Annotated in this window: 41 protein-coding genes, 5 tRNA genes, 1 pseudogene, 1 riboswitch and 1 other annotated feature; of the genes and pseudogenes, 14 read left to right on the forward strand and 33 right to left on the reverse strand. The window is 56.3% G+C overall.

Annotation, left to right across the window (positions count from 1 at the left end; translation table 11 throughout):
- Positions 1–323, forward strand: a 323-nt coding sequence (locus EKM95_RS11805) for a WavE lipopolysaccharide synthesis family protein (protein ID WP_225423200.1), incomplete at its 5' end; no start/stop codon positions are given.
- Between the two features lie 306 nt (positions 324–629).
- Here the strand turns inward: EKM95_RS11805 and EKM95_RS06185 are convergent.
- The 13 genes from EKM95_RS06185 to EKM95_RS06245 all read right to left on the reverse strand — a co-directional run bounded on the left by EKM95_RS06185 (position 630) and on the right by EKM95_RS06245 (position 17,688).
- Positions 630–2,612: a KUP/HAK/KT family potassium transporter gene (locus EKM95_RS06185; RefSeq protein WP_125697014.1), complete on the reverse strand. Its 1,983-nt coding sequence runs from the start codon at positions 2,610–2,612 to the stop codon at positions 630–632.
- A gap of 140 nt (positions 2,613–2,752) precedes the next feature.
- On the reverse strand, positions 2,753–3,841 hold the full coding sequence (locus EKM95_RS06190; RefSeq protein WP_308440115.1) for a glycosyltransferase family 4 protein: 1,089 nt from the start codon (positions 3,839–3,841) through the stop codon (positions 2,753–2,755).
- A 139-nt stretch (positions 3,842–3,980) separates the two neighbouring features.
- On the reverse strand, positions 3,981–5,552 hold the full coding sequence (rny, locus tag EKM95_RS06195; RefSeq protein ID WP_125696980.1) for a ribonuclease Y: 1,572 nt from the start codon (positions 5,550–5,552) through the stop codon (positions 3,981–3,983).
- Between the two features lie 375 nt (positions 5,553–5,927).
- The gene (gene recA / locus EKM95_RS06200; RefSeq protein ID WP_125696981.1) at positions 5,928–7,013 is read right to left on the reverse strand and encodes a recombinase RecA; all 1,086 of its coding nucleotides are present in this window, start codon (positions 7,011–7,013) and stop codon (positions 5,928–5,930) included.
- A gap of 96 nt (positions 7,014–7,109) precedes the next feature.
- Entirely contained in the window at positions 7,110–8,354 is a 1,245-nt protein-coding gene (locus tag EKM95_RS06205) for a competence/damage-inducible protein A (RefSeq protein ID WP_125696982.1), read from the reverse strand.
- 93 nt (positions 8,355–8,447) lie between these two features.
- A complete protein-coding gene (pgsA, locus tag EKM95_RS06210) occupies positions 8,448–9,029 on the reverse strand; it encodes a CDP-diacylglycerol--glycerol-3-phosphate 3-phosphatidyltransferase (protein ID WP_125696983.1) in 582 nt (193 codons plus the stop codon).
- Positions 9,030–9,032: 3 nt separating this feature from the next.
- On the reverse strand, positions 9,033–9,953 hold the full coding sequence (locus EKM95_RS06215; protein ID WP_125696984.1) for a helix-turn-helix domain-containing protein: 921 nt from the start codon (positions 9,951–9,953) through the stop codon (positions 9,033–9,035).
- Positions 9,954–10,039: 86 nt separating this feature from the next.
- The gene (gene ymfI / locus EKM95_RS06220) at positions 10,040–10,768 is read right to left on the reverse strand and encodes an elongation factor P 5-aminopentanone reductase (protein WP_125696985.1); all 729 of its coding nucleotides are present in this window, start codon (positions 10,766–10,768) and stop codon (positions 10,040–10,042) included.
- Entirely contained in the window at positions 10,765–12,063 is a 1,299-nt protein-coding gene (yfmH, locus tag EKM95_RS06225; RefSeq protein ID WP_164510110.1) for an EF-P 5-aminopentanol modification-associated protein YfmH, read from the reverse strand. The genes ymfI and yfmH overlap by 4 nt, the downstream gene beginning before the upstream one ends.
- A complete protein-coding gene (gene yfmF, locus EKM95_RS06230) occupies positions 12,060–13,322 on the reverse strand; it encodes an EF-P 5-aminopentanol modification-associated protein YfmF (protein ID WP_225423202.1) in 1,263 nt (420 codons plus the stop codon). Before yfmF ends, yfmH begins: the two co-directional genes overlap by 4 nt.
- A gap of 12 nt (positions 13,323–13,334) precedes the next feature.
- Complete coding sequence (locus tag EKM95_RS06235) at positions 13,335–15,707, reverse strand: DNA translocase FtsK (protein ID WP_125696986.1); 2,373 nt, start codon at positions 15,705–15,707, stop codon at positions 13,335–13,337.
- A 121-nt stretch (positions 15,708–15,828) separates the two neighbouring features.
- Positions 15,829–16,338 (reverse strand): tRNA (cytidine(34)-2'-O)-methyltransferase, encoded by a 510-nt coding sequence (locus tag EKM95_RS06240; protein WP_125696987.1) that lies wholly within the window; start codon positions 16,336–16,338, stop codon positions 15,829–15,831.
- A gap of 525 nt (positions 16,339–16,863) precedes the next feature.
- Positions 16,864–17,688 carry a methyltransferase domain-containing protein gene (locus tag EKM95_RS06245; RefSeq protein ID WP_125696988.1) on the reverse strand — a complete coding sequence of 275 codons (825 nt, stop codon included), beginning with the start codon at positions 17,686–17,688 and terminating at the stop codon, positions 16,864–16,866.
- A gap of 94 nt (positions 17,689–17,782) precedes the next feature.
- Here EKM95_RS06245 and EKM95_RS06250 point away from each other — a divergent pair, with 94 nt between their 5' ends.
- The 3 genes from EKM95_RS06250 (at position 17,783) to rpsN (ending at position 20,592) form a co-directional block, all read left to right on the forward strand.
- Positions 17,783–18,730: a magnesium transporter CorA family protein gene (locus EKM95_RS06250; RefSeq protein ID WP_125696989.1), complete on the forward strand. Its 948-nt coding sequence runs from the start codon at positions 17,783–17,785 to the stop codon at positions 18,728–18,730.
- Positions 18,731–19,231: 501 nt separating this feature from the next.
- Positions 19,232–20,209 (forward strand): GMP reductase, encoded by a 978-nt coding sequence (locus EKM95_RS06255; RefSeq protein ID WP_125696990.1) that lies wholly within the window; start codon positions 19,232–19,234, stop codon positions 20,207–20,209.
- Positions 20,210–20,322: 113 nt separating this feature from the next.
- Positions 20,323–20,592, forward strand: a complete 270-nt coding sequence (gene rpsN / locus EKM95_RS06260; RefSeq protein ID WP_125696991.1) for a 30S ribosomal protein S14 — start codon at positions 20,323–20,325, stop codon at positions 20,590–20,592.
- 117 nt (positions 20,593–20,709) lie between these two features.
- On the opposite strand, the gene EKM95_RS06265 is transcribed toward rpsN, so the two are convergent.
- The gene (locus tag EKM95_RS06265; protein ID WP_125696992.1) at positions 20,710–21,084 is read right to left on the reverse strand and encodes a PTS glucitol/sorbitol transporter subunit IIA; all 375 of its coding nucleotides are present in this window, start codon (positions 21,082–21,084) and stop codon (positions 20,710–20,712) included.
- 133 nt (positions 21,085–21,217) lie between these two features.
- On the opposite strand from EKM95_RS06265, the gene EKM95_RS06270 reads away from it, so the two are divergent.
- From EKM95_RS06270 to EKM95_RS06280, 3 genes are all read left to right on the forward strand, one after another.
- A complete protein-coding gene (locus EKM95_RS06270) occupies positions 21,218–22,252 on the forward strand; it encodes a lactonase family protein (protein ID WP_125696993.1) in 1,035 nt (344 codons plus the stop codon).
- A 139-nt stretch (positions 22,253–22,391) separates the two neighbouring features.
- Positions 22,392–23,213, forward strand: a complete 822-nt coding sequence (locus tag EKM95_RS06275) for an undecaprenyl-diphosphate phosphatase (protein WP_125696994.1) — start codon at positions 22,392–22,394, stop codon at positions 23,211–23,213.
- A 9-nt stretch (positions 23,214–23,222) separates the two neighbouring features.
- Complete coding sequence (locus EKM95_RS06280) at positions 23,223–23,858, forward strand: copper homeostasis protein CutC (RefSeq protein ID WP_125696995.1); 636 nt, start codon at positions 23,223–23,225, stop codon at positions 23,856–23,858.
- 372 nt (positions 23,859–24,230) lie between these two features.
- Here the strand turns inward: EKM95_RS06280 and EKM95_RS06285 are convergent, their stop codons facing one another.
- The 4 genes from EKM95_RS06285 to EKM95_RS06300 are packed head-to-tail and all read right to left on the reverse strand — an operon-like array spanning position 24,231 to position 27,484.
- Positions 24,231–25,100: a DegV family protein gene (locus EKM95_RS06285; RefSeq protein WP_125696996.1), complete on the reverse strand. Its 870-nt coding sequence runs from the start codon at positions 25,098–25,100 to the stop codon at positions 24,231–24,233.
- 13 nt (positions 25,101–25,113) lie between these two features.
- Complete coding sequence (locus EKM95_RS06290; protein ID WP_125696997.1) at positions 25,114–26,019, reverse strand: RluA family pseudouridine synthase; 906 nt, start codon at positions 26,017–26,019, stop codon at positions 25,114–25,116.
- Positions 26,016–26,813, reverse strand: coding sequence for an NAD kinase (locus tag EKM95_RS06295; RefSeq protein ID WP_125696998.1), 798 nt, complete (start codon positions 26,811–26,813; stop codon positions 26,016–26,018). Before EKM95_RS06295 ends, EKM95_RS06290 begins: the two co-directional genes overlap by 4 nt.
- Complete coding sequence (locus tag EKM95_RS06300) at positions 26,813–27,484, reverse strand: GTP pyrophosphokinase (RefSeq protein ID WP_125696999.1); 672 nt, start codon at positions 27,482–27,484, stop codon at positions 26,813–26,815. The genes EKM95_RS06295 and EKM95_RS06300 overlap by 1 nt, the downstream gene beginning before the upstream one ends.
- Before the next feature lie 873 nt (positions 27,485–28,357).
- Between EKM95_RS06300 and EKM95_RS06305 the strand changes: the two genes are divergently transcribed.
- Positions 28,358–28,972: a DsbA family protein gene (locus EKM95_RS06305; RefSeq protein WP_125697000.1), complete on the forward strand. Its 615-nt coding sequence runs from the start codon at positions 28,358–28,360 to the stop codon at positions 28,970–28,972.
- 26 nt (positions 28,973–28,998) lie between these two features.
- Here the strand turns inward: EKM95_RS06305 and EKM95_RS06310 are convergent, their stop codons facing one another.
- From EKM95_RS06310 to EKM95_RS11755, 3 genes are all read right to left on the reverse strand, one after another.
- Positions 28,999–30,057: a competence protein CoiA gene (locus tag EKM95_RS06310; protein WP_125697001.1), complete on the reverse strand. Its 1,059-nt coding sequence runs from the start codon at positions 30,055–30,057 to the stop codon at positions 28,999–29,001.
- Positions 30,058–30,165: 108 nt separating this feature from the next.
- A complete protein-coding gene (locus EKM95_RS06315) occupies positions 30,166–31,509 on the reverse strand; it encodes a PFL family protein (protein WP_191988590.1) in 1,344 nt (447 codons plus the stop codon).
- Between the two features lie 9 nt (positions 31,510–31,518).
- A complete protein-coding gene (locus EKM95_RS11755) occupies positions 31,519–31,785 on the reverse strand; it encodes an ACT domain-containing protein (RefSeq protein ID WP_191988591.1) in 267 nt (88 codons plus the stop codon).
- 112 nt (positions 31,786–31,897) lie between these two features.
- On the opposite strand from EKM95_RS11755, the gene EKM95_RS06320 reads away from it, so the two are divergent.
- A complete protein-coding gene (locus EKM95_RS06320; RefSeq protein ID WP_125697002.1) occupies positions 31,898–33,250 on the forward strand; it encodes a metallophosphoesterase in 1,353 nt (450 codons plus the stop codon).
- A gap of 488 nt (positions 33,251–33,738) precedes the next feature.
- Here EKM95_RS06320 and EKM95_RS06325 read toward each other — a convergent pair whose 3' ends face one another.
- Together EKM95_RS06325 and EKM95_RS06330 are read right to left on the reverse strand one after the other, a co-directional pair.
- Positions 33,739–34,935 carry a MalY/PatB family protein gene (locus tag EKM95_RS06325; RefSeq protein ID WP_125697003.1) on the reverse strand — a complete coding sequence of 399 codons (1,197 nt, stop codon included), beginning with the start codon at positions 34,933–34,935 and terminating at the stop codon, positions 33,739–33,741.
- Positions 34,936–35,148: 213 nt separating this feature from the next.
- Positions 35,149–37,164, reverse strand: a complete 2,016-nt coding sequence (locus tag EKM95_RS06330) for an Orn/Lys/Arg family decarboxylase (RefSeq protein WP_164510111.1) — start codon at positions 37,162–37,164, stop codon at positions 35,149–35,151.
- A 163-nt stretch (positions 37,165–37,327) separates the two neighbouring features.
- Here EKM95_RS06330 and EKM95_RS06335 point away from each other — a divergent pair.
- A pseudogene (locus EKM95_RS06335) lies at positions 37,328–38,784 on the forward strand (APC family permease).
- A gap of 169 nt (positions 38,785–38,953) precedes the next feature.
- On the opposite strand, the gene EKM95_RS06340 reads toward EKM95_RS06335, so the two are convergent.
- The 4 genes from EKM95_RS06340 to leuS all read right to left on the reverse strand — a co-directional run bounded on the left by EKM95_RS06340 (position 38,954) and on the right by leuS (position 44,837).
- On the reverse strand, positions 38,954–39,793 hold the full coding sequence (locus EKM95_RS06340; protein ID WP_125697005.1) for an NAD(P)H-hydrate dehydratase: 840 nt from the start codon (positions 39,791–39,793) through the stop codon (positions 38,954–38,956).
- 155 nt (positions 39,794–39,948) lie between these two features.
- A tRNA-Leu gene (locus EKM95_RS06345) sits at positions 39,949–40,032 on the reverse strand.
- Between the two features lie 202 nt (positions 40,033–40,234).
- Positions 40,235–41,869 (reverse strand): putative polysaccharide biosynthesis protein, encoded by a 1,635-nt coding sequence (locus EKM95_RS06350; RefSeq protein WP_125697006.1) that lies wholly within the window; start codon positions 41,867–41,869, stop codon positions 40,235–40,237.
- A gap of 556 nt (positions 41,870–42,425) precedes the next feature.
- Entirely contained in the window at positions 42,426–44,837 is a 2,412-nt protein-coding gene (gene leuS / locus EKM95_RS06355) for a leucine--tRNA ligase (protein ID WP_125697007.1), read from the reverse strand.
- A gap of 67 nt (positions 44,838–44,904) precedes the next feature.
- Positions 44,905–45,104: a binding site (T-box leader), on the reverse strand.
- Positions 45,105–45,575: 471 nt separating this feature from the next.
- Between leuS and EKM95_RS06360 the strand changes: the two genes are divergently transcribed.
- From EKM95_RS06360 to EKM95_RS06370, 3 genes are all read left to right on the forward strand, one after another.
- The gene (locus EKM95_RS06360; protein ID WP_225423205.1) at positions 45,576–45,968 is read left to right on the forward strand and encodes a hypothetical protein; all 393 of its coding nucleotides are present in this window, start codon (positions 45,576–45,578) and stop codon (positions 45,966–45,968) included.
- A 148-nt stretch (positions 45,969–46,116) separates the two neighbouring features.
- Entirely contained in the window at positions 46,117–46,839 is a 723-nt protein-coding gene (locus EKM95_RS06365; RefSeq protein WP_164510112.1) for a phosphatase PAP2 family protein, read from the forward strand.
- A gap of 215 nt (positions 46,840–47,054) precedes the next feature.
- Positions 47,055–48,434 (forward strand): Nramp family divalent metal transporter, encoded by a 1,380-nt coding sequence (locus tag EKM95_RS06370; RefSeq protein ID WP_125697010.1) that lies wholly within the window; start codon positions 47,055–47,057, stop codon positions 48,432–48,434.
- A 161-nt stretch (positions 48,435–48,595) separates the two neighbouring features.
- Here the strand turns inward: EKM95_RS06370 and EKM95_RS06375 are convergent, their stop codons facing one another.
- Both EKM95_RS06375 and metK read right to left on the reverse strand, forming a co-directional pair.
- Entirely contained in the window at positions 48,596–50,086 is a 1,491-nt protein-coding gene (locus tag EKM95_RS06375) for an MDR family MFS transporter (protein WP_125697011.1), read from the reverse strand.
- Positions 50,087–50,168: 82 nt separating this feature from the next.
- On the reverse strand, positions 50,169–51,353 hold the full coding sequence (gene metK / locus EKM95_RS06380; protein ID WP_125697012.1) for a methionine adenosyltransferase: 1,185 nt from the start codon (positions 51,351–51,353) through the stop codon (positions 50,169–50,171).
- Positions 51,351–51,432: riboswitch (SMK box riboswitch) on the reverse strand. It overlaps the preceding gene by 3 nt.
- A gap of 94 nt (positions 51,433–51,526) precedes the next feature.
- On the opposite strand from metK, the gene EKM95_RS06385 reads away from it, so the two are divergent.
- Positions 51,527–52,189: a hypothetical protein gene (locus tag EKM95_RS06385; RefSeq protein ID WP_125697013.1), complete on the forward strand. Its 663-nt coding sequence runs from the start codon at positions 51,527–51,529 to the stop codon at positions 52,187–52,189.
- A gap of 123 nt (positions 52,190–52,312) precedes the next feature.
- On the opposite strand, the gene EKM95_RS06390 is transcribed toward EKM95_RS06385, so the two are convergent.
- From EKM95_RS06390 to EKM95_RS06405, 4 genes are all read right to left on the reverse strand, one after another.
- Positions 52,313–52,385 (reverse strand) — tRNA-Val (locus EKM95_RS06390).
- Positions 52,386–52,391: 6 nt separating this feature from the next.
- Positions 52,392–52,463, reverse strand: a tRNA-Glu gene (locus EKM95_RS06395).
- Positions 52,464–52,475: 12 nt separating this feature from the next.
- Positions 52,476–52,564, reverse strand: a tRNA-Ser gene (locus EKM95_RS06400).
- Positions 52,565–52,568: 4 nt separating this feature from the next.
- Positions 52,569–52,641 (reverse strand) — tRNA-Asn (locus EKM95_RS06405).
- Between the last annotated feature and the right edge of the window lie 82 nt (positions 52,642–52,723).

Consider the following 52,723-nt stretch of genomic DNA (forward strand, 5'->3'; position numbering starts at 1 on the left):
TTGGGTGTCGTTCTCAAGATGGGCCGCATTCAGCTCCTGCAAACGAAGGTGGGCTGCACGACATTGCGATGAAAGACTGGGTGGTACTTTGGGGCACCGGTGCCCGTAAAACATGTGCTGAACGCCTGCTAGCTAGACAAGCTTTCTGTTGGTGTGTTGTTTCCCCCGACCGCCCATGGAGTCGAATGAATATGCATGCGACAGTCTCCACTTGGGGCATGCTCATCCGGGAGTCGGTAAGAGCCCACCTTCCTGACCCTTACATAATATTAAGCGAGTGGGAGCCGGAAAATGTGATCGGAAATTTTGAAACGTTGATGTAATGCGGGTTCCAGCAATCGCTGAAAAACCGCGACTAGTTCATGCCTTACACTGAAATTAGTGGTCATGGACGCACACAAGATAGAATAAACAATGTAATTTTAACCGCTCTAAACTCCAAGGCAATCTCGAGTACTACGCCAGTATTTCATCTCTGAAGATCGCACGCCCCAGCCGGCCGGGCAAAAACTTTTTTGATGGCGTCACACCCCGCGCTTACAGCATTTTGCGGGCGTGCGGTGCGGCGGTCTACAAAAAAAGACATCACGCCGAAAATTCGAAGCGTGATGTCGCAGCTGAAGCAGAATCTATTTTTTCACATGCCAGATCTCATGAGTCTGAAATTGCGGGCGGTGCGTGGTGTCGATGAAAAGCGGCACCGTTTCCTGAACGACATTGCTGAACTCAAGGCCATACCAGTTGGCAGGACTGGTCGTGAAGTTCTGCAGCAACAGCCGGCCACCGATCAACCGTTTTTGCCAAGCCGGGATGTTCTCTGCGGCTTGCAGGCCCATCGATTTTTCCATAATGATGACGAACTTGAAATCGCCGGCGCGGCGCCCCTGTATCGTGGTGTACTCCGGTGTTTGCACGTCGATCGCCCCAGCGTCCATCAGATCATTGATGATACGCCGAATATATAGATTGACGTGCTGCGAGCAGCGGAACCCGAGGTAGAGTTGGACAGACACGACATTGCGCGTGTGCATCATGTCGACGGTGTAGCGCATTTCATACGGGGAGCTCGTTTCGTTGACGGTGACGAACCAGTAGACCTTGGCGCGCTTGGGCTGCTTGTCCAAGATCGAATACAGCGCCGTGCGCTTGAGCCGGTAGTCGTCCTTGACCTTGGTCATGTAGACGAGATTGGTGGCAAAAAGCGGCTCACTTTGATCGGCACTGAGCGCGGTCAGCTGGTCAAGATAATCGGTGAGCTTGACCGTTTCACTTTCATCTTGGTATTTTTCACGCATCTTGTTGCCGAAATACCACACGACCATCAAGGCGAGGATGAGCAGCATGATCACCAAGGTAATGTAGCCGCCGTGCAGGAATTTGACCAAGCTGGCGAGCAGGAAAATACTTTCGGTGACGCCGAAGAAGCCGGCGATCAACGCCGCCTCCAGCCGCGAGCGATGCAGGCTGATGAATTCAAACAGCAACAGCGTCGTCATCAGCATCGTCACGGTGATTGCAAGCCCGTATGCCGCCTCCATCGCCTTTGACGTGCGGAAATACCAGACCACGCTGAGGGTGACAACACACAGGAACCAATTGACCAGCGGAATATAGATCTGGCGCTGATGCAAATTGGGATGCTTGATGTTCATCCGCGGCAGGAACTTCAGCGAGATCGCCTCGTGGACCAGCGTGTACGACCCGGTGATCAGCGCCTGTGACGCGATGATCGCAGCAATCGTGGCCAGCGCGATCGCAAACGGCCGAATGCCATTGCCCATCATTTCATAAAATGGATTGAAATTGGTCAAATTGCGGTACGCGGCATCTTGATAATGCGAGATCAACCAGGCGCCTTGGCCAAAATAATTCAGCATCAGCATCGCATAGACAAATGGCCAGGTGGCGTAAATATTATGTTTGCCGACATGCCCCATGTCCGAGTACAAAGCTTCAGCCCCGGTCGTCGCAAGGAAAATACTTCCCAGCAGGAAAATGCCGACCTTGTTATCCGGACTGACCAACACCTTGATCGCATAAACAGGCGATAGAGCCTTGAGAATCTCCAAATGCCCGCCGAGTCGGGTGAGTCCCAGAATGCCGATAAACGCGAACCACAGCAGCATCAGGGGGCCAAATGCCTTGCCGATCAAAGAAGTCCCGTAGCGCTGAATCAAAAACAGTGCCACCAGCACAACGGTGGTGATACCCAAGATCACAAGCTGGGAGTTGCTGAAGACAAACCGGCCAAACGTCTGGCCCTTCAGCCCTTCGACGGCCGAGGTCACCGTGACCGCCGGCGTCAACGTCCCGTCAGCAAGCAGTGCGGCGCCGCCCAGCAAAGCCGGTACGGCCAGCCAAGCGCCGCGATGCCGCACCAAGGCGTACAGCGCAAAGATGCCGCCTTCCCCTTTGTTATCGGCGCGCATTGCCAAGATCACATATTTGATCGTCGTTAAAAGCATCAGCGTCCAGAAGATCAGCGAAACGGAGCCGATAATATAATCCGGCGTTAAGTTGCCTACTTTGCCGGCATCTGCCACGATCGCGTTCATGACATAAAGCGGTGAGGTCCCGATGTCGCCGTACACAATGCCCAGCGTGATCAGCATCCCCGCGATCGTCACCCGTTTTTTATTTTTAGTCAAAATAGCCTCCTGCGTGCCTGCTGGAAAATGCAAAACCGAGGTCGCGCAATGCGCTTCCTCGGTCTGACTAGCAGATGCTCAGTATTGTAACACCTTGGACCCGGTCATTCTACCCGGTCGCGGGCCACTTTTTTCACAATGCGGCGAATCAGCTTGAGCAGTGGCGTTCGGTTCTGGCCGAGCAAGCCAATCGACTCGACGAACAGCTCCAGCCCAATCACCACAAACACCGTCAGCATCACGGTTCCCCAGAACGTGCTCAGCGGATAAAGCAGCGAGATCAAGGAGAAGATCAGCGCGATGCCGTAGATCACCAGCACGGTCTGGCGGTGCGTCAGGCCCATTTGCATCAGGCGGTGATGCAAGTGGTGCTTGTCCGCCTGTGAGATCGGCACGTTATTGAGCCGCCGCCGGATCATCGCGTACACGGTGTCGGTGATCGGCACGCCTAAGATCACGACCGGAATGATCAGGGTGATGAACGTCACATTTTTCAAGCCTTGCAGCGACAGGACGCTGAGCATAAAGCCGATGTACAGCGCCCCGGTGTCGCCGAGGAAGATCTTCGCCGGGTGAAAATTATAAGGTAAAAAGCCAACCAGCGCCGCGCCCAATGTGAAGATCATGATCGGCGTCCCAACTTCGGCCACCGACAGGAAGAAAAAGCCGATGATGCCCATCGTGAACAGCGCAATGATCGAGACGCCGGTGGCCAGCCCATCCAACCCGTCGATCAGATTGACGGCATTGGTGATGGCAAGAATCCACAGCAGGGTCACAGGCAGGCTGAGCCAGCCAAGATTCCACGTCCAGCCGAGTACGTGCACATCGGTCATCCGCGCGCCAACGAGAAAATACGCGATCAGCGCGGCCAGCGTTTGGCCAAATAATTTTTGCCGTGGCGTCAGCTCCTTCACATCATCGATCATGCCGGTGATGATGATGACCGCCTGAGCCAAAAATAGCGAGAAGAGAAAATGGGTGTCGAATTGCGGCCGCAGCAGGACAAACGTCGCAAAGTTGAAGGCCAAAAAAATCGCCAGGCCCCCCATTGTCGGCATTGGCGTCTTATTGACGCGGCGCGCATTCGGCTTGTCGATCGCCCCGACGATAAAGGCCAGCCCGCGCACGAATGGCGTGATCAATGCTGTGATCAGCATCGTCGCAAAAAAACTGACTATGATGCGAAACAAGTGGCCGTCCCTCCCCATTTCATAATTGAATTCATTATACTACGCCACGTCGCGCGTGTGGACGGCGGCTGGTGATTGAAAGGTAATTGAAAGATATCGCACAAGAAAAGGCGACCACTGCTGGCCGCCCTTTCGAACTTTACTTGGCGTATTCCACCGTGCGGGTCTCGCGAATGACCGTGACCTTGATGTGGCCGGGATACTCCAATTCTTTTTCGATCTGATTGCGAATGTCGCGCGCAAGCACCACGCTTTGTTCGTCGGAAAGCTGCTCCGGCTTGACGATGACTCGCACCTCACGACCCGCTTGAATCGCGAAGCTGTGATCGACGCCGGCAAAGCCATTGGCGATCGACTCGAGTTTTTCCAGTCGGTGCAGATAATTTTCAAGCGACTCGGACCGCGCACCGGGGCGCGCAGCTGAGATCGCATCGGCGGCGGCGACCAAGACCGCGATAACGCTGGTCGCCGGCGTGTCGCCGTGATGCGAGGCAATCGTGTTGATCACCACTTGTGGTTCTTTGTACTTTGTTGCCAGCTCGACCCCGATCTCGACGTGGGAGCCGTCGACCTCGTGATCGAGTGCTTTGCCGATATCATGCAATAACCCTGCACGTTTTGCCATTGTCACATCTTCGCCGAGCTCTGCCGCCATCACACCAGCTAATTTGGCGACCTGAATCGAGTGATCCAGGACATTTTGCCCATAACTAGTGCGGAAATGCAGGCGGCCCAGAATCTTGATCAAGTCGGGATGCATGTTATGAATCCCGATGTCAAAAATCGCCTGTTCGCCGATCTCACGGATGCGGTCATCCATTTCCTTGCGCGCCTTATCGACCATTTCTTCGATGCGTGCCGGGTGGATGCGACCGTCCTGTATCAATTTTTCAAGTGCCATGCGCGCGATTTCACGCCTGATCGGGTCAAAGCCCGAAAGCACGACCGCCTCTGGGGTATCGTCGATGATCAGATCGATGCCCGTCAGCGTCTCTAAAGTACGAATATTGCGGCCCTCACGCCCGATGATACGGCCTTTCATATCATCGCTTGGCAAATTGACCACCGTCACGGTCGTTTCCGCAACAATGTCCGATGCACTGCGCTGAATCGCATCTGCGATCAGCGTTTTGGCTTGGCGGTCCGCTGTCTCCTTAGCTTCTTCTTCACTCTCTTTGATCAGCATTGCCCGCTCATGCGCAAGCTCCGCCTTCGTGTCCGTTAAGATCTGGTCTCGTGCCTGGTCTTTAGTCAGGCTAGCAATTTTTTCAAGAGTCTCTTTTTGCTGGGCGACCACAGTTGAGATGCTTTGCTCCCGCTCATCCAACTGCTGCTGCCGCTGATTCAAGGTCGTTTCGCGATCCGACAAACTCTGCTCTTTACGATCAAGCGTGTCGTCGCGCCGATCCAAGGTCTCTTCCCGCTGCAACTGCCGGTGCTCACTTTGCTGCACCTCACTGCGGCGACCCTTCAATTCATCTTCAACTTGGCTCCGGTAGCGATGGGCTTCGTCCTTCGCTTCGACCAGCGTCTCTTTTTTAAGGGAAGCAGCCTTATCCTTTGCCGCCTCAATGATCCCTGCCGCCGATTCGGTGGCCTGGTTCAAATTGTTTTTGTGGACCCGCTTTTGATACGCGATGCCGACCAATAATCCGACCGCTACTGCGATGACTGCAACGAGGATCATTGAGACCAGTGTGCCTGAACTCATCTTTTCACCTCCGCATCATCTAAGCGATTCGATCAAAATGATCAAAGCATTCAGAAATGCTGTATTCTTAAATTATCATACCAATCGATTGTAACGGTTCACTGAACAAGTGTCAACCAACGCCGGCGTAGCGGCATCTTCGCCAGCCCGCCACGTGAAAAGACGGCATGCTGGGCGCGCGGGACGGCGCCGAGACGGGATGAGCCTGCGACTGGGCAGCGGACTCGCCGTTTTGACGAGGCAGAGACACTCACCGTTGAGTCGTGTGCAGCGAGCCCCGCGTTTCTGGCAACTGAAGCAAAAAAAGAGACAGGAAGCAGACTGCAATGTCTGTTCCCTGCCTCTTTGACTCCGCGCGAAAATCGGGAGCCAGCGTTATTTTTTCGCCTTATCGTCTGGTAAAATATCGATCTCTTCGCTCTTTTTGGCCTTTTCCTCCGGGGTGCCTTCTTCAGCTTCCTCGTTGGTCTCATCCATGTTGTAAGCCGCGCGCACCTTTTCACGCAACTCGGCCTTCATCTCTGGATGATCATCCATGTATTTCTTGGCATTCTCACGGCCTTGGCCGATGCGCTCGCCGCTGTAGGAATACCAGGAGCCAGCCTTTTCGACCAGGTCCTTCTCGGCGGCCATGTCGATCAACTCGCCGGTCTGTGAGATTCCCTTGCCGTACATGATATCGACTTCAGCGACCTTGAATGGCGGGGCGACCTTGTTCTTGACCACCTTGATCTTGGTCCGGTTCCCGATCACATTGGTGCCATCCTTGATCTGCTCGGCGCGCCGCACTTCCAGGCGAATCGTGGCGTAAAACTTCAGCGCCCGGCCGCCAGGGGTCGTTTCCGGATTACCGAACATGATGCCGACTTTTTCACGAATCTGGTTGATGAAGATCGCGATGGTCTTCGTCTTGTTGATCGAGCCAGACAGTTTCCGGAGCGCTTGAGACATCAGGCGCGCTTGCAGGCCGACATGGGCATCCCCCATTTCGCCTTCAATTTCCGCCCGCGGCACTAGCGCCGCCACGGAATCGACAACAACGATGTCCACGGCGCCTGAAGAAACCAGCGCATCCGCGATCTCAAGCCCTTGTTCACCGGTATCCGGCTGCGACAACAGCAGTTCATCGATGTTGACGCCAAGGGAAACCGCGTACTTGGGATCCATCGCGTTTTCCGCGTCGATATATGCAGCGGTGCCGCCCTCTTTTTGGACCTCTGCCACCGCGTGCAGCGCGATGGTGGTCTTGCCTGAACTTTCCGGGCCGTAGACTTCAATGATGCGGCCGCGCGGATACCCGCCGACCCCAAGCGCCTCATCCAACGCCAACGAACCGCTGGAAATGGTCGAGATCCGGGTATCGATCTTGTCGCCCATGCGCATGATGGAACCTTTGCCAAAATTCTTTTCGATCTTCTTTAATGCAGCGTCGAGCGCCGCTTTGCGTTCATCTTGAGCCACGAGTCGTCCTCCTTTGCGCGATCGCGCAAAACCTTTACTTCCATGATACAAGTCAGCCGCTGGGAAGGCAAGAAAAACCGAACAGGCGTTCTATATTTATTGTGGTTGAATGGCGCGCAAGGCTGCAAACATGGCGGCCTTGACTGCCCGGTCGCGGACGTCATTGCGGGCGCCTGGGAAATGATACAGCGTCGCCTGCGACTTTTCCCCGCGCTTGGCCAGCCCGATCCACACCGTGCCAGCATCCACGCCATCGTCTGGGCCGGGCCCTGCAACGCCGGTCATGCTGACGGCAAGATCCGCGTCCACTTTTTCCCGGGCGGCTTCAGCCATTGCCAATGCCGTCGCTTCACTCACAGCGCCGTCGCGGTCGATCGTCGCCTCATCCAGGCCCAGCAACGTGGCCTTCGTGTGGTTGGAGTAGGTGACAAAGCCGCCCTTGAACCAGGTGGAAATGCCGGGAATGTCTGCCAGCGCGGCCTGAAACGCACCTGCAGTCAAACTTTCTGCAGCCGTGATGGTCAAGTGCGCGTTGGCCAGCGCATTGGCCAATTCCTGCGCCAAGCTGTTGTCGTCGCCATAGCCATAGAAATACTGACCTTCCCGGGCCAAGATCTCCTGTTCGATTGGGGCGATCAGTGCCTCTGCCGCCGCGTCATCCGCCGCCTTGGCCGTCAGCCGCAATGTCACTTCATGTTCCTTGATATAGCTGGCGATCGTGGGTTCGCTTTGCGCGTCGATCAGATCCGCCAAGTCAGTGGTCAAAAGTGATTCGCCGATGCCGTAAAAACGCAGGACCTTGCTTTTCAGCACCTGCTGCTCGCCGCGATGGGTCAACAGATACGGCGTGAGCTGCTCTTCGACCATCACCGTGAATTCACGCGGCGGGCCAGGCAACAGAACATAGGTCGCCTTGGGGGTCTCGCTGATCGCACCCACCGCCAACCCGACACGATTGGCCAGTGGCTGGGCGTCAAACGGCAAGGCTGCCTGGACGCGGTCGTTGGCCGTGAGTGGGGTCTGCCGCTGCTGGGCAAACGCGAGCAATTTTTCGATCGCCTGGAAGTTTGTGACCAGCGGCTTGCCGATATGCTGGGCCAGCACCTGCTTCGTGATATCGTCGGCAGTCGGGCCGAGGCCACCAATCAAGATCACGAGGTCCGCGCGCCCTTCTGCCAGCGTCAGCGCCGCATCCAGTCGCTCGCCATTGTCTCCGACCACTTGCTGCTGCTCTGCGTCAATGCCAAGCAGGGCAAGCTGCCGGGCCAAGAAGGACGCATTGGTGTTGACGATCTGACCGAGCAGGATCTCGGTGCCGACCGCAATGATTTCTGCTTTCATCTTGCCACCCCATCTTATAGATTCGCAATTCCGCTTCAGTTTACCACTCGAATCAAAAACGCGCCTGCTAAGAGACGCGTTTGACGGATAGGCTCAATTGAATGAATCGCTGAAGACCCCGCGATTTTTGTAAAAATAATCCACGCCAGAATAAATTGTGAAGATTACCGCCAGATAGAAGAGCACCTGGCCGATCGGAAACCCGATGGCCCCAAAGCCGATATTGTTCAGCATCAAGAAGATGATCGAAAAATCCTGCGTGGCCGTTTTGATCTTGCCTGGCCAAGCCGCGGCCAACACTTCGCCTTCATTTGAAAGCAACAGCCGCAAGCCAGTCACGGCCAGCTCCCGCCACAAAATGATGGCCGTCGCCCAAGCCGGAATGACGCCACTGGCTGTCAAAAAGATAAACGCAGTCATCACCAACAGCTTGTCCGCCAAGGGATCGGCAAACTTGCCAAAATTCGTGACGAGATGCTGGCTACGGGCGATCTTGCCATCCGCAAAATCCGTCAGCGACGCGCAAATGAAGATGATCGTCGCCACGAGCCAGGCGATGCCGATCTTCGTGCCGAGAATCGTGACACTCCCCGCCGGCCAGCCAAGGGCCAAGAGAATTGTGAAAACGGGAATCAGAATGATGCGCAACATGGTCAATTTATTTGGCAGATTCATCGCTTAGTCACCTGTGCTTTCTGAGGCGTCAGAAGAGGAACTGCTACTAGAAGCCGTCGAGTCAGCGGTGAAGGTGATCGTCCGCACGACACTGGTGCCGCTTGAGATATCGACTGTCTTCCCATTTAATTCAAGTTGCGTGCCGAGTGCATTCCCGGAGCGGACATCAAAGGTCGTCGTATTGTCTGGAATATCGACTTCCTGGCTTTCCCCGGCGGCCAAGGTCGCCTGCCAAGTCGTCGCGCCGTTGACCATCACCGCGACCCAGGCGGCACCCGTTGCAGAGACTTTCAATTTGTTGCCGGTGGCGGGCATGTTTTTGACCGTGACGGCCTGGGTGCTGCCGCTTGCCTGTGCGACGCTGATCGTCAGCTCGTCATCTTTTTTGCTGGAGCTGCTGCTTTCTTCCTTCTTGCTGCTTTCGGAAGAGGACTTACTGGATGAACTGCTCTTGCTCTCTTTTTTGCTGGAGACCGAGACCGCCGAAGACTGCACCGGAATCGCGCGCTTCTCGCCGGCGGATTGCTGAATGATCGCCCAGTAGATCGCCCCGAAGATCACAAGGACCAACAGCACGATGATCACCTGAGGCAAATAGCGCCGCAGCTTGATCCCCGGATTGTTCTCGATGGCGCGGGTCGCCCGCGTCTTGTTTTCAACGGATTGGTCCACATACTCTTGCGGCTGAGTATCGGGTATGTCTTGCTGAAATTGAGTCAACAGAGCGTCGCTATCAAGGCCGACCGTATCGGCGTATTGCTTGATGAAGGCGCGCACGTAAAAATCGCCCGGCAGCGCGCCGAAGTTGCCCTCCTCGATCGCGATCAGGTAACGCTTTTGAATTTTGGTGATCTGTTGAAGATCGTCAAGGGTGTAGCCCTTTTCGATCCGGGCTGCCCGCAATTTTTGCCCAATTTCATCCATTTGTATCTTCACCCGCTCGATTTTTTATGTTCATTTTCAGTATAGCATGATTTCGAATGTTCATGAATTAAGAAATTGTTGAGAAGTCACGCGAGCCAGCCGCCGGAAACATACAGCGTCTGGCCAGTGAGATAGGCGGCCTCTTTCTGTAACAACATCGCGACATAATAACTGACATCCGGCGGGGTCGCCAGCCGTGCAGCCGGAATCGCGTCCTGCACAGCTGCCAGCGCAATGGCATCAAACATCTGATTCATTTTCGTGTCAACGGCGCCAGGCGCCACCACATTGACGGTGATGCCCAGGCTCGCGACCTCTTTGGCATAGGCGCGCACAAACGCTGACTGGGCACCTTTGACCGTTGAGTAGGCGACCTCCATTGCCGACCCGCTCCCGCCGTACACGGAGCCGATGAACACGATGCGGCCAACCCCGCTGCGAGCCAATTTTTCCTGCAAATGGGTCAACAGTAACATCGGCGTGACCAGATGCACGCGCATCAGGGCCGTTAATTCCGGTTCCGTCGTCGCGGTGAACAAATGATAATACGTCATCCCCGCCGCAAACACCACGGCGTCCACGCTGAACAGCTGCCCCGCAAGCGCCGTCACATGCGCTGAATCAGTGAGATCATACGCCAGCGGAATGAAATCCTGGCGCGGGTAAGCCGCGGCCAGCTCCGCCACCAGCGCAGTCACTGGGGCTTCGTGATGGTTGTAGTGCAGGTACAGGGACCAGCCTGCCTTGGCAAGGCGCCGTGCGATCGCCCCGCCGATGTCACCTGATGCGCCGATGATCAAGGCTGCTTGGGTCATGCGTCCACCTCCGGCAAAATATGGAACACCGACACCGCATCTAACCGGAAAAATTGACTGGCGGCGGCCTGCAGATCCGCCAGCGTGATGGCCTGCATCACGTCGGCCAGATCAAACAATCCGATTGGCCCAAAGCTCTGGTCACTGACCTGATTGGCGACCTGTTCCAGCGAATTCAGCGATTGATAATATTTGCCCAGTGCCGCGTGCTTGATGCGGGCAAAACGCGCCTCTTCAAGCAGCGGCTGATCCGCCCCTTTGGCAATGACGGCGGTCAGGGCTTCCGACAGCGCAGACGCGTCGGTGGCATCCCCGCCCAAGGTCGCATAGTTATACGTGCGCTGCGCGGTGAAATCAAAGTCAAACGAATCATCGACGATGCCGGCATCATACCAGCTCTGATAAAGCGGCGAGGAATCGCCAAACAACATCTCGAGCAGTAGACGGACCGTGATCGCATACTTGGTCCCCACCAGGTCATCGTCGACCGGCGTGGTGCCCTTGATACCCACGATGCTCTTCGGCCGCACTAAGGGCAACGTCGCCGCCCGATACGGCAAGATCGCAGCCAGATCCCCGTCAAACGACACGGGCCGAATCGGCGCTTGATACGGTGCGATGGTGCGGGCCGCCTGGTCAGCCTCGGCCAGCTCGATCACATGTTGCGGATCGACATTGCCTACCACCGTCAGGGTCATGTTGCCGGGCTGATAAAACGTCCGGTACGCACGATACAACAAGTCCGGCGTGATCGCCGCAATCGACTCGACCGAGCCGGTCACGTCATTGCGCACAGGATGCGTGGGATAAAGATTGCCCAGAATGCCAAAGTACAGGCGCCAGCCGGGATCATCTTGATACATCATGATCTCCTGGCCGATGATGCCCTTTTCCTTATTGACCGTCGCTTCGGAAAAATACGGATCCTGGACAAAATCGAGCAGCGTCTTTAGATTTTCATCGATCTGGTCCGTAGCGGAAAACAGAAACGAGGTCCGCGTTGCGCCGGTGAAGGCATTCGCCGAAGCGCCGGTCGCTCCAAATAAGTCGAAGGCATCGTGATCCGCTTTTTCAAACAGCTTGTGCTCCAAAAAATGGGCAATGCCTTCCGGATCCTGCACCTTCTCACTTGCGCCCAGTGGCACATACGTCGTGTCGATGCTGCCGTAATCCACGGACAACATGGCATACGTCTCGTGGTACGTGGGCCGTGGCACGATCACGACACGCAGGCCGCTTGCAAGTTGGGTTGTCACCTGTCGTTCGGCGACGGCTGTATAGAAACGTTCTTTCAAGAGAGCTCCTCTCCGCCCATAAAATAGCGGCTCTGCAACGTCATCCCGGCAGCGGCTTCTTGGACCTGCGCGCGATCGACAGCGGCGATGCCAGCTTTGAATGCGGCAAAATCACTGTGATGGCCGCTCGCCAGCCGGTCGAGTAGCGCCTGCCTGGCCAAAAAACGTGGGGTGTCATAGGCCGCCAGTCGCGCTGACAGCAACCCCGCTTTGATGTTTGCCAACAGATCATCTGAAAAATCGCCGCGTTGAACCGCGGTCAGCTGGGTGTCGATCAACGCCTCGACGCGGTCGCGGTCTGCGGTATCGATGCCTGTTTGGACCATCATGAAATGGCGGTATGGATCCAGGCTCGAACTGGCGTAATACGCCAAGCTGGCTTTTTCCCGGACATTCGTGAACAAAAACGAGAGCGGCGAGCCGCCAAATAGCTCTTCGGCCACCATTGCGGCATAAAACGCCGGGCCACTTGTCGGGGCGGCCACATGATAGGCCAAATTGAGCTTAGCCTGATTGACTGGGGCTTCCTCGGTCTGGGCCTGCACCGTCTCACGCAGCGGGGTGTCCACCACAAACGGCACGCTCAGCTCCGGCCGCGGGGCAAACGCCAAGGTCGAAGCCAGTGCCTCGACTTGGGCTTGGTCCACATCCCCCAACACGACCAACTCGATCTGATCGCGGGTGAGAAGCTGCTGATAAGCCGACAGCAGCGCCGCATTGTCCACCGCCCGAGCGCCTTCCGGGGTGCCGAAACTCGGCACACCCTGACCCGACTCACCGCCAAAATACAACGCCTGCGTGGCCAGACTCGCCTGTAGCTGGCGATCCTCCGCCATGCTTTCAAGATACAGCGCCAAATTTTCGCGTTCACGCGCAAGCACACCCTGATCAAATTGACCGGCTGTGATGAGCGGGTGGTTGAGCACCTCATTGAGTAGGGCAAACCCGGCGGCCAGCGTCCCTTCGCCGGAAAATTGATCATTGACCAAGGTCAGCGTCGCCGTGACACGATGCCACTGGCCTTCCTTGGCCACGCCGATGCCAAAGCTCGCACCAAACAGCCGCTCCAGCTCCGCCGACAATGCGATCTGAGTCGGATACGCCGCGGTGCTCGTCTCCAGCATCGAGGTCAAAAGGGTCCGTGCGCTGAAGGTCGACACATCAAGCGGCGCCAAAAAATGAAGCTCGATGCGCACCGTTTTAAATTGGGTGGTGGGCAGGACGCTCAAATGAACCCCTGAAGCTAATGCAATTGACAAAAGACCACTCCTCTAATTTTGCCCGCCTGCATCCACAGGTCCTTGCCCGTAGACTTTCCGCGGCTTGCTTCCTTCACTGGGGCCGACCACCCCATTTTTTTCCAAGTCATCGATGAGCCTGGCCGCGCGGTTGTAGCCGATGCGGAAATTGCGTTGCAACATCGAAGTTGAGGCGCCTTGCTGCTGAATCACAAAGGCCTTGGCGTCTTCGTAGAGCTCATCTTCGGACTCGCCGTTCGCCGCGCCGCCTTCTTCGACGTCGGCTGGGGCCATTTTATCATCATAGGCCGGTGCGACTTGGTTCGTGATCGCCTCGACCACCGCTTCAACATCCTCAGACGGAATAAACGCGCCTTGGATGCGCATCGGCTTGCTGGCATCCATCGGGGCAAACAGCATGTCGCCACGCCCCAGCAGTTTTTCGGCCCCATTGGCATCCAAAATGGTGCGCGAATCCACGCCACTAGAAACAGCAAACGCGATGCGCGACGGGAAGTTGGCCTTGATCAGCCCAGTGATGACATCCACGGAAGGCCGCTGGGTCGCGATGATCACGTGAATGCCGGCCGCCCGCGCCATTTGACCGAGCCGGACCAGGGCCGTTTCGACCTCACTACCGGCGACCATCATCAAATCGGACAACTCATCGACCACGACCACGATCAGCGGCAGATGCGGCAGATTAGGATCTTGGGCCGCGGCCGCTTTCTTATTATATTCGCCGACATTACGCACGCCACCCGCTTCAAACAGTTCGTAGCGGCGCGTCATTTCATCCAGCACCTTATTGAGGGCGGATGGGGCCTTTTTTGCCTCGGTGACCACCGGCGTCAACAAATGCGGCACGCCATTATAAACAGAAAGTTCGACTTTTTTGGGGTCGATCAGCATCATGCGCACTTCCGTCGGTTTGGCGGTCATTAAAATGCTGGTGATGATCACATTGATCATGACGGATTTGCCAGAACCGGTCGCCCCTGCGATCAACAGATGCGGCATTTTTGTCAGGTCAAACGTCTTGACGTTGCCATCGACATCCCGCCCCAGTGGAATCACCAGCGGCTTGCCGGGATGCTGCGGGGTGTTGGCTAACACATCCCGATAGCCAACCGTCGCAACTTGCTGATTTGGGACCTCGATGCCGATCAACGACTTGCCGGGAATCGGGGCCTCAATGCGGATGTCTTTGGCGGCCAAGGCCAGGGCGAGGTCATCGGCCAAATTGACGATCTTGGAGACCTTCACCCCGACGGCCGGCTGGATCTCGTATTGCGTGATCGACGGGCCAAGTGTTGCGGACTTGACGGTCACATCCACCCCAAAGCTTTCAAACGTCTGCTTCAACTTGGTCCGATTGCGCTTGATCATCTGATAATCCGCCGTTTGATCCGCGGCGGCTGGCTGGGTCAACAGATCCAGTGGGGGCAAAATGTAATCATCCAGCGCGGCGTCATCCCCTGTCGCCAGCGTGACCTCATCAAGTTCAGGGGTCGGCTCAGGCTTGGCGGCAGGCTGCGGGCTTGGTTGCTTGCTCGGCTGCGGCGTCGGCTCAGTCCCAGTTGGCACCGCGCCTTTGATCGTGAAGTCATCGCTGTCGGCCAGTGGCGTCGGCAAGTCTTTATCATCGGCAAAAACAGGCTTAGGCTGCTGTGTCCCGGTGCCGTTGGTCGCACCTTTAGAAGCGGGCTTGGTCCGCGGCGTTTGGGCTTTGCGCTCAGCTTGCGCCGCAGCCGCCTTTTGCGTCAGAGCATGCGCCCCACCGGCCAGCGCCTGACCAGCCCGGCCGAGTTTTGCCCCGACCCAATGACACCCAGCGAAAAATTGATCCGCGGTCAGTCCAACCGCCAGCGCGCCGCCAATCAAGATCAGTAGCCACGCCACGATCACGGCGCCGGTCGCCGACAGAAGCGGCGCAAACAGTGAGAAGCCCGCGGCGCCCAAGAGGCCACCACCAACATCCGTGGTGGCAGACATCACGGCAAAATCCGCCTTCAGCAGACGCCACGTGGCCAGCCAGTAATGGCTGTGGACGGCCAATTTTGCCATCGCCGTTGCGGTCCATACGATCAGCGCACCCAAATAGATCAGGCCCCCGCCGATGCCTTGTTTGACCGGAATTTTGACCAGCCGCCCAGTGAATAGGAGCCACAGGCCAAATGCAGCAGTCAGCGCAGACGCAAACAGCACGGTATCGCCGATGACCAGGCGATAGCAGTTTGCCATCACGATGCCCAGCGCCCCGACCCGCGTCAGTGCCAGCAAGCCAATGATCGTCAGTGCGACGCCGACCCAGTTGAGGGTCCGGTCGACTGGCTTTTTGCGACTGGCTGGTCTTCTTTTTGTTGTGGTGTGCCCCTTGGCCGTCGTGCGCCGACGTTGCGCCATGTGTCTGCCTCCTTGACTCTTGCGACGCCCCCGCGCCGCTTTCCGAAAAACCGTTCAGCGCCTATTATACACGAGGTTTTCCAGAAAAACGAAAAGGCGGCCGCAGCGGGTCGCCTAACTGTCACTTCAATTTATCATGTGGGTAGGTATGCACGCGCTCCAGCCCAGCAAAATCTTGTTGGCGCAGCGCCTCGTAGATCACCAATGCGGCGCAGTTCGCTAAGTTCAGCGCGCGCACTTCGTCAGTCATCGGAATGCGCACCGCTTTTTCCGGATTGGCGCGCATAAATGGCTCCGGCAAGCCGGTTGTTTCTTTGCCAAACATGAACCAGTGGTCGGATGTGTTGTCGCTGTAATCAACATCCGAATAAGTCTTCTCAGCGAATTTTGAAACCAGATATAAATGGGTCGGATCCGTCACTGTTTTCAAAAAATCATCGAGCGAGTCATGATAGACCACGCGTACGCTCGCCCAATAATCCAGGCCGGCTCGCTTGAGATGCTTGTCGTCAGTCTCAAACCCAAGCGGCTTGATCAGATCCAGCACACTGTCCGTCGCCGCCGCGGTGCGGGCAATATTACCGGTATTCGATGGAATCAACGGTTCATATAATACAAGATGATTTGTCATCACGCGCCTCCAAACACTGACTAACAGTTTACCATAAAAAAAGAGGGTGCGGCGCGGGGCGTTAGGACCCTGCAGATAAGTCCAGCAGACGCTTGAGGCGCACTAGGCCTCGAGTGACTGCTGGCTTAGATGTCAGGGTCCTGCCCCGCGAAGCCCGACTGAGGGTGCGGCGCGGGGCGCTTAGGACCCTGCAGCTAAGTCCAGCTGACGCTTGAGGCGCACTAGGCCTCGAGTGACTGCTGGCTTAGATGTCAGGGTCCTGCCCCGCAAAGCCCGACTGAGGGCGCGCCGGCTCGCGGGAAAGCCCCGTTCTGCCGAACCAGCGCACAAAAAAACGTATCACCTCGGTGCTGCGCACGGCGAGACGATACGTTAGTGAAGTTTTTCATCGCTAACTTTTATCAATTTCCCAAAAGCAAGCCCTGATAAAAGCCAGAAATAAAAAAGCTTAAGAGTAACTTAACACCGCCAATGGCTGAATGCAACCATCTGTGCATAAATTTTTTACATCCTGCACAGGTGTCCTCATATCGTTAACAGATCGACCGCCACATGAATGCTCGCAGGCGGCGTGGCCAGCATCGCCTCGCGTTTTTCAGCTGGGGCCTGCCAGGACAGTGGCGTCATCGCCAACACATCGGCAAATCCCGCCGCATCCACCGGGTGATCGTAGACGATAGCGGTCTGCTTGGCCTGCGGATACGCCGCCTTGAACCGCGTCAAAACGCGCTCGTTGCTGTATGTACCCTTCGCCGTGCCACCGTATAACCCCTGGCGCAATTCGCGCAGGTAGTCCGCTTGCGGAATCACCTTGAACAACCGGCTTTCCGGCGCGCGCACGCGATCAAATTCCTCATACGCCCCTGGTGAAAATAGGTCGACGATCGCCGAGAACCGACCAGCCAAAAACGGCAGATGTGCGAGGTCCGCCACACAGAAAAAGGCAGAGGTGGCCAGACTCCCGGCTAGTTCGATCGCAGGCTGAGAGATGTCAAACCCCACCGCGGCCGCCCCGCTTTCGGCTAATTTCGCAGTCGGGGTCCCTTCCCCGCAGCCAATATCCAGCAGTCGATCCGTCGCAGTGAGCTGTCCCTTGATCTCCGCCAAAAACGGGTCGAACAGGCCGTTTGCCAGCGCTCGCCGCCGCGCCTCAAGCATGGGCCGGCTGTATTCTGTTTTGACCGGGGCATTGAGGAAGTTCGCCGTCCCTTTGCGCGAGAGGTCGAACCGGTGGCCATTTGCACAGACCAGACTCGTTTCTTCTATTAATAATGGCTCACGGCACACCGGGCAAGCCAAAAACGGCGACTGATCCGCCAGCCAGGCCGCTTTTTGGGCGATCTTTCGCATCTTGGTCTCATTTCCTTTAAAATTGATTGCGGCAAAAAGTACCTTTTGCCGGTGAATTAACGTAGACTGGAGAAAGACACAAGGAGGAGCCCGTATGCTTTCTATCTATAAATTCGATGATACGATGGGTCAACTCAAGACTCAAGCCAAAATCGAATCCGATGTTTGGATCGATGCGGTCGACCCGACCCCAGAGGAAATGACCAAGTTGCAAAAAAAAGCCCGGGTGCCGGAAGCTTTTTTGCTGTATGGGCTTGATCCCGATGAAGGGGCCCGCTATGAATACGACGAGGATTATGATGCGCACCTATTGATCTTCGACATGCCCGTTGTCAGTCAGGACAGCAAGCACCGGGTCGCCTATAAGACGGTGCCACTGGCTGTGATCTTGACGACGACTGCCATCATCACGATCGACAACACCGCGCAACCCCTGCTGGCCTTGTTTGCGAGCGGGAAAGTCGCCGGGTTCAATCCGAAAATGAAATCCCGCGCCGCCCTGCAGATGCTCTACCAGATCTCCGTGGCCTACCTCGCGTATCTGCGCGACATCAACAAGGCTCGCGAAGCGCTGGAGACCAAGCTGCAAAATAATCTGAAAAACGAGGAGCTCTATGCATTGATGGGCATTCAGCGCGGCTTAGTGTATTTCATGATGAGCCTGCGCACCGACCGCAACGTGCTCGACCAGCTCAAACGGACCAACCCGCTGCACCTCAATGAAGAGGACCTCGACTTGCTCGATGACACGATCATCGAAAATCAGCAAGGCACCGAAATGGCGCAGATCTCAAACTCCATCATCAACGAGACCGCCGACACGTATTCATCGGTCATTTCCAACAACATGAACAGCGTGATGAAATTCCTGACGTCATATTCAATCATCCTGACCATCCCCACCCTCGTCTTTTCATTTTATGGGATGAACGTGGAGCTCCCATTTGCGGGCATGCACGTCAGCTGGTTGATCACGATCATCATCTCGCTTGTGATCTCAGTCTTGATCGCGTTTCAGTTTTATAAAAACAAGTACTTTTGATTCATTCACCCAGAATTGTGAAAGGCGGCCGCGTGCCGTCTTTTTTTGATTCAGGGTGCGGAGCGGGGCGCTTAGGACCCTGCAGCTAAGTCCAGCAGCCGCTTGAGGCGCACTAGGCCTCGAGTGACTGCTGGCTTAGATGCCAGGGCCCTGCCCCGCGGAGCCCGACTATGAGGGTGTGAAGGCACGCGGGATGGTGGGTCGGCTAACTTGGCTCGGAAGCTTGGCGCGCACTTCGCACCGAGCGTCCGAGACGGTTAGGTGATCCCGCCATGCGCGCCGTAACCCAACTACAAGGGGCGAGGGCCCCAGGATAGTAGTCTGGCCGTACAGCGACCTTCAGAACGGTGAGACTCTTGATCTTGAATAAAACACGAACATTATTTTTATATTTTAGCATATTGTTGACAGTTTCCTGTTTTTGCCGTATATTTTGTCGCGGTGTGAAAATCACCGCGCAATTTCACAGATAATGTTCGGCTTTTAGAAAGGACGACACAGATGGAGATTTTTGATTACGAGGACATTCAGCTGATTCCAAACAAGTGTATCGTGCGCTCTCGCAAGGAGGTGGACACCTCTGTCGAGTTCGGCGGACGGACGTTCAAGATTCCCGTGGTGCCGGCCAATATGCAAACGATCATCGACGAGCCCCTCGCCAAGTGGCTGGCGGCCAATGGCTATTTTTACGTGATGCATCGCTTTGAACCCGAACGGCGCGCCGCATTTATCAAGCAGATGCACGAAGATGGCCCCTTCGCCTCGATCTCCGTCGGGGTGAAAGACGAAGAATTCGCCTTCATTGAAGAGCTGGCTGGCGCGCAACTCAATCCGGAATATATCACCATCGATATCGCGCATGGTCACGCCCAGATCGTGATGGACATGATTCAACACATCAAGAAATATCTGCCAGACGCTTTTGTCATCGCCGGCAATGTCGGCACTCCAGAAGGCGTCCGTGAGCTTGAAAACGCTGGGGCGGATGCGACAAAAGTCGGAATCGGCCCAGGAAAGGTCTGCATCACCAAAATCAAGACTGGCTTTGGGACCGGGGGCTGGCAATTGGCGGCACTGCGCTGGTGCGCCAAGGCCGCGCGCAAGCCGATCATCACGGATGGCGGCATTCGCACCCATGGCGACATTGCCAAGTCTCTGCGTTTCGGCGCGACAATGTGCATGATCGGGTCCCTGTTTGCCGGCCATGAAGAGACTCCTGGCAAAAAAGTGACCGTCGATGGCAAACGGTATCAGGAGTATTTTGGCTCCGCCTCTGAATACCAAAAAGGCGACCACCACAATGTCGAAGGCAAAAAAATGCTGATCCCGCTGAAAGGCCACATTGCCGACACCCTCAAGGAAATGCAGGAAGATCTGCAGTCGGCTGTGTCCTACGCCGGCGGCCGCGATCTGGCGGCGCTGACCAAGGTCGATTACGTCATCGTGAAAAACTCGATCTTCAACGGCGATCAATATTAAGCTAACTTTTAGTAAGTTTTCCGTGCACTCCGGGCCGGTGCGTGTTAGAATTGACCACGATGTTACTAGTGATCGACCTAACCCAAACCAAAAACTCAAATACGGAGGACTGCATGGCTAAGAAATCGAAGATCGAAAAAGCCAAGAAGATCGAACTGACCGTGGCAAAGTACGCCACGCTTCGCGCAGAGTATAAAGCGACAGGCAATTATGCCGCGCTTCAGACGCTGCCGCGCAACGCCAGCCCAGTGCGGATGCACAACCGCGACGAACTGGACGGCCGCCCGCATGCCTACATGCGCAAGTTCCATCTTTCGCGACTCAACTTCCGGGATCTCGCGCATAAGGGTCAGATTCCTGGTGTGCGCAAAGCTTCTTGGTAAGTTAGCGTCAGTTAGAAAAAATGGACCTCAGGCACCCACCTTTCTGGGTAGCCTGAGGTCCTATTTTTGTCGCACACAGCGTGGTGGCGCGCAGCTGCGCCAATTTTTGGCCAGGCCTCACTCAGCCGTCCGATACGTCAAGGTCTCGCCCACCGCAAACGTGGTGACCTGAGCCGGGGTGAGGTACAGCGCATTGGCCAGCGGCGACTCAGCAGGCACAGGGCCGAAAACCAATGCAACATGGCCGATCGCCTGAAGATTTTCGTTTGCCAACGCGCCGACGTGGGTGATCGTATAGCCTTGCGACCCCACCTGCAACGTATCGCCTTCTGCCAGCGTCAAGGCTTGCTGACGCGCACGGTCTGTGAACCGCTGAATCACCGACACATCCTGCAGCGGTACAGTCGCCGTTTCCCCAAATAAGATCACTAGCGCCGCATCGCTACCCAAAGCATCTGGGCCGATCGCGGTGATCACCGAAGTTGTTTCCATCTGCGCCCCTCCTTTTTGTCTTCAGTTATCATACCATGCCGCGAAATGCGTGCGGCAATGTTATACTGAAAGCGCAATTGTTTTGAACACACGCAGACGCGTTGAACACGACTGCGTTCAGGAGGCAAGTTCAATGAAGCAAACAGTTCTGCTTGGCGGCTACACCCGCCACGGCGGCAAAGGTGTCTACCGGGCCGCTTTTGATTCCGAAACCGGTGCGCTCAGCCCCTTCACGCCTTTCATCTCGAGCCTGACATCGCCGACGTACATGGCGGTCTCAAGCGCAAACATCGCGTACATCGTGAGTGCAGGCGAAGGCGAAGGCGGCGTTGCGGCCTTTGACTTGAACGGCGACACCCCGCGTCTGATCAACAGCGTACTGACCCCGGGTGGTTCCCCGGCGCACATCTCCCTTGATGAAAAACGCGGACTGGTTTTTGCGGCGTTTTACCATGATGGCCGCGCCAATGTTTACAAGATCGGCGAAGATGGCGGCCTCACCGCCACGGACAGCGTGCAACATGCGGGCAACGGGCCGCGGCCAGAGCAGGACGAAGCGCATGTCCATTTTGCGGCGCTCACGCCAGACGACCGGCTTGCCCTTGTCGATCTGGGCAACGACACCGTCACCACCTATCCAGTTGATGACGCTGGCAAACTTGGCGCACCGACGATTTTGAACACCCCGAAAGGCTATGGCCCGCGCCATTTGGTCTTCAATCACAAGCGCCCGATCGCCTATCTGCTTGGCGAATTGTCCAGTAACCTGACTGTGATGCCATATGATGCGACGACAGGCAGCTTCACCATGGGCCAGACGGTCAAAACAATTCCGGCCGATTACACCGACTTCAACGGGGCGGCTGCAATTCGGCTCTCCAGCGACGACCGCTTCCTGTATGCCTCCAATCGCGGCTATAACACGATCGTCGTGTACGCCGTCAGCGAAGATGGGCTGAGTCTCACCGAGATCCAGCAGATCTCTACAGAAGGCGACTTCCCGCGCGATTTTGACCTCGACCTGAGCGAGACCTATGTCCTTGCTGTCAATCAAAAAACGAGCAACGGCACCCTGTATCAGCGCGATGCCGCCACTGGCAAGCTTTCCTTGGCCGCCAAAGACTTGGAGACCCCAGAGGCTGTGAACGTGGTCTTTTTGAAAGACTAAGATTTGAACTGAAATAGCGGCGATGTGCCGCTATTTTTTTGTGCGACGGTGTCGGCTTTTTCCTTAAATTTTCGCCATGGCGTTGTTATGCCCCGCCTGGCCGGTATACTTGAAGTATCGATCTGCAAGGAGGAGCCTCATGCTAGACATAATCAAAGCCATCGTGATCGGCATCGTCGAAGGGTTGACGGAATTTCTGCCGATCAGCTCGACCGGCCACATCGACCTAGTCAATCACGTGATCAAGTTGAACCAAAGCGCGGATTTTACCGCGATGTTTGAATACGTGATTCAATTCGGCGCGATTCTCGCCGTCATCTTGCTTTATTTCAACAAATTGAACCCGTTTGCCCCCACCAAGTCCGCCCCGGAGAAAAAGGCGACCTGGTTGATCTGGGCAAAGGTGATCGTCGCCGTTTTGCCATCAGTCATCATCGGCCTGCCGCTGAATGATTGGATGGACGCGCATCTGCACACCCCGCAAGTCGTCGCAACGACCTTGATCTTCTACGGAATCTTGTTCATCGTCATCGAGAACTGGGCCAAGGACAAGCAGCCAGCCGTGTCGCGCCTCGCTGATCTATCTTTCCAGACCGCCCTGTTCATCGGCCTGTTTCAGGCGCTGTCGATCATCCCTGGCACCAGTCGCTCTGGCGCGACGATCTTAGGCGCGATCATTCTCGGCACCAGCCGGGCAGTGGCAACGGAATTCTCGTTTTACCTCGCGATTCCCACAATGGTCGGCGTGTCGATCTTGAAAATTGGCAAGTTCATCATGAATGGCAACAGTTTGACCGGCGAGCAATGGGCCGTCCTGTTGACCGGGCTCATCGTCTCGTTTCTGGTCGCCGTGGTCGCGATCAAGTGGCTCATCAAATTCGTCAAGACGCATGATTTCAAACCCTTTGGCTGGTATCGTATCGGCCTCGGGCTCGTCGTCTTGCTGGTCTTATTCCTATAGGAGGTCCTCATGTTAAAAGAAGTCGCAGTTGAAAATTTCACCAACATTCCCCGCGCCATTGCGGCTGGTGCCCGGCGCATCGAGCTCAACGATAACCTGGCTGTGGGCGGCACCACCGCTTCAAAAGGCACACTGGCCGAAGCGACCGCTTACTGCCATGATCACGATGCCAGCGTGGTCGCGATGATCCGGCCCCGCGGTGGTGATTTTGTCTATAACGATACCGAACTGAAGATCATGGAAGCCGACATTTTCGAAGCCCAGGCGCTGGGCGTGGATGCCGTGACGTTCGGGGTCCTCACTCAAGGCGGCCAGCTCGATACAGAGGCCATGACCCAATTGATCGCGGCGGCTGGCGGCATGGACGTCGTGATGCACATGGCGTTTGACGCGATGCCCGAAGCCAACCAAGGCCCGGCAATCACCTGGCTCGCCGACCATGACGTCGTGCGCATCCTGTCGCATGGCGGCCCGCTGACCACGCCGATCGAGGAGACCTTGCCCCATCTCAGCGACTTGGTCAAAGAAGCCGGCGATCGCATTACGATTTTGCCAGGCGGCGGCGTGACCGCGGCCAACTTCGACCACATCGTCGAAGTGTTGGGTGTGCAACAGGCACATGGGACGAAGATCATTAGTTACTAAAGGGTGTGGCGGCTCGTGGGATGGCCGGGTAGCTAGCTTGGCTCGGGTGCTTGAGGCGCACTTCGCCTCGAGTGCACAAGCCTGCTAGATATCCCGGACATGCGAGCCGGAACCCAACTAAATGGTGTGGAGGCTCGCGGGATGGTCGTGCATATAGGCTAGCCTAGTGCTTGGTGGCGGTCCTTGCCACCGAGTGCTGGGCGTACCTACATGTCTCGACCATGCGAGCCGGAACCCAACTATATCGGTGTGAAGGCTCGTGGGATGCCGAATCAGCTAACCGTCCCCTTGCTTCCAACTAAAAGGCGCGCAACCAAGTCAAATCGGTTGCGCGCCTTTTGCGTTCTATTAAATTTTATAATGGCAGTTCAGTTAAGCATGCGGTTCGCTGGCGATCACGAAGGCCGCCACGCAACCAAATCCAGTGTGGCTGGCGATGGTCAAGCCGATCGGGCCGGTCAAGACATTGGCATCAGGCGCCTGACTCAAGATATGCGCCTTGACCTCATCGGCCGCGGCCCAATCCCCGCTGGTGGCGATCAGGATCTGCTGGCTCGGATCTGCTGGCAAGGCCGCCAAGATCTTATCCCCCAGCGTGAGCAGCGCACGTTTGCGGGCGCGGACCTTGCTGACCATGCGCAGTTTGCCGTCCGGATCGACATCCAAGATCGGTTTGATGTTCAAAAGCGTACCCAGCGTCGCCGCCGTGCGCGAGACCCGGCCGCCATGATACAGGTAGTCCAGATTATCCACGGTGAACCAGGACTGAAGCCGATTTTTCTCTGCTTCAATGTAGTCCGCGACCTCGTCGAGACTCTTGCCCGCCTGTTTCTGGGCGATTGCGTCCAGCACAAGCCGTCCTTCCCCAGCCGAGGCGGCCAGCGTGTCGACAATGCGCAACGTTGCGTCTGGGTATTTTTCCAAAAGCAGGTCGCGGGCCTGGAGTGCCGAGCTCAGTGAGCCGGACAGCCCGCTTGAAAAGCCGAGGTACAACACGGGGGTGCCCGCCTTGAGGTACGGTTCGAAAAACGCCTCATACTCACCCACGTTGACTTGGGCGGTGGTCGGCATCACGCCTGACTTGATCTTGGCGAAAAAGCCTTCGAGGTCGTAACTTTGGCCCAGATCGTCGTTGAGCTCTTGTCCGTCGACTTCAAAATGGAATGGGACGAATCCCACGTCTGCTGCCTGGAGTGTGTCGTAGCTAAGATCGCAAGCCGAATCAGTCAATAATTGGTACATCTTCCCACATCCTTTACGCCCTATCGATGGGCAACTCTAACATGTCACACAAGGATACCATATCCGATGGCACCGCGGCGGTCAATTCCAGGGTCCGCTGCAAAAAAGGATGCCAAAGGGCCAGCTTCCAGCAATGTAGCGCCTGGCGTGTGATGCCGCGCATTGGGCCGCCGTATAAGTCATCCCCATATAATGGATGGCCGACGCCGGCAAAATGCACCCGAATCTGATGCGTTCGCCCGGTGTGCAGCGCCACTTGTGCCACTAATCCGGCCGAATTTTGCTCGAGCACCTGATATTCCGTGATCGACCGCTTGCCATCCGCGACCACTTTTCGCCGCATGTAAAATTCGGGGTCATGGCCGATTGGTAGCATCAGCCACCCATGCGGCGGCATCGGCGTCTTATTCGTCGCCACAGCCAGGTACGTTTTTTGCAAGCGGGTACTGTGCAGTTGGCGGTCCAGCAGGCTGTGGACAAAGCCGTGCTTGGCAAATAGCATCAGCCCCGATGTATCGCGGTCCAGCCGGGTCACCACATGCACCGCGGCGCTTTCCGCATGTTCCGCTAGCAAATGTGCCTTCACGTAATTGGCCATGCTGTCGTTACCGCGCAACGGGTCCGGAATCGAGGCAACCCCGGCCGGCTTGTTGACCACCAACAGATACGCATCTTCATACACCACGTCCAGCGGAAACGGCGTCGGCACCACCACGTCTTTGACGATCTCTGGCGCCGTTTGTAGCAAGATGCGGTCACCGTCTTGCACCAAAAAGGCGAGATTGCGCTGCTTTTTGTTGACGAACACAAACCCGCCTTGATATTTGAGCCGCTTCAACTGAATGCGCGAAAATCCCTCATGTTGCAAAAATCGGCCTAGCGCAAGGGTCTCCCCGTGATATCGCCACTGAAACCTCATTGCTTTGCGCCAATGAAGGCGTCCTCGACCCGATCCCAGAAATGCATGTGGCGGTATCGGGCAAAATGAATCCGCTCATCCGCGATACGGAAGCGAATCTCCGTGACCATTTGCGGCGTGATCGTAAACTGATCGATGGTCATCAAATAATCCTGGAACGCCTCGGGCCGCGTGATCATCCACTCATCAGGCGCCAGGATCATCGGCGCCGCCAAGGTTCGAAAAACGCGATTGTTGATCGACGCGATCTCCGTGACCTGCAAGGCATCCAGCCGCGGGTGCATCACCGCGCCGCCGTTTGACTTACTGTAGCCCGTTGAGCCGGTCGGGGTGCACACGCAAAGCCCATCGCCGCGAAAACTTTCAAAGAAGTTCTCCTTGATGTAAACATCCGCGCGCATCGTGCCGTTGGGCCGCTTCAACGTCGCCTCATTCAACGCGAGGTAATGGGAGGTCGTGCCATCTTCATAATCCGCCAACACATCTAAGAGCGGATAGCTGACACTTTCCCCGGAATCATTTTTCAAAGCCTCGACCAGCTCGTCGATCTCAAAATCGCGCCAGTCCGTATAAAAACCGAGGTGGCCTGTATGCACGCCGATGAAGCGCACCGAGTTGAGCTGATCGGCGTAGCGGTGAAAGGCGGACAGTAGCGTGCCGTCGCCGCCGATCGAGATCACGACATCCGGCCGCTTCTCGTCCATCACAAAACCACCAGCGGCCAGCCCAGCAGTGAGTTTCTGGTTGGCCTCCAGCGACTTGGCATTATTGTTGTGGACGATCGAGATTCGCATTAATCCTCACCTTTTTCATCATCATCGTGCGGCCGGATCATCGGGACATTTTGCCCCTTCCCATAGGAGAACAACTGCTGCGCTTCCTGAATCTCTTCGCGAATCTCAGACATTTCTTTATCCAGCATAAAACTGGCCTCGGCCGCTCGCTTCAATCGAGCCTTCAATTCGTCTGGAAATTCGCCTTGATATTTATAATTCAACGAATGCTCGATCGTCGCCCAGAAGTTCATCGACATCGTGCGAATCTGGACTTCCGCCAGCAACCGCTTTTCGCCATGCACCAGCTGCACCGGATACTCGATCACCACATGATAAGACCGGTAGCCCGAGGGTTTGACGTTCGTCACGTAATCGCGCTCCTCGACCACCTTCATGTCGTTGCGCTTGTGCAACATGTCGACGACCTCATAAATATCTTCAACAAACTGGCACTGAATACGCAATCCGGCGATGTCCTGCATATCCTGTTCGAGCATCTCATCTGAGATATAGCGGCGAGACTGCTTTTCAATGATCGAATCCACCGGCTTGACGCGGCCGGTCACAAATTCGATTGGCGAATGCTCACTGGCCTGCTGGAACTGCTTACGCATCCCGCGAAACTTGATCTTGAGCTCACTGACCGCTTGTTCGTATGGCATCAAAAATGAATCCCAATCGCGCTGCATCGCGCCGCCTCCTACCATCGCGGCGGCCAAAACACGCAAACGGCCGCCAGTGACAAATTCTATTACATTTTAACATAGTTCAAGAGCCAGGGTGCGGAGGTCCGCGGGATGGCGGATCAGCTAACCTGGCCCTGGCACTTGAGGCGCCCTTCGCCTCGAGTGACGGGGACAGTTAGATGTATCCACCATGCGGACCGCAGCCCAACTTCAGGGTGCGGAGCCGAGCGGGAGGTCTGAGCAGCAATTTTGGACTATGGGCGTATGGCGCACCTTGCCATCGAGCGCCTGGGCCAATTAGATGCCTCAGACCTGCTCGGCGCAGCCCAACTTCACGGTGCGGAGGGCCGCGGGATGGCGGGGTAGCTAGGTTGGCTCGAGCGCTTGAGGGCGTTCTTTGCCCTCGAGTGATTGAGACGCCTAGATGTCCTCACCATGCGGACCGGAGCCCAACTACACGGTGCGGAGGGCCGCGGGATGGTGGGGCAGCTAACTTGGCCCTGGCGCTACGGCGTACTTCGCCTTCCAGATCGTCTTATCCGGTGTCGCGTATCGTGAACACCCAAGTGAAAAAATTCATCATCTTCGCCAGATCGATCCCGATGAAACGCCGCCAGCCGGCACAAAAAAACTTTTCAGACGCAAGGTCCCGAAAATAATAGAAATATAACTATTATGCACCAGCCGAATCAAAATTATTGGTACGCAAATCTGCTACCTCTGATTAGTGGAGACTTTTCCATCAAATTTGGCAGCCGCGCCGACATTCAATTGATGTGAAAAACTCACAAGCTAAATCGTTGCACCATTCACGATATCTGGTACATTATAGATATCAACAGACTGTGCCTGTGTCATTTTTCTAGGAGGTCCACCATGCTTGAGATCTTTCTGTTCGTCAACCCGCTTGGCACGCGCTGTCGACACGCAGAACAGGCGATGACGCGTATTGCCCAAGAACTGCCAACGCCGATCACCCTTCATTTTGTCCCCTTAGTCAACTTTGCGATCATTGACGCTTTTATGGCGCGCCACCATTTAGATGAAAACGATCTGGCGCTTCGCAACCAACTCTTCGATGCGGCCTATCAGGTCTCGCTGGATTATAAAGCCGCTCAGTTTCAGGGCAACCGCCTCGCGCGGGCCCTGTTGATCGCTGAACAGGAAATGTTTCGTCACCATCACCGTCAATACGATGCGGCCTTCGCCGACCAATGCATTCAGGCATCTGGCCTCGACCGCGAAGCCTTTGACGCCGATCGCGCAGAAGAGGCGGCGATGCACAATTGCTTCACCTCCGATCAGCGCATCGCCTATGAGATGGGCGTGACCGAGACGCCTGCCGCTGTGATCTTCGATGTCACGCATCCGGATCGCGATGGCGTGCGCGTTTTGAACATCACCAGCTATCACCACCTCAAACACATCTGCGAACAGATCGGCGCGGCCAGCCAACCCTTGCCGCCCCAGCGCCTGCTTCATATTTTGTGAAAAAAACGGGTCGTCCGCCATGCGGACTACCCGTTTTGTTTTGTCTGCCGAGCCAGCGCCAGCTGTTTGACAGTCAGATCTGGATACCATGGCGGTCGCCGTTGCCAAGCAAAGCCACTCGCTGTTTTCACCAGCCATCCCTGGTCGATCAAGACCGCCAGCCACGCGCGGCGCATCGCAGACAACACCGCAAATGGCGGCAATAGCGGCGTGTGCACAAGTGGGGCGAGCCCGCGCCAAAATTCCTGCTCCGCGGCTTGTGATATGGTCGGCGCCTCCTGAAACGCCAGCAACCACTGCACCCGCACCTGCCACTCCGGCAAATGTAGCCCGATCAGCCCACTGCCCGCCTCATGCACGACCCAGGGACAACCGGCAAGATGCAGCCCACGCTCATAACAGGCTCGTTGCAACGCGACCACCCGCTTATCGGCAAAATGCAGTTGCGTCTGAATTTGCTCGGCCTCCCGCAGTGGATCGCGGCGGCGCGGCAACAGCCGAGTCGCGCCCGGCATTCGGGTCTCAGTCAAAGTCGCCGGGGCCAATTGCCAATGAACCAGCTGACCGCCTGGCATTTTCAAGAACCAAAGCTGAAACCCCGGGCTCAAAAACAGCCCCTGCTTGCTGGTTGGCCAAGCGCTTTGATAGCGGCTGCCCAGCACCCAGAACACGGTGAGGCCAAGCTGCTGGTAGCCCTTGGTCCGCGCCGCCAATTTTTCCTCATTGAGCGGGCTGCATTGAAACTCGATGACCAGTGTCGCTTCCCCGCGCCGCCACACCACATCGGCACGTTGGCGGATGCTGGGAAAATAGGTCTCAAGCGCCACCTCATAACCCAGCTTTGCCCCCAAGTCCGCCAGCCACCGCTTGCCCGTCAAATGTTGCAGGCTTTCCGGCTCGGTGCTGGCCTCGCACGGCGGCCCCAGATGATAAAAATGTGCCGGCATGATCGCCCCATTGCGTACCCCGACCGGCATCCGGCAAGCCGGACAGACAAAAGCACTTCCTTGGGCCCGCAGCGCAGCGGCCTGCTCGTGATCATTCAATGTGATCAGCTGCGCTTTTGCATCCATCGCCACAAACATCACCCATCCCTCCCTTCTAAATAAAAAGATTACGCAAAAACGCCTGGCGCCCCTCCTACGCTGAAGAGGGACGCCAGGCGTTTTTGAAAAATGGCCAGGCAAAATAAGTTAGTTTTTGAAGCTATGTAGCGGCGCTGGAATGCGTCCCCCACGGCCGATCAACACGCTGGCATCCCCATCGTTGACCGCCATGATTGGGGCGCGACCAAACAGCCCGCCGAATTCAATACTTTCGCCAACTGTTTTCCCCGGCACCGGAATCACGCGCACCGCAGTCGTCTTGTTGTTGATCATGCCGATCGCGGCTTCGTCGGCGATCATCCCGGCGATCGTGGTGGCCGGCGTGGCGCCCGGAATGGCGATCATGTCGAGGCCAACACTGCAGACGGCGGTCATCGCCTCCAATTTTTCTAAATTGATCTGGCCAGCCGCTGCGGCACGAATCATGTTGGCGTCTTCAGACACTGGGATGAACGCGCCTGACAACCCGCCGACGCGCTCGCAGGCCATGATGCCGCCTTTTTTCACCGCGTCGTTGAGCAACGCCAAGGCCGCCGTGGTCCCCGGAGTCCCCACATGGCTGAGGCCCAGTGTCTCCAAGATCTGGGCCACCGAGTCCCCTTCCGCCGGGGTCGGCGCCAGCGACAGATCGACGATGTTGAACGGCACGCCGAGGCGCTCGGCCGCCTGCTGGCCCACGAATTGGCCCATGCGTGCGACCTTGAATGCCGTTTGCTTGATCACTTCGCAGATCTCTTGGAACGGCGCATCGGGATGCTGCGCCAAGGCGCGCTGGACGACACCGGGCCCAGAAACACCGGTGTTCACGGCGCAGTCACCTTCAGATACGCCCCAAAACGCGCCGGCCATGAAGGGATTGTCTTCGACGGCATTGGCGAAAACCACCAGCTTCATTGCATTTTCTGGTTTGATCGCCGCGACCTCTTTGACGACTTGCCCCATCAAGGCAACGGCGTCCATGTTGAGCCCGGCGCGTGTGCTCCCAACATTGACGCTCGAACAGACGCGCTCGGTGCTCGCCAGCGCCTCAGGAATCGCGTGCATCAACGCGAGGTCCGCTTGGGTGCAGCCGTTTTCGACCAGCGCGGAAAAACCGCCGATCAGGTCGACACCGACCGCTTTGGCGGCGTCATCCAGCGTTTTTGCCAACAGGACAAAATCCGGGTGCGGGTCTTGGCCGGCCAACAGCGCGACCGGGGTCACACTGATGCGCTTGTTGACGATCGGGATCCCATACTCACTTTCGATCGCGTTGGCCACCTCGACCAAATGGGCCGCCTTGGTCGTAATTTTGCGCGTGATCGCCGCGGCGGTGGCGGCCGTATTTTCCCCGATGCAATCCAGCAGCGAGATGCCCATGGTGATGGTGCGAATGTCCAGGTTCTCTTCGCTGATCATTTCAATTGTCTCTTTGATCTGATTGGTGTCCATGGCCGCCTCCTACAATTGGTGCATCGCGGTGAAGATCTCTTGGCGCGCCACCTGAATCGTCACGCCGATCCCACTGCCAGTTTGCGCCATCGCCGCCTTGAACGCCGCAAAATCGCTGGTCGCGGGGAGCTGCGCCAGGAGCATCATCGTGAACGCGCCTTGCATGATGGTCTGCGACACATCCAAAATATTCACTTCTTCTTTGGCTAAAGCCGCGGTCACCGCCGCAATAATGCCGACCTTATCTGTTCCGATCACCGTTACGATCACTTTCATGAATCGCGCCACCTTTGCGTTTTCGCCAATTTTAGCATATTCGCGCAGTGGGCAAAACAAACGGTCGTGGTCAATGCGTTTGTACGTTATACTGATGGCGGAGGATCTTGATATGAAGAAATTAATACAAAGCGTCGTGGCGCTGCTGGCGATGACCCTTTTTGCCGGTTTGCTGGCCACCAGCTATCCGCAAGCCGCCGCCCCGGCCAGTCAGCTGACCGCCACCACCCAGCCGCAATTGTGGGTCCTGAGCGACACCCATTTCATTGCGCCGAGTCTTCACGATGAGAAAAAAGCCTATCAGCTGATCAAGGGGTCCGACGCCGGCAAAGATATGGACTATCAGCCCGTCGCCATCAATGCGCTTGTCCAAACCGCGCTGAAAAAACGGCCGACCGCAGTGATCATCACCGGCGATGTCACCTTCAACGGGGCCAAGGCCAGCGCTGAGAGTCTGGCCAAACGCCTGGCGCCCCTTGAAAAGGCCGGGATCCACGTGCTAGTCATTCCCGGCAATCATGACATCTACGACGGCTGGGCGCGTGCGTATAAAGGCGATGAGCAGCAAGTCGTCGACCAGATCAGCCCCAGTGATTGGAAAAACATCTGGTCGGGTAGTTACCAAGCCGCCAGCAGTGTCGACAGCCAGTCCCTGAGCTACACGGTGACGCTGAATCGCAACTATGAGCTGATCATGCTGGACAGCAATATCTATACCGTGCAGCCGGCAACGCGGCCGCCAAGCACCGGCGGGATGCTCAAACCGGAGACCTTGACCTGGCTCACGGCCCAACTTAAGGCCGCGCGGAAAAATGGCCGGACGCCACTGGTCTTCATGCACCACAACCTCTACGCGCACAGCGCCGTAGTCTCCACCGGCTATGTCCTCAGCAACGCCGACACGCTCCAGAAGCTCCTGACAAAATACAAGGTGCAAGTCCTCTTTTCGGGTCACATCCATGCCCAAGACATCGAAAACGACCCAGCCGGTAAGTGCCTCACCACCGAGATCGTCGATGGCGCGTTTTCCATTTCGCCGGCGGGTTATGGCATCGTGGACCTGACGCCGACCACCCTGCACTACCAGCGCCAAGCCTTGGATATCTCGCCCTATCTGACCGCCAAGCAGAAAAAGAATCCAGATCTGCGCGACTATCCGGCTTATCTGAAGAAGTTGTTCATGCGCAACGGTCAGGCGCTGGCTATCAACACCATGATGGATGGCAGTGACACGTTCTCCGACAAAGAAGTGACGATCGGCGCGGACTTCATCGGCGAGCTAAATTGGCGGTACTTCACCGGCCAGGACGATCCGACCGCCAAAGAACTGGCAACGCTCAAGGCTTCCAAAGGCTATCAGATCGTCAAACGGTCCCCGAGCTTGATGCGGTATGTGAATTCGATTCTGCAGGATAAGAATCTGAACGACCAGACGCTGACGATTCACTTCAACACAAACAAATAGACTAAAAAAGGGGCCCTCGCCCCTTTTTTAGTCCACTTAACACGGTAGACACAGCAAACAGGCCGTCGAGGTCCAAATTTTTCGCCAGCCTGCTTGGTGCCAGTGGGCCGCGGTCCTCCCCTCCCCCTTGGGTACAGGAAAGAACCCCGTCTCATCCTATTCAATTGCCCTAAGCGCGGTATGTACCCCGGCCGCTGGCTTAATACTCCGGACTTCCCGTCACGCTTGCATTGATGGTAGGAGGCAGCCCATGCTCCCTAATGTCTGATCTAGAACACCATCAATGGTTGCGAGCCGCAAAGGAGCCGGCCGTTCGTCGCTTTTGCCTGGCAGATCAATGACATGCCTGCCGCCAAGTGCGAGCTTCTAAACTTTTAGTAAGTGAAGTATAGATCCGGGTATCGATGCCTGTCAAGGAGGCGCTTTCATTTTTGGCCAAAAAAAGCCGGCAACAGCGGCCGGCTTTCGTCATCAAATCGCCAAATCGTTCATCGTTGATGAAGTGCTGTGATCACACGTTCTGCAGCCTCCAGCACCAGCTTGGGATCCGTCGCCAGATTCATCCGGATGCAGGTCGCTGTTTTCGGTGAGAACCAGGCCCCATAATCCACCGCGATTCGGCACTGGTCCTGCACGAACGGCTGAATCGCGTCCGGCTTCATGTAGGCGCCAAGATCGACGAACGACAGGTAAGTGCCCTCAAGCGCAGAGAGCCGCACATCGGGGGCGCCGGCTGCAAATGCTGCCTGCAATTCCCCATAATTATGACGAATCACCTGAATCAGTTGCGTCAGCCATGGCCCGCCGTGCTCATAACCCGCCTGCGTCGCCACCTGGCCGAGCAAAGTGCCCGCCACCGCGTTGTGCGCGGTCGCAAAGGCATCATAATCCGCCCGACGCGCATCGTCTGGAATGATGATATGGGCATTGCGCAGCGACGCCAGGTTGAAGGTCTTGGAGGCGGCGTTGAGCACGATCAGGTTGTCATGATAACGGCCATCGGCGATGCTCAGCGTCGAGGTGAAGCGTGGTCCGCCGATCTCAAAATCTTGATGGATCTCATCGCTGATCACCAGCACCTGATATTTTTCTGCTAAGGCCAGCACCTGCGCTAATTCGGTCGCCGTCCAAATGCGGCCCACGGGATTGTGCGGCGAGCACAAGATCGTGACATGGACATCCGGCCGCGCAAAAGCTTTTTCCAAGGCGTCAAAGTCGATGTGCCAGCCGCTGTCATTTTGCACGAGATCAGCGGAAACAACGACGCGCCCCTGATTTTCGATGGCCTTCATGAACGGGTAATAGACCGGCTGCATGATCACCACCGGCTCGCCCGGTTTCGTCAGCCATGCGACCATGCGATACAGCGCATTGACCACGCCGACATCAAACCGCACCCACTCAGCCTTGACCTCAGTGTGGTGCCGCGTCTGCATCCAGTTGGCCAAGGCGTCATAATACCCCTGCGGCACCAGCGGATACCCGAACACCCCGCTCTTGACCCGGGCGATCAGTGCGTCCTTGATCGGCTGAGGCGTGGAAAATTCCATGTCCGCGATCCACATTGGCAGGAGCCCGTCCGTGCCAAATTCGGCGCGCTGGCCATCCCATTTTTCGTTGTCGGTGCCGCGCCGGTCGACGAGATGGGTCTTGATAAATTCCTTGTTTTCTTCGGTCAAAGTCATCGCAATTGCCTCTTTAAACTAGTATTGCCTTCAGTGTACCAGACTTGCGGGACAATGGCTGACGCAAAATAACGGGCGTTGCGCCCAGCGACTGGCGGTGGGCGAACAGCATTGCGCAACCCGCAGCGACTGGCGGCGGGCCGCCTCACCCTCGTCTCGCGCAGCACCAACCAAAAAAGCGCCTGCCTCTCGAACAAGGCAAGCGCAACATCACTATTTTGCCACATACACCCGCAGGCCCTTGGCATCCCCGTAGACGCCTTGAATCTCAAACGCGAACCCGGGATAAAGCCGCATCAACTCTGCGAGATTTTGGAAATGCTGCTGGGCCAGCGCGGACCATTTTTCACCTGGCATCACGACGAACACGCCCGGTGGATAAGGCAGCGCGCCTTCCAGCGCCACGCGCCCGATTGCCTGACTCAGCGTAATCCACTCACCATTGCCGCGAACAAATTCGGCATCCGCGGCGGCCGGCGTCATCACCGCTTCACCCCAATGCGCCGCCTGGAAAAGGCCTTGCAGGGACTCTGTCAATTCGAGGTCTTCGATATCGATGGTCATCTGATACGCCAACTCACGAAGCGTCATCCCCGCATAGCGCTCAAATGCCGGACCAGGCAGGGCGGCCGTCGCATCCGCCCCGGCAAAATACAACCGCTCCAGATTTTTCAACGCCGCCAATAGCCGTTGCCAATCCGCCTCACTGGAGCCAGGGGTCGCCAAGTACAAGCCGGAAAAGAGATCATTTTTCTCCGCGATGATGCCCCGCGCCTCAAGATACGCCCCAACGATCGGCGCCGGCAGCGGATACGCCTCGGTGCCGTAGCAGACCGTCACCTTCAACGGATCGTTCAGATACTGCCCGCTGGCCACGTCGTCAAAGCCATGCCAGTTCGCGGCTGGCGCCACCGCCCACGCGGACGCCTGGCGTAGCGCCGCATCAGCGGCCGTGGCCCATGGCTTGCCGTCGACTGTCGGCGCGACAAACGGCCGAAACAGCTGCGTCGCAAACAACGCGCGGCGAAACGCATTGGCCTCATCCTGCGCCCGTGCCCATTGCGCCTGCCCGTCAAACGCCTGGACAGCCGCATTCACCGTCAGCGACGCATATAACGGATACGAATAACTGGTCGTCACATATTTCAGATAGGCGTGATTGAAGCGGTCATGGTCGATATAGCGCGCCTGCCCCTGCAAATGATGATCGCGCTTGAGAATCTGAGACCCCTGCGCCATCGCCGCCATTGTTTTATGAAGCGACTGGGTGACGAAAATGCCGGGATCATCCGGCCCCAGCTCAAGCTTGGCAACATCGCTGGCAGCCAGCGCCGGCACAAAATGTTCGTAGCCGCCCCAGGCATCGTCAAACAGGATGTAATCGCAGAGCGGCCCGAGATGCGTCAGCACATATTGCAGCGTCGCAAACTGGCCATCGTAAGTCGCCAGTTGCAACACCGCCAGCCGAAATGGGCGCTGCGCCGCGCCGCGAACCGGATCCACCTTGGTCGCCGCTTCCCGTAGCGTTTTTTCATCGAGACTGCTGGCAAGCGGGCCGCCGATCGCCCCCAGCGCATTGCGGTTGGTCGGCAGATAGACCGGTTTGGCGCCGGTGAACACCAACGCGGCATTGGCCAAGGACTTGTGGTTATTGCGGTCAAACAAGACAAGGTCCCCAGGCGCTAGCGCCGCCGCAGCCGCGATCGCATTTGCGCTGGTGGTGCCGTTGGTGACAAAATACGCCTCATCGACGCCGTAAGTCTGCGCCGCAAACCGCTCGGCCTCAAGCGGGCTGCCGCCATGCGTCATCATGTCACCGAGTTGATCGACCGAATCGCTGACGTCGGCCGTGAACAGTGCCTGGCCAAAAAAGTTGCGGAGTGCCTGGCCGGCCGGTGCGCTTTCAAAGGCGCGGCCGCCATGATGCCCCGGGGTCGCAAAACTGACTGGCTGCTCTGTCGAAAAATCGATCAGGTCGCGCAAAAACGCGGGCACCTGCTGATTTTCATAAGCCGTCGCGGCCGCAAACACCTCGGCCCAAGCTGGCGACGCGGAAAAGGTGGGCAGGCCCGCCCGTTGCGCTGCGCCTGCATCCTGCGGCGAGGCCGGACCAACAACGGCCGCCAATGCCGTTGCGGGCACGTTGCTCGCCTTCACAAAAGTCCAACCTTGAGTCTCGGTCGGCGCCGCTGCCCCTTCACCGAGGCCAATTTTCAAACTATGAGTCATTTTGTCACGCTCTTTTCCGAAAATTGCTTGACCCATTCTTGCTGCGTCCCTATGATGGAAAAGACTTTCATTTTGACCAGAGGAGGCGCGGGGTCTTGCATGCTAATAAAGCACCTGGCGAAATGGGCGTTGTCTGTTGACGTCACATTTCGGAGGAAACTAATTGAATAATACACTAGAACCAGGCAAGAAATACATCAAATGGCCGACGCTTGCCCTTTTGACATTCGTTACGGTCATCGGTTTCGATGATATCATTTATCCATTCCAAAACCAGGGCTTGTCCGTTGTTTTGTCCTGGATCTTCATGCTTTTTACATTCGTCATTCCCTATGAACTGATCGCCGCACAAATGGGCTCGACCTTCACCGAAAACGGCGGCGGCCTGGCGACCTGGCGACCTGGGTGCGCCGGACTTCAAACGACACGCTGGGCTATTGGACCTCCTGGATCTACTGGTCCTCGACCCTGCCCTACCTGGTCGATGTCGCCAATTCCGTCATCGTCGCCCTGTCCTGGCTGGTTTTGGGCAACAACACCCTGGGCGATCACATGTCCAACTTCTGGTTTGGCCTGTTCACCTTCGCCGTCATCTTGATTTTCATCGTCTTGGAAAATGTCTTCAAGCGCTCCCTTGAAGTGATGAGCATGATCGGTGGCGGCGCGATGTTCATCATGACCATCTTGTTCGTGGTGATGACCATCGTTGGCCTGGCCCATGGCAATGCGATCGCCACCCAGCCATTTGACTGGCACGCCTTCATGCCGAAGTTCGACACCCACTATTTTGCCACGACCGGCCTGCTCATCTTCGCCATGTCCGGCGCGGAGCTTGGTGCGGCCTACATCCTTCAAATGAAGGACCCGAAGCACGAGTATCCCAAAGCCATGATCATGCTGGCTGTGATGACCGCGTTTCTGACGATTTTTGGCTCCTTTGCCCTCGGCGTGTTCTTCAACGCCCATCACTTGCCGAATGACCTGAAAATGAATGGCGCGTACTACGCCTTCCAGCGACTCGGCGAGAGTTTTGGCTGGGGCAAGAGCCTGATGTACGTGTTCGGCGTGGTCCAGCTAGTCTACATGCTTGCCCAGCTCGCCGTCTTGATCGATGCCGCCTCCCGCGTTTTGTCGATGGACACCGCGGTCGCGTACATGCCGAAATGGCTGCTCAAGAACAACAAGAATGGCCGCCCGATTCACAGCTATATTTTCACCGCGGGCCTGTGCCTGTTCTTGCTGCTGCTATCCGGCACGCTGCCGAACATCAACACGATCTTCAACTGGCTCCTGAACCTGAACGGCATCGTGTCTCCATATAAGACATGCTGGGTCTTCTTCTCGTTCATCATGCTGCGCTGGCACCAGGACCGCTACCAAAGCGCCTATGTCTTCATCAAGAACCGCTATGGCGCGCTGGCCGTGGGCTGGTGGTGCCTGCTGTTCACCTTCACCTGCGCAACGCTGGGCTTCATCCCGCAGGAAGCCAGTTTTGGCACCGCGGCCTTCAGCCATCAATTGCTCTTGAACGTGGTGTCCACCTTGGTCCTTTTTGGCCTCGGTTTTGTGATGCCACTGCTCGCGCGCTGGGAAAAACACCGCGCAGAAGCACGAGCATGACGTTTATCGCCGTCACGTCGGCCTAGAATCGAAAAATCGCGCTTCCTTGCAAAATTGCGGGGAGACGCGATTTTTTTGCTTACTGGCCAGTGACCCAGCTGGCTGGGCACAGACCTGGTAGGCCGCTGCCCGGCCACTTCCACTGACTGCCAATGACACTGTCTGCCAGTTACGCCTGTGCGCCGCTGGCCGCGATGCGCTGCATATAATGCGGCAACGCGGCGATCACCATCGATGGCAGGACCACGTAATTCGTCGCAGCCAGTCCATCGGCGATCGCACTATGCGCATAGACCGCGGCGCACACGGTCTGATCCACATAGCCGAACTGGGCGATAAACGCCGCCAGGATGCCAGTCAACGTGTCCCCTGAGCCGCCGGTGGCCATGGCAGCCGAGCCGGTCGTATTTTCATACGAAGCCGTGGGGGAAAAAATCTGTGTGCGGTGGGCCTTCACGATCACCGTGCCGGCAATGGCCGCGGCTGCCTTGGTGTTGGCCGCCACCGTCTGTTCTTTGACAGCCAGCCCGGACAGCCGCTGCCACTCCATTTGGTGGGGCGTCCACACGACATTTTGAAACTCGACAGGCAGCTGGTGCTCAGCCACCAACGTGATCGCCGAGCCATCCAAGATCAGCGTTTGCGCCGGGGTGATGCCGCCCAGCGTCGTCTGCAAAATGGCCAGCGCCGCCTCGTCTGTCCCCAGCCCTGGGCCAATGACGATCACCGTGGCCGCCGCCAGCGCCGCCTTGAGCGCCTGACGGTCATTGAACGGCACGATCATCGCTTCCGGCAGCCGGGCATGCAGCGCCGACCGGTTCACCGGATCCGTCGCGACCGTGACCAGCCCCGCGCCGGCATACACCGCCGCGCTGGCCGCCATGATCGCCGCCCCGCCGAATTGGGCGTTGCCGCCGACGATCAGGACGCGCCCAAATGTGCCTTTATGACTCTCCTGCGGCCGCGGCCGCACCACTGTTTGAACAACGCTTTCGCTCAATTGCTTCATGCCACTCACCTCTTAGCGCCATTGTAGAAGATGCGCGGGGAAAAGACCACTGATTTTGACTGGCTAGGGCGCCGCACACCTGAAAAATGGCAAAAAAAAAGAGACACGTTGATCACTCAACTGTCTCTTTTTATAACACGTTTTGTTGCCTGATCTGCCGCAAACAGGAGTCGAACCTGCACATGGATAACCATACAGCGACCTGAACACTGCGCGTCTGCCAATTCCGCCATTGCGGCAACAACGTATTTGATTATAGCAAGGATCTAGCGGCTTGCCAAGTCCTTTTTTTCAGTCCCCGCAAGGCACACGGCCATTGGGTACTTGAATATATTACCAGCCCATCCCCCGCATAGCAAGGGAAAAAGCCGCTCTGCAAAGAAAAACATGGCGGCCTCAACGCCATTGCGCAGGACCGCCTGACTCGTGCATGATTCTTGATCAGCTGATATGCAACCGGCGCCGCAATCCCGCCACGCGCTCGCCGATGACCAGATCCGCCAGTCGTGTTTTCAAAACGGCATAGCCATAGATCGCAACACCAACCGGCAGCGCGATAATGATCGTGATCATCGACGCAACAGCCGATGCCGGATTCAGCAAGTGGCTCATGCCAAAAACGATCAGCCAGACCACCACCGCCATCACCGCGGAAAACAGGAAAATCCCGGCGGTGCGGCGCAGCGTCTGATGGAAACGATAGTGGTAACGGCCGCGCAGCGAGTGCAACATAAGCACGCAGGAGACCAGCATCCCCGCCATGCTTGCCAGCGTTGGCCCGTACACGCTGAACCAGTAGATGAATGGCATCTGGGTCAGGAGTTTGACGCCCATACCGATCAACATTTCCAAGATCGCGAGTTTGTTGTGGAAAAGCCCCTGCAAGATCGTGGCCAGAATGCTGAATAACCCCAGCAACACCGCCAGCACCGAGGCAATCGCCAGCATCTTAATGCCCAGACTGTCGTAGCCATAGAACACGACGTACAGCGGTTGGGCGATCGCAATCATCCCCATCGCCGCAGGAATCATCACGATGAAAAACAGTTGGAGAATGTTGGTAATCTGATCGGAGACATTTTTCATCTCGCCGCGTGTTTTCGCCGCTGACAAAAGTGGCAAAGCGGTCACGGCCATGGCCACCGCCAAGCTGACGATGATCATGATCAGCTTATTGGCATTCCCCGCAAACAGGGCGTAGATCTCATCGAGCTGGTGGGTCGTAGTCTGATAGAAGCGCATCATCATCGGATTGAACGTATATTGATCGATGATGTAGTAGATATTGATAGCCGAGTCCATGATGATGAACGGAATCGCCTGGTGGACAATATCAAGCAAGATACGTTTGATGGGCACGTTCAGCGAATCGACACTGTTCTCGATCAATTCGGTGAATTTATGGCGTTGGCCGAAGAAATAGATCACCAGGATCGCCAGTCCAAACAAGGCACCGACGAAAGCCGCAAACGTGGACTGGGTCACCGCTGCGACATAATCGCCGCTGCCCAGGCGCATGATTGAAAAGGTCATCAACAACATGTACGCCACCCGGGCCAACTGTTCGATGAACTGGCTGATCGCGCTCGGCGCCATTTCGTTGTAGCCTTGGAAAAAACCGCGCATGATCGACAGCGGCGGAATCAAAAGCAGCGGCCAGGCCAGCGACCGAAAGACGGCGGTCAACGCGGGATCGTGCAACGCAAGCACCGGCGCCAGCAGCCACATCAGCGCACAAGACACGACGCCCATCCCCGTCATCGCGATCGCACCGTATTTGAAGATGCGCAGGCCAGTTCGGTACTCCCCCATCGCGTTGTAGTGCGAGACCTGTTTTGAGATCGCCCCAGGCACGCCGGCCGTCGAGATCAAGAGGAAAACACTGTAGATCTGGTAGCCTTTCGTAAATAACGCATTGGCCGTCAAAAAAGCGGCCCCTAGCCAAATGCGCCAGGGCACGACATAAATTGCGCCTAAGATGCGTGAAAAAATACTGCCGGCCGTCATCCAGGCCGACCCGCGAAGCATTTTATCGTGGTCAGATGTCTGTTGTGGCTCGGCCTGTTGTTTGTCCATCCTTATACCCCGTTCAGTCTAATTAATTCTATTTTAATAGAAGACCCGCGCCACTTCAATCAACCTCGGAATTCTTCAGATTATGATAAGGAATTTGTGGCGGGTGTGTAGCCGAGTGGTTTGGGGTGGGCAGGTAGTTTGGCCTGGGCGTTTGATGGCGTACTTGGCCATCGGGCGATCAGACCAACTACATGACCCGCCCCTGCTCGGCGGAACCCAACTAAGGGTGCGGCGCGGGGCGCTTAGAGGCGGACGGCTAGGTCCATCAGGCGCGTGAGGCGCTCTTTGCCTCGGGTGACTGATGGCCTAAATGCGCCGCCTCTGCCCCCGCGAAGCCCAACTGAAGCGTGTGGAGGCCCGCGGGATGGTGGGGCAACTAGCTGGCTCGGGTGCTTGAGGCGTCCTTCGCCTCGGGTGCACGAGCCAGCTAGATGTCCCCACCATGCAGGCTGGAACCCGACTATTTCCCGGGTGATACAATCCCAAGTTGTGGTCCCCGCCACCAGTCCGCGAAAAAGGACCCGAGACAATATTGCCCAGGGTCCTTTGATCGCGCTTATTTCACAACGATATTGACGAGCTTGTGCGGCACAACGATCTCTTTGACGATCGTCTTGCCTTCCAAAAACTTCTGAACATTTTCCAGCTCACGGGCAGCCGCCTTGATCGCGTCCGGCTCGGTGCCTTCTTCGACCGGCATTTGGCCGCGCAGCTTGCCGTTGACCTGAACGACCATGTTGAAGGTGCTGGTCTGCATCGCCTTTTCATCAAAGGTCGGCCATGGCTCGTATGACAAGGAGCCCTCATGACCCAGAATCTGCCAGAGCTCTTCCATCAGATGTGGGGCGATCGGCGCCAGCAGCTTCACGAAGCCTTCGACATACTCATACGGCAGATCATCGACCTTATGCGCCTCGTTGATGAAGACCATCATCTGCGAAATGGCGGTGTTGAAATGCAGGGCATCAAAGTCCTCGGTGACCTTCTTGACCGTTTCGTTGTAGACCTTGTCGAGCTTGTGGTCGTTGATCGTGGTGATGTGGTCGCGCATTTTCCCACTGTCATCCACAAAGGTCAAATAGACGCGGTCCAGAAACTTGCGCGCGCCGGCCAGCCCGGTCGTGCTCCACGCGATGCCGGCATCCAGCGGTCCCATGAACATTTCGTACAGGCGCAGCGTATCGGCCCCGTATTCGTTCACCACATCATCTGGATTGACGACGTTGCCCTTGGATTTACTCATCTTTTCGTGGTTATCGCCCAAGATCATGCCTTGGTTGAAAAGACGCTGGAAGGGCTCCTTGTTTGGAATCGCGCCGATGTCATACAGAAAAAGATTCCAGAAGCGCGCATACAGCAGATGCAAGACCGCATGTTCTGCACCGCCGATGTACAGGTCGACCGGCATCCACTCCTTGAGCTTGTCATAGTCGGCTAGCGCTTCCTTATTATGCGGATCCACGAACCGCAGGAAATACCAAGAGGAACCGGCCCATTGCGGCATCGTGTTCGTCTCGCGCTTGCCCTTGCGCCCATTTTCGTCGACGACATTGACCCAGTCGTCCAAGTTGGCCAGTGGCGATTCGCCGGTGCCGCTTGGTTTGATGTCCGCCTCTTCCGTCAGCATCAACGGCAACTCGTCTTCAGGCACCAGTGTGGTCTCGCCGTCTTCCCAATGAATGACGGGAATCGGTTCGCCCCAGTACCGCTGGCGGGAAAAGACCCAGTCGCGGAGCTTGTAGTTCACCTTTTTGTCGCCGATCTTTTTGTCTTCGAGCCACTGAATCATGGTGTCGATGGCATCTTGCTTATTTTTCCCATCCAAAAAGCCGGAATTGATATGCAGGCCGTCACCGGTGTAGGCTTCCTGTGCTACGTCGCCGCCTTCAATGACCGGGCGAATCGGCAAGTCGAACGCCTTGGCAAAATCGTAGTCGCGCTGGTCATGGGCCGGCACGGACATGATGGCACCGGTGCCGTATGTGGCCAGCACATAATCGGAGATCCAGATCGGCAGGGCCTCGCCGTTGACCGGGTTCGTTGCATAGGCCCCAGTCCACACGCCGGTCTTGTCTTTGTTCAGATCGGTGCGCTCAAGGTCGGACTTGCTGGCGATCTCCTTCTTATATGCCGCAACGGCCGCTTGTTGCGCCGGCGTTGTGATCTGGGCGACCAACTCGTGTTCAGGCGCCATCACCACATAGGTCGCGCCAAATAATGTATCCGGACGCGTCGTGAACACATCGAACGTCTTATCGGAATCCGCCACATGAAACGCGATCTGGGCGCCAACAGAGCGGCCGATCCAGTTGCGCTGCATCTGCTTGATGTTTTCAGGCCAATCGAGCTTGTCGAGGTCTTCCAGCAAGCGGTCCGCATACGCCGTGATTTTCAGGACCCACTGGCGCATCGGCTTGCGAATGACTGGAAAGCCCCCGCGCTCGGTTTTGCCATCGATCACTTCTTCGTTTGCGACCACGGTGCCAAGATCCGGACTCCAGTTGACCGGAATCTCCGCTTCATACGCGAGCCCCTTCTTGTACATCTGCTCGAAGATCCACTGGGTCCATTTATAATAGGAAGGATCTGTGGTCGCGAGTTCGCGGTTCCAGTCGTAGGAAAAACCAAGCGAATTGATCTGCCGCTTGAATGTCTCGATATTTTTCTTGGTGAATTCACGCGGGTTGTGGCCGGTGTTGAGGGCATACTGCTCCGCGGGCAGACCAAAGGCATCCCAGCCCATTGGGTGAAGCACGTTGTAGCCCTGTGCGCGCTTCATGCGAGCGACGATATCCGTGGCTGTGTAGCCTTCCGGATGGCCAACATGCAAGCCTTGGCCAGATGGATATGGGAACATGTCCAGCGCATAGTAATTCTTCTTTTTTGGATCCGTGGTGGTATTGAAGGTATGATTCTCCGCCCAATACTTCTGCCACTTTTTCTCGACCGTTTTGTGATCGTAAGCCATGAGTGCCTCCTCGGGACAAGTTGTCTATCAGGTTTTTTCTTCAAGCAAGCAAAAAGCCGCCCTAAATCATTAGGACGGCTTTAGCCGCGGTACCACCTAAGTTCTGCAAATGCAGCGCTCGACTGGATAACGGCCAGGGCCGGCCACGGTTACTGAATTCACCGCGGCGCTTGAAGGTCAGTTCACGAAGCGCGTCGCCAAGCTCACATCAGCCGCTTGGTTTCTGCTTTCCGGCACAATCGCTACTCGTCCTTCACTCGCTTGATATTGACTTGATAATAGCAAAGTTTCGCCGGTGTGACAAGCACTTGTCAACGCGATGATTTACGTGGTGCAACGTATTCTGGTCTATGATATAGTAAAGCTCAAAAGCGACGCGAAAAGGGTTTCACTCGTCAGAATGTTATTTTTTAAACGAGAGAAAGGGTTGATTAATGTGGGCGAAAAAACGGGTAAGCGCAATCATTTTTTAATGTTGCTTTAATTGTTGTTACCATCATTGCTATTTATTACCTGATCTACCAGCTCATCTTTTATGTCCCGGGCAACGTTCTTCCTATACCAATCTCGTTGTTGACCGCACTGCTTGTCTTTATTCTTATCAGACGGCTGTTTAGAGAGCGGCTTGCGGAGATTCGCAACTATCGAATCAGAACATTCTTTCCTCCTGTCTTTGCACTTCTACTAGTTGCTTTATTGGATACCGCCTTCTATATTGGTTACCGAGTCGCAAATCCCGTGGCGATCTTTGACCGACAGCCGTTGATTGCGCGGTATTACGAGAAGAACACACTTGTGAAGACGCAGTACATCAAGGTCTTTATCGATGAATGGCGGATGTCCGAGTATGATTCAAAAAAGAAGATGTTAGAAAAGCAGACGTTTGGCACAACGCCATTGATCAATTTCACTCAGAACTTTGCTTTTCAAGTCAACAAGACGCCCAATCTTCTCCGAGTATTTTCCGGGAAATTACCACACGGCCTCCTGCTGGTCCGCTATCCGCTCCCAACAACAAAAAAATATTTCATATTGGGAGATTTTCAAAAGAATGGCAACAAATGGCGTAGCACGGTCCTAGAGGATGGCGGCTCAGACATCACGAGCGTCACTTTTGAGCGGGCAAAATAAGCGCGTCCAACAGCCACCTGAACGCAAACACATAGTAAGGCATCGCAAAGACACTGACGGAAATCGAACAGCCGTCAGTGTTTTTTGCACTTCACACCGCTGGCTCCCGCAATGTATGCTACACTACACCTCAATAAGGAGCATTAAGATGAAAAAACGTCCCGTGTATCCATTGATCATTGCGGCCCTCAGTGGTCTTGTCTTCCTCATTCTCCTGGTTGGTGTCACCACCGGGCAAGCGTTCATCGCCGCCATCGACAAACCGGTGATCGCCGTCCTCACCGCACACCGCCCGGCCTGGCTCACTGCACTGTTGATTGGCTTCACCACCCTCGGCGAGCCTGTCAGCATCGTCATTCTCGGCCTGATTCTCGCCGCGGTCCTTTATTACCTGCGCAAAAAGCGCTACGCCGTGTTCGCCTTCATCAGCATCGTTCTCTTGAGTGGTGGCAATAGCCTGGTCAAACACCTTGTGCGGCGGCCGCGGCCATTTGTCGCGGATCCCGCGATCACGCCGCTCGTGCACATCGGCGGGTACAGTTTTCCCTCCGGTCACGCCAGCGGTACCATGCTGTTTTGGGGCACCGTGATCTTATTGGTGTGGTCGCTGATGGCCCCGACCTGGGCGAAGTGGACGTTCACCAGCCTGAGCCTAGTGATGATCATTTTTACAGATATTTCGCGTATTTATGTGCAAGTCCACTACCCCACCGATGTCTTGGCCGGCGCAAGCGGGGCCTTGGCCGGGCTGATGCTGATCTGGTGGCTGATGTGGCCGTGGCTGACCGCCGTGACTCCGACCGGCTGGCATTTACGCCGCCCAGCGGACCAGCGCTTCAGCGACGGCCCTTACCGCCAACTCGACGAATAAGTCCCTCTGAAAAATTTTGTGACGCCGACCGCCACATTGCGGTTCATTAATGGAAAGATAAATTTAAGCAACCCTAGAATTTTGGTTGAAAACGGTCTAGTCAGTGGTATAGTTTAAAAGGAAACTGGGAGTATTCCGAATACCCCCGTTTTGTTATGTACTGGACCTAGGGGCCCGGGCTGAATTTCTAACTCCATAGGGAAGAGGTCTTTATCATGCGCAATGAGCCACCGAAAAAGAACCACGAACACGTGATCCATTATGCCACCGAGGAAGGCAAGAGCCTCGATGAGGTCAATGGCAGTATCAAAGTGCCAGAGCACGCCGGTTTTTGGAAAACACTTGTCGCCTACACTGGCCCCGGCATCCTGATTGCCGTCGGGTACATGGATCCCGGTAATTGGATCACGTCCATCGCTGGGGGCGCACAGTTCCAATATAAATTGCTGGCTGTGGTCCTGATCTCCAGTCTGATTGCGATGCTCCTGCAGGCGATGGCCGCCAAGCTCGGCATCGTCACCGGCAAGGACCTCGCGCAACTCACGCGCGAACACACTGGCAAAGTCTCCGGTTTCATCCTCTGGGTGATCGCCGAGCTTGCGATCATGGCAACAGATGTCGCCGAGATCATTGGCTCGGCCATCGCCTTGGAGCTGCTTTTCCACATTCCACTCGTGGTCGGGATCTTGATCACCGCGCTGGATGTGTTGCTGTTGCTGCTCTTGATGCGGTTAGGGTTCCGCAAGATCGAGGCGATCGTCGCCACCCTGGTCGCCGTCATCCTGCTGGTTTTCGCGTATGAAGTCTTCTTGGCCAGCCCAAGTCTGACGGGCATCTTGAACGGCTACCTGCCAACCGCCGCGATCGTCGAAAATCATGGCATGCTTTACCTGTCCTTGGGGATCGTCGGCGCGACGGTCATGCCCCATGACCTGTACCTCGGCAGCTCCATTTCCCAGACCCGCGAACTTGACCGGAGCGATCCAGCAAATATCAGAAAAGCGATTCGTTTTTCCACAATCGATTCAAATATTCAGCTGTTCATCGCGTTCATCGTCAACTCGCTGCTTCTGATCTTAGGGGCCGCCCTGTTCTACGGCACGAATTCCGACCTCGGCCGGTTCGTGGACCTGTTCAACGCCTTGTCAGACAGCAAGATCGTCGGCGCGATCGCCAGCCCTGTTTTATCCATGCTGTTCGCCGTTGCCCTGCTCTCATCCGGGCAAAGTTCGACGATCACAGGCACCCTGTCCGGCCAGATCATCATGGAGGGCTTCATTCGCCTCCATGTGCCGCTGTGGGTCCAGCGCGTGGTCACCCGTGTGCTGTCCGTGACGCCAGTCCTGATCTTCGCCATCATCTACAAAGGTAATGAGGCGAAGATCGAAGGCTTGCTCACCTTCTCGCAAGTGTTCCTCTCGATTGCCTTACCATTTGCAATTATCCCGCTGGTGATTTTCTCCTCCAGCAAAAAGCTGATGGGTGAATTTGCCGCCCATCGCTGGGTGAAAATCTGCTCCTGGGTCGCCACCATCGTCCTCATTGTCCTGAACGTCTATCTGCTGCTGCAGACGGTCGGCATCATTCCGGGATAAGGACGCGATCAACTGAAAGAAGGCTAAGCATGACGGCTTCGGAGAAGGTGCTCCGAAACGTCGGTGCTTAGCCTTTTTGCTTCGCGAAAAACAGTCAAGGCGCAGAGGCAACGTACTGTCTCTGCGCCTCTTTGCTGTCTGTGGGCCACCGTGTCAGGCAGTCAATCGTTGCTCAGTGTCGCCTCATCGACCGCCCGGTTTGCCCGCGTTCGGTCGAACTGGTTGATGATCAGCGCAAGCGCGACGATCACGACGGAGAAGAAGTAAATATTATGCAAGCCTTCATACAAAATCTGGTGTAAGGTCGGCAATAATTTTGCTGGTAGCTCCCCTGCTGTTTGCGAATTGATCAGCTTGTCGAGCATCCCGCTGGTCACATTTTTGTGCGCCGCCACGCCTTTCGCGAGATGGAGGTTGATGACGACACCGTAAACGGAAACCATCAGCGTCTGCCCGAGCGTGCGGGACAGCGTGTTGAAACTGGTGGCCGTCCCCACTTCATCCGGCTCGACGACCGCCTGCGCACGCACAGTGGTGGTCGTGATCACGATCCCGAAGCCAAACCCGAGGAACCCGGCAATGATCAGGAAGCCCCAGTATGGCGTTGCTTGTGGCACCAGCGCAAGGGCCAGCGCCCCGGCCAGCAGATCGACCAACGCGACCGTCAGCACCGTGCGAATTTTCAGCTTGGTCATCATCCGGCCCGCGACGAACGAGCCAACCACCCACATGACCGAGCTTGGCGTGATGGAAAAGCCGCCCAGCGTTGCCCCGAGGCCGAGAATGCCCTGCATCCACATCGGCATGTACGCCTCAAAGCCGATCACGAACCCGGAGATCAACGCGGCGATCGCATTGGCGATGACAAACGGCTTGTTTTTGAAAAAATGGAGCGAAATGATCGGGTCCTCCGCCTGTTTTTCCGCCCGGATGAACTGCCACAAGGTGAACCCAGCCACCACCAGCGCGGCGGCGAGCCACAAGAGCCCATTGGTACCGGCCAGCGCCTGAAACCCGAGCATCAGCGCCAGCAAGGTCGTCATCAGCCAAACCGCGCCGCGCAGATCGATCGGCGCCTTGCTGTGCTGCGGCGTTTCGACCAAGTAGAACCACACTAGCGCCAGCGTGAACAGGCCGATTGGGACATTGATGATGAAGATCCAGTGCCAGGACAGCTGATCGACGATGAAGCCGCCCAACAGCGGTGCCACGACCGATGCGATGCCCCAGGCAGATCCGTTGAAGCCCAGCACCTTCGCGCGTTTTTCAAAGGGATAGATGTCCGCGATAATGGTGAACGTCACCGGCATGATGGCGCCGGCGCCGATGCCCTGAATCGCGCGGAACACGATGAGCACCGGCATCGACTGGCTCAGACCGGACAAGAGCGAGCCGATCACGAAGATCACGAGTCCCAGCATGAAAACGGGTTTGCGGCCGATGCGGTCGGAGAATTTGCCATAGATCGGCGTCGCCATCGCATTGGTCAGCAGATAAACGGAATAGACCCAATTCATCAACTTGACCCCGTGCAGGCTCCCCACGATCGTCGGCATCGCGGTGGAGACGATCGTACCTTCGATTGCCGTCATGAACGTGGCAATGAAGATTGCGACGGTCACCACCGCGACATTTGTGTGCTTTTTGGTCATAATGATCCTTTCTCGTGCAAAATTCATAAAAATAGACGGTCCTCTGCCGGTGTTATCCAGCAAAGGCCGCCTCTTTTCTCGTCTAATCTAAATACTTGGCCAGCGCCTCGACTTTATCGAGATGCTCCCATGGTAGATCGACATCTGTACGTCCGAAATGCCCATACGCCGCAGTCTGTTTGAAAATTGGCCGGCGCAGGTCTAACATTTGAATGATTCCAGCCGGCCGCAAGTCAAAGTTATCGCGAATCGCCTGGGTGATCTTTTCTTCCGAGATCTTGTTGGTATCAAAGCAGTTGACTGAGATCGACACAGGCTTCGCCACGCCGATCGCATACGCCAGCTGGACTTCGAGCTTGTCAGCAAGGCCGGCCGCCACAACGTTTTTGGCAATGTAGCGCGCCGCATAACTCGCGGAGCGGTCCACCTTCGTCGCATCCTTACCAGAAAAGGCGCCGCCGCCATGCCGGGCAAAGCCGCCATACGTATCGACGATGATCTTGCGACCCGTCAGCCCGGAATCGGCTTGCGGCCCACCAAGAACAAAACGGCCAGTCGGATTCACATAGATCTTCGTCTGCGCATCCAGCAGTTCGGCCGGAATCACTTGGCGGATGACCTGCTCTTCGACATCCTTGCGAATCTGGGCCAATGTCACGTCTGGGTCATGTTGGGTGGAGATCACGACCGTATCAACGCGCAACGGTTTTTCGTGTTCATCGTACTCAACAGTGACCTGTGATTTTGCGTCAGGACGCAGGTAACGGATCGTCCCATCCTTACGCAACATCGCGATGCGGCGCATCAATTGGTGGGCCAAGCTGATTGGCAAGGGCATCAATTCCGGTGTCTCATTGATCGCATAGCCAAACATCATGCCTTGATCCCCGGCCCCGATCTTGTCCAGCGGATCTGATTCACCTTCACGCGCTTCATAGGAGTCATCGACCCCTTGCGCGATATCAGGCGATTGCTCGTCGAGTGCCGTGAGCACGCCGACGCTATCCGGATCGAACCCGGATTCTTTCGTGTAGCCGATTGTGCGAATGGTGTCGCGGACCACTTTTTGGATGTCCACATACGCGGTGGTCGAGATCTCGCCGACCACCAGCACCAGCCCAGTCGTCACAGTCGTTTCGCAGGCGACCCGCGCATTTGGGTCCTCTGCGAGCATCGCATCCAAAATCGCGTCGCTGATCTGGTCAGCAATCTTATCCGGATGGCCTTCGGAGACAGACTCCGAAGTAAATAAATGACGTTCCTGCATTCTTATTTCCCCCTTAATTGTCGGTTACAAGGCATCTCCACGCAAGCGTGGATCCCATCGGGAATTCTTTGCAACTGTCTTATTCTATCACAGATCATCATTCTTCTCGAAGGTATTTTCCAATCCCCGCCGTCTTTGGTAACATAGAGCTTGTACGCGAAAGGATCTTATCGATGAAAAACAATGGTCTACTCGCTGGCGTGCTGTTCTTTGCCCAAGCGACCCTCTTTCCGATTCTCAATAGCGGCCTGCCGCTCACCCAGTTTTCTTGGCGGTTAGCGGCGCTGGTCGCCATGGCCCTGGCGTTGAGCTTTACCCAATCCGCCTTTTTCCCGCGGGCCATGCTGATCGCAGCGGCAGTGCTCGGCCTCCTCGGTTGCATCGGACAGTGGCAACTTTTGCCACTGGTGATCACGCAGCTCGGTTTTTCCTTGCTGCTGAACTTTCAACAACTTAATGTGCGCGTTCAGCTGTCCGGCTGGTTTATCCAAGTGATCTTCCTCCAGTTGCTGCTGACGATTGCAGTGGTCCAAGTCCTGCCTGCCGCATTTTTGACCGGTCTACTGCTGGACATAGCCCTCTTGACCCTACCCGCTCTTTTGACACTCTGGGCGGACCGGCTGCCAGGCTGGAGCGATGTGGTCCTACTGGTCGCAATGGCTGGCGGCGGGTTTCTGCTTCAGCGCCTGACCCTCGTCACCGCTGCCGCATTATTGATTCTGACCGCGTTGCTGAATCCGCGCATTGCAAAAAAGGCAAGCAGCCACCCCGCTTTATATGCAGCACTCGCAACGATCCAGGGACTATTGATGACATTGACCCGGCTGCATGGTTGACCGTGCGCTCTGATTGATCTAGACCGACATCTACTGTTACCGTGATGCCGGTTTTTTTATTCTGGCAAAACAAAAAGCGCCAACGACCATTGACTGATCGTTGACGCTTTTGTCTTGTCATGATGGAGGATACAGGGCTCGAACCTGTGACCCTCTGCTTGTAGGGCAGACGCTCTCCCAACTGAGCTAATCCTCCATGAAGTGACCCGTACGGGATTTGAACCCATGTTACCGCCGTGAAAGGGCGGTGTCTTAACCACTTGACCAACGGGCCGTTCAAGAAAAACGGAGAGTAAGGGATTCGAACCCTTGATACGGGAAAACCCGTATACATGGTTTCCAACCATGCTCCTTCAGCCTCTCGGACAACTCTCCATGACTCCGGTTGTCAGGCTCGAACTGACGACAACCTGATTAACAGTCAGGTGCTCTACCAACTGAGCTAAACCGGAATAAAGCGCGGCGGCTTCCTACCCTCGCAGGCAGTTACCCACCAACTACTCTCGGCGTAGAGAAGCTTAACTTCTGTGTTCG

This window comes from Lacticaseibacillus yichunensis (assembly GCF_003946405.1).
Lineage (GTDB): Bacteria > Bacillota > Bacilli > Lactobacillales > Lactobacillaceae > Lacticaseibacillus > Lacticaseibacillus yichunensis.

Excerpts from the sequence above, each read along its gene's own strand:
- EKM95_RS06290 (WP_125696997.1), bottom strand. The coding sequence starts at position 26,019 with ATGAGGTTTCAGTGGCGATATCACGGGGAGACCCTTGCGCTAGGCCGA.
- leuS (WP_125697007.1), bottom strand. The coding sequence starts at position 44,837 with ATGGCTTACGATCACAAAACGGTCGAGAAAAAGTGGCAGAAGTATTGG.
- EKM95_RS06245 (WP_125696988.1), bottom strand. The coding sequence starts at position 17,688 with ATGCGAAAGATCGCCCAAAAAGCGGCCTGGCTGGCGGATCAGTCGCCG.
- EKM95_RS06300 (WP_125696999.1), bottom strand. The coding sequence starts at position 27,484 with ATGCAGCGCGATTGGGATTCATTTTTGATGCCATACGAACAAGCGGTC.
- EKM95_RS06370 (WP_125697010.1), top strand. The coding sequence starts at position 47,055 with ATGCGCAATGAGCCACCGAAAAAGAACCACGAACACGTGATCCATTAT.
- EKM95_RS06255 (WP_125696990.1), top strand. The coding sequence starts at position 19,232 with ATGGAGATTTTTGATTACGAGGACATTCAGCTGATTCCAAACAAGTGT.
- EKM95_RS06240 (WP_125696987.1), bottom strand. The coding sequence starts at position 16,338 with ATGACAAATCATCTTGTATTATATGAACCGTTGATTCCATCGAATACC.
- EKM95_RS06185 (WP_125697014.1), bottom strand. The coding sequence starts at position 2,612 with ATGCTGATCACGCTGGGCATTGTGTACGGCGACATCGGGACCTCACCG.
- EKM95_RS11755 (WP_191988591.1), bottom strand. The coding sequence starts at position 31,785 with ATGAAAGTGATCGTAACGGTGATCGGAACAGATAAGGTCGGCATTATT.
- EKM95_RS06270 (WP_125696993.1), top strand. The coding sequence starts at position 21,218 with ATGAAGCAAACAGTTCTGCTTGGCGGCTACACCCGCCACGGCGGCAAA.
- EKM95_RS06330 (WP_164510111.1), bottom strand. The coding sequence starts at position 37,164 with ATGACTCATAGTTTGAAAATTGGCCTCGGTGAAGGGGCAGCGGCGCCG.
- EKM95_RS06265 (WP_125696992.1), bottom strand. The coding sequence starts at position 21,084 with ATGGAAACAACTTCGGTGATCACCGCGATCGGCCCAGATGCTTTGGGT.
- EKM95_RS06340 (WP_125697005.1), bottom strand. The coding sequence starts at position 39,793 with ATGAAGCAATTGAGCGAAAGCGTTGTTCAAACAGTGGTGCGGCCGCGG.
- rpsN (WP_125696991.1), top strand. The coding sequence starts at position 20,323 with ATGGCTAAGAAATCGAAGATCGAAAAAGCCAAGAAGATCGAACTGACC.
- EKM95_RS06385 (WP_125697013.1), top strand. The coding sequence starts at position 51,527 with ATGAAAAACAATGGTCTACTCGCTGGCGTGCTGTTCTTTGCCCAAGCG.
- EKM95_RS06365 (WP_164510112.1), top strand. The coding sequence starts at position 46,117 with ATGAAAAAACGTCCCGTGTATCCATTGATCATTGCGGCCCTCAGTGGT.
- EKM95_RS06310 (WP_125697001.1), bottom strand. The coding sequence starts at position 30,057 with ATGTTTGTGGCGATGGATGCAAAAGCGCAGCTGATCACATTGAATGAT.
- EKM95_RS06280 (WP_125696995.1), top strand. The coding sequence starts at position 23,223 with ATGTTAAAAGAAGTCGCAGTTGAAAATTTCACCAACATTCCCCGCGCC.
- EKM95_RS06325 (WP_125697003.1), bottom strand. The coding sequence starts at position 34,935 with ATGACTTTGACCGAAGAAAACAAGGAATTTATCAAGACCCATCTCGTC.
- EKM95_RS06315 (WP_191988590.1), bottom strand. The coding sequence starts at position 31,509 with ATGGACACCAATCAGATCAAAGAGACAATTGAAATGATCAGCGAAGAG.
- ymfI (WP_125696985.1), bottom strand. The coding sequence starts at position 10,768 with ATGACCCAAGCAGCCTTGATCATCGGCGCATCAGGTGACATCGGCGGG.
- EKM95_RS06215 (WP_125696984.1), bottom strand. The coding sequence starts at position 9,953 with ATGGATGAAATTGGGCAAAAATTGCGGGCAGCCCGGATCGAAAAGGGC.
- EKM95_RS06320 (WP_125697002.1), top strand. The coding sequence starts at position 31,898 with ATGAAGAAATTAATACAAAGCGTCGTGGCGCTGCTGGCGATGACCCTT.
- EKM95_RS06205 (WP_125696982.1), bottom strand. The coding sequence starts at position 8,354 with ATGAAAGCAGAAATCATTGCGGTCGGCACCGAGATCCTGCTCGGTCAG.
- EKM95_RS06295 (WP_125696998.1), bottom strand. The coding sequence starts at position 26,813 with ATGCGAATCTCGATCGTCCACAACAATAATGCCAAGTCGCTGGAGGCC.
- metK (WP_125697012.1), bottom strand. The coding sequence starts at position 51,353 with ATGCAGGAACGTCATTTATTTACTTCGGAGTCTGTCTCCGAAGGCCAT.
- EKM95_RS06235 (WP_125696986.1), bottom strand. The coding sequence starts at position 15,707 with ATGGCGCAACGTCGGCGCACGACGGCCAAGGGGCACACCACAACAAAA.
- rny (WP_125696980.1), bottom strand. The coding sequence starts at position 5,552 with ATGAGTTCAGGCACACTGGTCTCAATGATCCTCGTTGCAGTCATCGCA.
- EKM95_RS06250 (WP_125696989.1), top strand. The coding sequence starts at position 17,783 with ATGCTTTCTATCTATAAATTCGATGATACGATGGGTCAACTCAAGACT.
- EKM95_RS06350 (WP_125697006.1), bottom strand. The coding sequence starts at position 41,869 with ATGGACAAACAACAGGCCGAGCCACAACAGACATCTGACCACGATAAA.
- EKM95_RS06275 (WP_125696994.1), top strand. The coding sequence starts at position 22,392 with ATGCTAGACATAATCAAAGCCATCGTGATCGGCATCGTCGAAGGGTTG.
- EKM95_RS06375 (WP_125697011.1), bottom strand. The coding sequence starts at position 50,086 with ATGACCAAAAAGCACACAAATGTCGCGGTGGTGACCGTCGCAATCTTC.
- pgsA (WP_125696983.1), bottom strand. The coding sequence starts at position 9,029 with ATGAATCTGCCAAATAAATTGACCATGTTGCGCATCATTCTGATTCCC.
- EKM95_RS06285 (WP_125696996.1), bottom strand. The coding sequence starts at position 25,100 with ATGTACCAATTATTGACTGATTCGGCTTGCGATCTTAGCTACGACACA.
- EKM95_RS06305 (WP_125697000.1), top strand. The coding sequence starts at position 28,358 with ATGCTTGAGATCTTTCTGTTCGTCAACCCGCTTGGCACGCGCTGTCGA.